61 protein-coding genes (1 of these 61 cut by a window edge) are annotated in these 53,533 nt (G+C 70.1%); 33 read left to right on the top strand and 28 right to left on the bottom strand.

What is annotated here, in order from left to right; genetic code table 11:
* Together RTL41_RS15245 and RTL41_RS15240 are read right to left on the bottom strand one after the other, a co-directional pair.
* Positions 1-19, bottom strand: the beginning of a protein-coding gene (locus RTL41_RS15245) for a plasmid stabilization protein (RefSeq protein ID WP_312165898.1). 245 nt of this gene lie to the left of the window's left edge; only the first 19 of its 264 coding nucleotides appear in the window; it begins with the start codon at positions 17-19; its stop codon lies off the left edge, out of view.
* A 59-nt stretch (positions 20-78) separates the two neighbouring features.
* A complete protein-coding gene (locus RTL41_RS15240; RefSeq protein WP_312165896.1) occupies positions 79-1,494 on the bottom strand; it encodes a protein adenylyltransferase SelO family protein in 1,416 nt (471 codons plus the stop codon).
* Between the two features lie 94 nt (positions 1,495-1,588).
* On the opposite strand from RTL41_RS15240, the gene nhaA reads away from it, so the two are divergent.
* Positions 1,589-2,764, top strand: coding sequence for a Na+/H+ antiporter NhaA (gene nhaA / locus RTL41_RS15235; protein WP_312165894.1), 1,176 nt, complete (start codon positions 1,589-1,591; stop codon positions 2,762-2,764).
* Here nhaA and bioD read toward each other — a convergent pair.
* Positions 2,761-3,420, bottom strand: coding sequence for a dethiobiotin synthase (gene bioD / locus RTL41_RS15230; RefSeq protein WP_312165892.1), 660 nt, complete (start codon positions 3,418-3,420; stop codon positions 2,761-2,763). The two genes, nhaA and bioD, sit on opposite strands and share 4 nt — an antisense overlap.
* Complete coding sequence (gene bioF / locus RTL41_RS15225) at positions 3,420-4,619, bottom strand: 8-amino-7-oxononanoate synthase (RefSeq protein WP_312165890.1); 1,200 nt, start codon at positions 4,617-4,619, stop codon at positions 3,420-3,422. The genes bioD and bioF overlap by 1 nt, the downstream gene beginning before the upstream one ends.
* Between bioF and RTL41_RS15220 the strand changes: the two genes are divergently transcribed.
* The 3 genes from RTL41_RS15220 (at position 4,618) to RTL41_RS15210 (ending at position 7,635) form a co-directional block, all read left to right on the top strand.
* Positions 4,618-5,883, top strand: a complete 1,266-nt coding sequence (locus RTL41_RS15220; RefSeq protein ID WP_312165888.1) for an adenosylmethionine--8-amino-7-oxononanoate transaminase — start codon at positions 4,618-4,620, stop codon at positions 5,881-5,883. The two genes, bioF and RTL41_RS15220, sit on opposite strands and share 2 nt — an antisense overlap.
* A 162-nt stretch (positions 5,884-6,045) precedes the next feature.
* Positions 6,046-6,612, top strand: coding sequence for a TetR/AcrR family transcriptional regulator (locus RTL41_RS15215; protein ID WP_312165886.1), 567 nt, complete (start codon positions 6,046-6,048; stop codon positions 6,610-6,612).
* A gap of 57 nt (positions 6,613-6,669) precedes the next feature.
* A complete protein-coding gene (locus RTL41_RS15210) occupies positions 6,670-7,635 on the top strand; it encodes a quinone oxidoreductase (RefSeq protein ID WP_312165884.1) in 966 nt (321 codons plus the stop codon).
* Positions 7,636-7,677: 42 nt separating this feature from the next.
* Here the strand turns inward: RTL41_RS15210 and RTL41_RS15205 are convergent, their stop codons facing one another.
* The 4 genes from RTL41_RS15205 to RTL41_RS15190 all read right to left on the bottom strand — a co-directional run bounded on the left by RTL41_RS15205 (position 7,678) and on the right by RTL41_RS15190 (position 12,812).
* Positions 7,678-8,610, bottom strand: a complete 933-nt coding sequence (locus RTL41_RS15205) for an alpha/beta hydrolase (protein WP_312165882.1) — start codon at positions 8,608-8,610, stop codon at positions 7,678-7,680.
* A gap of 22 nt (positions 8,611-8,632) precedes the next feature.
* Positions 8,633-10,192 carry a long-chain-fatty-acid--CoA ligase gene (locus tag RTL41_RS15200; RefSeq protein ID WP_312165880.1) on the bottom strand — a complete coding sequence of 520 codons (1,560 nt, stop codon included), beginning with the start codon at positions 10,190-10,192 and terminating at the stop codon, positions 8,633-8,635.
* Positions 10,193-10,297: 105 nt separating this feature from the next.
* Positions 10,298-11,737 (bottom strand): aldehyde dehydrogenase family protein, encoded by a 1,440-nt coding sequence (locus tag RTL41_RS15195; RefSeq protein ID WP_312165878.1) that lies wholly within the window; start codon positions 11,735-11,737, stop codon positions 10,298-10,300.
* 124 nt (positions 11,738-11,861) lie between these two features.
* Positions 11,862-12,812: an SMP-30/gluconolactonase/LRE family protein gene (locus tag RTL41_RS15190; protein WP_312165876.1), complete on the bottom strand. Its 951-nt coding sequence runs from the start codon at positions 12,810-12,812 to the stop codon at positions 11,862-11,864.
* Between the two features lie 113 nt (positions 12,813-12,925).
* On the opposite strand from RTL41_RS15190, the gene RTL41_RS15185 reads away from it, so the two are divergent.
* Positions 12,926-14,332: a nodulation protein NfeD gene (locus RTL41_RS15185; RefSeq protein WP_312165874.1), complete on the top strand. Its 1,407-nt coding sequence runs from the start codon at positions 12,926-12,928 to the stop codon at positions 14,330-14,332.
* The gene (locus RTL41_RS15180) at positions 14,332-15,105 is read left to right on the top strand and encodes a slipin family protein (protein ID WP_312165872.1); all 774 of its coding nucleotides are present in this window, start codon (positions 14,332-14,334) and stop codon (positions 15,103-15,105) included. Before RTL41_RS15185 ends, RTL41_RS15180 begins: the two co-directional genes overlap by 1 nt.
* A 3-nt stretch (positions 15,106-15,108) precedes the next feature.
* Here RTL41_RS15180 and RTL41_RS15175 read toward each other — a convergent pair whose 3' ends face one another.
* Positions 15,109-15,417: a hypothetical protein gene (locus RTL41_RS15175; protein ID WP_312165871.1), complete on the bottom strand. Its 309-nt coding sequence runs from the start codon at positions 15,415-15,417 to the stop codon at positions 15,109-15,111.
* A gap of 231 nt (positions 15,418-15,648) precedes the next feature.
* On the opposite strand from RTL41_RS15175, the gene RTL41_RS15170 reads away from it, so the two are divergent.
* The 4 genes from RTL41_RS15170 (at position 15,649) to RTL41_RS15155 (ending at position 17,794) form a co-directional block, all read left to right on the top strand.
* Positions 15,649-16,383 carry an SDR family oxidoreductase gene (locus tag RTL41_RS15170; RefSeq protein ID WP_312165870.1) on the top strand — a complete coding sequence of 245 codons (735 nt, stop codon included), beginning with the start codon at positions 15,649-15,651 and terminating at the stop codon, positions 16,381-16,383.
* Positions 16,384-16,479: 96 nt separating this feature from the next.
* Positions 16,480-16,827, top strand: coding sequence for a dihydroneopterin aldolase (gene folB, locus RTL41_RS15165; RefSeq protein ID WP_312165983.1), 348 nt, complete (start codon positions 16,480-16,482; stop codon positions 16,825-16,827).
* Positions 16,827-17,303: a hypothetical protein gene (locus tag RTL41_RS15160; RefSeq protein ID WP_312165869.1), complete on the top strand. Its 477-nt coding sequence runs from the start codon at positions 16,827-16,829 to the stop codon at positions 17,301-17,303. Before folB ends, RTL41_RS15160 begins: the two co-directional genes overlap by 1 nt.
* Before the next feature lie 92 nt (positions 17,304-17,395).
* A complete protein-coding gene (locus RTL41_RS15155; protein WP_312165868.1) occupies positions 17,396-17,794 on the top strand; it encodes a hypothetical protein in 399 nt (132 codons plus the stop codon).
* Positions 17,795-18,089: 295 nt separating this feature from the next.
* On the opposite strand, the gene RTL41_RS15150 is transcribed toward RTL41_RS15155, so the two are convergent.
* A complete protein-coding gene (locus tag RTL41_RS15150; protein ID WP_312165867.1) occupies positions 18,090-18,977 on the bottom strand; it encodes a branched-chain amino acid aminotransferase in 888 nt (295 codons plus the stop codon).
* Positions 18,978-19,058: 81 nt separating this feature from the next.
* Between RTL41_RS15150 and RTL41_RS15145 the strand changes: the two genes are divergently transcribed.
* From RTL41_RS15145 to RTL41_RS15130, 4 genes are all read left to right on the top strand, one after another.
* Positions 19,059-19,535: a MarR family transcriptional regulator gene (locus RTL41_RS15145; RefSeq protein WP_312165866.1), complete on the top strand. Its 477-nt coding sequence runs from the start codon at positions 19,059-19,061 to the stop codon at positions 19,533-19,535.
* A complete protein-coding gene (locus tag RTL41_RS15140) occupies positions 19,535-20,242 on the top strand; it encodes a response regulator transcription factor (protein WP_312165865.1) in 708 nt (235 codons plus the stop codon). Before RTL41_RS15145 ends, RTL41_RS15140 begins: the two co-directional genes overlap by 1 nt.
* A gap of 166 nt (positions 20,243-20,408) precedes the next feature.
* Positions 20,409-21,719 carry an ATP-binding protein gene (locus RTL41_RS15135; protein ID WP_312165982.1) on the top strand — a complete coding sequence of 437 codons (1,311 nt, stop codon included), beginning with the start codon at positions 20,409-20,411 and terminating at the stop codon, positions 21,717-21,719.
* A 51-nt stretch (positions 21,720-21,770) separates the two neighbouring features.
* Positions 21,771-22,193: a DUF2147 domain-containing protein gene (locus tag RTL41_RS15130; RefSeq protein WP_312165863.1), complete on the top strand. Its 423-nt coding sequence runs from the start codon at positions 21,771-21,773 to the stop codon at positions 22,191-22,193.
* A gap of 91 nt (positions 22,194-22,284) precedes the next feature.
* Here RTL41_RS15130 and proC read toward each other — a convergent pair whose 3' ends face one another.
* The 3 genes from proC to RTL41_RS15115 form a co-directional block, all read right to left on the bottom strand.
* Entirely contained in the window at positions 22,285-23,079 is a 795-nt protein-coding gene (proC, locus tag RTL41_RS15125; RefSeq protein ID WP_312165862.1) for a pyrroline-5-carboxylate reductase, read from the bottom strand.
* Positions 23,080-23,088: 9 nt separating this feature from the next.
* Complete coding sequence (locus RTL41_RS15120; RefSeq protein ID WP_312165861.1) at positions 23,089-23,592, bottom strand: YbjN domain-containing protein; 504 nt, start codon at positions 23,590-23,592, stop codon at positions 23,089-23,091.
* Positions 23,593-23,734: 142 nt separating this feature from the next.
* Complete coding sequence (locus tag RTL41_RS15115) at positions 23,735-23,980, bottom strand: accessory factor UbiK family protein (RefSeq protein ID WP_056016404.1); 246 nt, start codon at positions 23,978-23,980, stop codon at positions 23,735-23,737.
* Between the two features lie 83 nt (positions 23,981-24,063).
* Here RTL41_RS15115 and lgt point away from each other — a divergent pair, with 83 nt between their 5' ends.
* The 3 genes from lgt to pgeF are packed head-to-tail and all read left to right on the top strand — an operon-like array spanning position 24,064 to position 26,737.
* Entirely contained in the window at positions 24,064-24,915 is an 852-nt protein-coding gene (gene lgt, locus RTL41_RS15110; protein WP_312165860.1) for a prolipoprotein diacylglyceryl transferase, read from the top strand.
* On the top strand, positions 24,912-25,967 hold the full coding sequence (locus RTL41_RS15105) for a class I SAM-dependent methyltransferase (RefSeq protein ID WP_312165859.1): 1,056 nt from the start codon (positions 24,912-24,914) through the stop codon (positions 25,965-25,967). Before lgt ends, RTL41_RS15105 begins: the two co-directional genes overlap by 4 nt.
* The gene (gene pgeF, locus RTL41_RS15100) at positions 25,964-26,737 is read left to right on the top strand and encodes a peptidoglycan editing factor PgeF (RefSeq protein ID WP_312165857.1); all 774 of its coding nucleotides are present in this window, start codon (positions 25,964-25,966) and stop codon (positions 26,735-26,737) included. The genes RTL41_RS15105 and pgeF overlap by 4 nt, the downstream gene beginning before the upstream one ends.
* Positions 26,738-26,896: 159 nt before the next feature.
* Here the strand turns inward: pgeF and RTL41_RS15095 are convergent, their stop codons facing one another.
* Positions 26,897-27,973, bottom strand: a complete 1,077-nt coding sequence (locus RTL41_RS15095; RefSeq protein WP_312165856.1) for an ionic transporter y4hA — start codon at positions 27,971-27,973, stop codon at positions 26,897-26,899.
* Positions 27,974-28,131: 158 nt separating this feature from the next.
* Between RTL41_RS15095 and RTL41_RS15090 the strand changes: the two genes are divergently transcribed.
* The 8 genes from RTL41_RS15090 (at position 28,132) to RTL41_RS15055 (ending at position 35,109) form a co-directional block, all read left to right on the top strand.
* Positions 28,132-29,067, top strand: a complete 936-nt coding sequence (locus RTL41_RS15090) for a ribose-phosphate pyrophosphokinase (protein WP_312165855.1) — start codon at positions 28,132-28,134, stop codon at positions 29,065-29,067.
* A gap of 263 nt (positions 29,068-29,330) precedes the next feature.
* Positions 29,331-30,284 carry a hypothetical protein gene (locus RTL41_RS15085; RefSeq protein WP_312165854.1) on the top strand — a complete coding sequence of 318 codons (954 nt, stop codon included), beginning with the start codon at positions 29,331-29,333 and terminating at the stop codon, positions 30,282-30,284.
* A 125-nt stretch (positions 30,285-30,409) separates the two neighbouring features.
* Complete coding sequence (locus RTL41_RS15080; RefSeq protein ID WP_312165853.1) at positions 30,410-31,018, top strand: 50S ribosomal protein L25/general stress protein Ctc; 609 nt, start codon at positions 30,410-30,412, stop codon at positions 31,016-31,018.
* Positions 31,019-31,048: 30 nt separating this feature from the next.
* Positions 31,049-31,660, top strand: coding sequence for an aminoacyl-tRNA hydrolase (gene pth, locus RTL41_RS15075; RefSeq protein WP_312165852.1), 612 nt, complete (start codon positions 31,049-31,051; stop codon positions 31,658-31,660).
* 231 nt (positions 31,661-31,891) lie between these two features.
* On the top strand, positions 31,892-32,989 hold the full coding sequence (gene ychF, locus RTL41_RS15070; RefSeq protein WP_312165851.1) for a redox-regulated ATPase YchF: 1,098 nt from the start codon (positions 31,892-31,894) through the stop codon (positions 32,987-32,989).
* 245 nt (positions 32,990-33,234) lie between these two features.
* A complete protein-coding gene (locus RTL41_RS15065) occupies positions 33,235-33,903 on the top strand; it encodes a dienelactone hydrolase family protein (protein WP_312165850.1) in 669 nt (222 codons plus the stop codon).
* A gap of 4 nt (positions 33,904-33,907) precedes the next feature.
* On the top strand, positions 33,908-34,588 hold the full coding sequence (locus tag RTL41_RS15060) for a dienelactone hydrolase family protein (protein WP_312165849.1): 681 nt from the start codon (positions 33,908-33,910) through the stop codon (positions 34,586-34,588).
* A complete protein-coding gene (locus tag RTL41_RS15055) occupies positions 34,585-35,109 on the top strand; it encodes a GNAT family N-acetyltransferase (protein ID WP_312165848.1) in 525 nt (174 codons plus the stop codon). The genes RTL41_RS15060 and RTL41_RS15055 overlap by 4 nt, the downstream gene beginning before the upstream one ends.
* On the opposite strand, the gene RTL41_RS15050 is transcribed toward RTL41_RS15055, so the two are convergent.
* Positions 35,106-35,579, bottom strand: coding sequence for a hypothetical protein (locus RTL41_RS15050; RefSeq protein WP_312165847.1), 474 nt, complete (start codon positions 35,577-35,579; stop codon positions 35,106-35,108). The two genes, RTL41_RS15055 and RTL41_RS15050, sit on opposite strands and share 4 nt — an antisense overlap.
* A 215-nt stretch (positions 35,580-35,794) precedes the next feature.
* Here RTL41_RS15050 and RTL41_RS15045 point away from each other — a divergent pair, with 215 nt between their 5' ends.
* Entirely contained in the window at positions 35,795-36,571 is a 777-nt protein-coding gene (locus tag RTL41_RS15045; RefSeq protein ID WP_312165846.1) for a hypothetical protein, read from the top strand.
* Positions 36,572-36,573: 2 nt separating this feature from the next.
* Here RTL41_RS15045 and RTL41_RS15040 read toward each other — a convergent pair whose 3' ends face one another.
* The 4 genes from RTL41_RS15040 to petA form a co-directional block, all read right to left on the bottom strand.
* Positions 36,574-38,349, bottom strand: a complete 1,776-nt coding sequence (locus tag RTL41_RS15040; protein WP_312165845.1) for a tetratricopeptide repeat protein — start codon at positions 38,347-38,349, stop codon at positions 36,574-36,576.
* Between the two features lie 129 nt (positions 38,350-38,478).
* Positions 38,479-39,327 (bottom strand): cytochrome c1, encoded by an 849-nt coding sequence (locus RTL41_RS15035; RefSeq protein ID WP_312165844.1) that lies wholly within the window; start codon positions 39,325-39,327, stop codon positions 38,479-38,481.
* 7 nt (positions 39,328-39,334) lie between these two features.
* A complete protein-coding gene (locus RTL41_RS15030) occupies positions 39,335-40,654 on the bottom strand; it encodes a cytochrome b/b6 (RefSeq protein ID WP_312165843.1) in 1,320 nt (439 codons plus the stop codon).
* Between the two features lie 5 nt (positions 40,655-40,659).
* Positions 40,660-41,214 carry a ubiquinol-cytochrome c reductase iron-sulfur subunit gene (gene petA / locus RTL41_RS15025; protein WP_312165842.1) on the bottom strand — a complete coding sequence of 185 codons (555 nt, stop codon included), beginning with the start codon at positions 41,212-41,214 and terminating at the stop codon, positions 40,660-40,662.
* Positions 41,215-41,441: 227 nt separating this feature from the next.
* Between petA and RTL41_RS15020 the strand changes: the two genes are divergently transcribed.
* Together RTL41_RS15020 and hemF are read left to right on the top strand one after the other, a co-directional pair.
* Positions 41,442-41,909, top strand: a complete 468-nt coding sequence (locus RTL41_RS15020) for a tRNA (cytidine(34)-2'-O)-methyltransferase (protein WP_312165841.1) — start codon at positions 41,442-41,444, stop codon at positions 41,907-41,909.
* Positions 41,910-41,921: 12 nt separating this feature from the next.
* Entirely contained in the window at positions 41,922-42,800 is an 879-nt protein-coding gene (hemF, locus tag RTL41_RS15015) for an oxygen-dependent coproporphyrinogen oxidase (RefSeq protein ID WP_312165840.1), read from the top strand.
* A 121-nt stretch (positions 42,801-42,921) separates the two neighbouring features.
* Here hemF and RTL41_RS15010 read toward each other — a convergent pair whose 3' ends face one another.
* The 5 genes from RTL41_RS15010 to RTL41_RS14990 all read right to left on the bottom strand — a co-directional run bounded on the left by RTL41_RS15010 (position 42,922) and on the right by RTL41_RS14990 (position 46,506).
* On the bottom strand, positions 42,922-43,620 hold the full coding sequence (locus tag RTL41_RS15010) for a glutamine amidotransferase-related protein (RefSeq protein ID WP_312165839.1): 699 nt from the start codon (positions 43,618-43,620) through the stop codon (positions 42,922-42,924).
* 163 nt (positions 43,621-43,783) lie between these two features.
* Positions 43,784-44,998: a CCA tRNA nucleotidyltransferase gene (locus tag RTL41_RS15005; RefSeq protein WP_312165981.1), complete on the bottom strand. Its 1,215-nt coding sequence runs from the start codon at positions 44,996-44,998 to the stop codon at positions 43,784-43,786.
* Between the two features lie 26 nt (positions 44,999-45,024).
* On the bottom strand, positions 45,025-45,300 hold the full coding sequence (locus tag RTL41_RS15000) for a DUF6111 family protein (RefSeq protein WP_312165838.1): 276 nt from the start codon (positions 45,298-45,300) through the stop codon (positions 45,025-45,027).
* Complete coding sequence (locus tag RTL41_RS14995) at positions 45,293-45,934, bottom strand: CoA pyrophosphatase (RefSeq protein ID WP_312165837.1); 642 nt, start codon at positions 45,932-45,934, stop codon at positions 45,293-45,295. Before RTL41_RS14995 ends, RTL41_RS15000 begins: the two co-directional genes overlap by 8 nt.
* Positions 45,931-46,506, bottom strand: coding sequence for a DUF1285 domain-containing protein (locus RTL41_RS14990; protein ID WP_312165836.1), 576 nt, complete (start codon positions 46,504-46,506; stop codon positions 45,931-45,933). The genes RTL41_RS14995 and RTL41_RS14990 overlap by 4 nt, the downstream gene beginning before the upstream one ends.
* 117 nt (positions 46,507-46,623) lie before the next feature.
* Here RTL41_RS14990 and RTL41_RS14985 point away from each other — a divergent pair, with 117 nt between their 5' ends.
* Complete coding sequence (locus tag RTL41_RS14985) at positions 46,624-47,022, top strand: DUF1801 domain-containing protein (protein ID WP_312165835.1); 399 nt, start codon at positions 46,624-46,626, stop codon at positions 47,020-47,022.
* 10 nt (positions 47,023-47,032) lie between these two features.
* Here RTL41_RS14985 and RTL41_RS14980 read toward each other — a convergent pair whose 3' ends face one another.
* Both RTL41_RS14980 and RTL41_RS14975 read right to left on the bottom strand, forming a co-directional pair.
* On the bottom strand, positions 47,033-47,857 hold the full coding sequence (locus RTL41_RS14980; protein ID WP_312165834.1) for a hypothetical protein: 825 nt from the start codon (positions 47,855-47,857) through the stop codon (positions 47,033-47,035).
* Positions 47,854-48,303: a nuclear transport factor 2 family protein gene (locus RTL41_RS14975; RefSeq protein ID WP_312165833.1), complete on the bottom strand. Its 450-nt coding sequence runs from the start codon at positions 48,301-48,303 to the stop codon at positions 47,854-47,856. The genes RTL41_RS14980 and RTL41_RS14975 overlap by 4 nt, the downstream gene beginning before the upstream one ends.
* A gap of 17 nt (positions 48,304-48,320) precedes the next feature.
* Between RTL41_RS14975 and RTL41_RS14970 the strand changes: the two genes are divergently transcribed.
* Positions 48,321-48,968: a TetR/AcrR family transcriptional regulator gene (locus tag RTL41_RS14970; protein WP_312165832.1), complete on the top strand. Its 648-nt coding sequence runs from the start codon at positions 48,321-48,323 to the stop codon at positions 48,966-48,968.
* Positions 48,969-48,978: 10 nt separating this feature from the next.
* On the opposite strand, the gene RTL41_RS14965 is transcribed toward RTL41_RS14970, so the two are convergent.
* Positions 48,979-49,464 (bottom strand): N-acetyltransferase, encoded by a 486-nt coding sequence (locus RTL41_RS14965; protein WP_312165831.1) that lies wholly within the window; start codon positions 49,462-49,464, stop codon positions 48,979-48,981.
* Positions 49,465-49,717: 253 nt separating this feature from the next.
* Here RTL41_RS14965 and RTL41_RS14960 point away from each other — a divergent pair, with 253 nt between their 5' ends.
* Together RTL41_RS14960 and RTL41_RS14955 are read left to right on the top strand one after the other, a co-directional pair.
* On the top strand, positions 49,718-50,977 hold the full coding sequence (locus RTL41_RS14960; RefSeq protein WP_312165830.1) for an MFS transporter: 1,260 nt from the start codon (positions 49,718-49,720) through the stop codon (positions 50,975-50,977).
* Positions 50,978-51,010: 33 nt separating this feature from the next.
* A complete protein-coding gene (locus RTL41_RS14955) occupies positions 51,011-51,949 on the top strand; it encodes an SDR family NAD(P)-dependent oxidoreductase (protein ID WP_312165829.1) in 939 nt (312 codons plus the stop codon).
* A 216-nt stretch (positions 51,950-52,165) separates the two neighbouring features.
* Here the strand turns inward: RTL41_RS14955 and RTL41_RS14950 are convergent, their stop codons facing one another.
* Positions 52,166-52,768: a GNAT family protein gene (locus tag RTL41_RS14950; RefSeq protein ID WP_312165828.1), complete on the bottom strand. Its 603-nt coding sequence runs from the start codon at positions 52,766-52,768 to the stop codon at positions 52,166-52,168.
* Positions 52,769-52,837: 69 nt separating this feature from the next.
* Between RTL41_RS14950 and RTL41_RS14945 the strand changes: the two genes are divergently transcribed.
* Positions 52,838-53,236 (top strand): hypothetical protein, encoded by a 399-nt coding sequence (locus tag RTL41_RS14945; protein ID WP_312165827.1) that lies wholly within the window; start codon positions 52,838-52,840, stop codon positions 53,234-53,236.
* Positions 53,237-53,533: the final 297 nt, after the last annotated feature.

The following is a 53,533-nucleotide window of genomic DNA, read 5'->3' as shown; positions in this document are numbered from 1 at the left end:
ACTTGTCTCCGCGAGGCATGGCGAACTCTCCTCTGACAGCAAGAGCCAACCCCGCGGGCCAGGGATGGTTCCCAGCGCCTAGCTCAGCGCCCAGGCCGTTCGCGCCGCCTCGATCGCCCCCAGCTTGGCATGGAAGGCGCCCCAGTCGTCGCGCTCGGCGATGGCCGCCCAGATCGCCTCGATCTCGTCGATCAGCAGTTCCTGCGGCTCGGGCGCGGCGAAGTAGGGATCGGCCAGCCGCTCCGGCCGCTCGGGCGCGAACCCCTTCAGCAGATCGCGGAACGGCGCGAACGCCTCGCCCGCATAGATGTCGCCGCGCTGGCTGGCCAGCGCCCGGCCCTCGTCGCCGCAGAACCAGTCGAAGAAGAACGGCTCCCAGCGCAGCCGCTCGCCGCCCTCCGCAATCGCCCGGAACGTGGCGTTGGCGAAGGCGACCTCCTCGGCCTCCCCTGCCCGCTTCAGCCCCAGCCGGTTCAGCAGCGCCCCGGCCAGCTCCCCGCGATAGGCCGGCCCGAACCCGTTCAGCGCCTCGATCAGCGGCTCCTGCCCGCCGACCTGCGTCAGGCACCCGGCCAGTTGCTGCAGGTTCCAGAACACCGCCTCGGGCTGGCGCCCGAAGCTGTAGAGCCCGGCGGTGTCGAAATAGGCGGCGGTGAAGTTCGGATCGTTGTGCGGCAGGAACCGGTAGGGGCCATAGTCGAAGCTCTCGCCGGTGATGTTCATGTTGTCGGTGTTCAGCACCCCATGCACGAACCCGGCCGCCATCCACCGCGCCGTCAGCCGCGCCGCGCGCCCGGCCACCGCGGCCAGCAGCGCCGCGCCCCTGTCCGCCGCCGCGCCCAGCTCGGGATAGTAGAGCGCGATCACATGGTCGATGAGCCGGCCGATCGCGTCCGCATCCTGCAGATAGGCCTGGCGCTGGAAGGTCCCGAACCGGATGTGGCTGTGCGACAGCCGCACCAGCACCGACGAGCGCGTCGGGCTCGGCTCGTCGCCGCGCACCAGTCGTTCGCCGGTCTCGATCAGCGAGAACGAGCGCGAGGTGGGCACGCCCAGCGCCTCCAGCATCGCCGTGGCCAGCACCTCGCGCACCCCGCCCTTCAGGGTCAGCCGCCCGTCGCCGGCCCGCGACCAGGGCGTGGGGCCCGAGCCCTTGGTTCCCAGCTCCAGCAACCGCCCGGTTCCGGCCTCGCGCATCTGGGCGAAGGTGAAGCCGCGACCGTCGCCCAGGTCGGGGTTGTAGACCCGGAACTGATGGCCGTGATAGCGCATGGCCAGCGGCTGGGCAGGCTGCCCCGGCAGCAGCTCGAACCGCCCGAAGTGGGCCACCCACTCGTCGTCGCTCAGGGCCTCCAGCCCGACGCTGGCGGCGGCCCGGTCGTTGCGGAAGCGCAGGCGCGTCATCGGGAAGTCCGCCGCCGCCACCGGATCGAAGAACGCCGTTCCCAGGTCCTGGACATGCGGTTCGGGGCGATAGGCGGCTGAAACGGGCATGCCCTTCAGATGCGCGATCACATCGGCGCCAGCAACGCCCGATTGACGTATTTCGCCGCCGCCGCCCATGGTAACCGGAGCCATGGCGCGCAGATTGACCCTCGATTTCCTGAAGACCGAGACCGCTTCAGGGGTGATCCTGACCACCGCCGCGCTGCTGGCGATCGCGCTCGCCAACTCGCCCTGGGCCGACCACTACTTCGCCTTCATCAAGCACGAGATCACCATCCAGATCGGCGCCTTCCACGAGGCCAAGCCGGTCTACCAGTGGATCAAGGAAGGCCTGATGACGATCTTCTTCTTCGTCGTCGGCCTCGAGATCAAATACGAGATCCTGCGCGGGGAGCTGTCCAATCCCCGCCGCCTGGCCCTGCCCGTGCTCGCCGCGCTCGGCGGCATGGCCGCGCCCGCCGGGGTCTATCTGCTGCTCAACCTCGGGGCCTTGGGCGCGCCCCAGGGCTGGCCGACCCCGACCGCCACCGACATCGCCTTCGCCCTGGCCGCCCTGGCCGTGGCCGCCCCGCGCCTGCCGGCCTCCCTGCGGGTCTTCCTGCTGACCCTGGCCATCGCCGACGACCTCGGCGCCGTGGCGCTGATCGCCATCCTCTTCACCTCCGACGTCAACCTCTACGCGCTGGGCGGCGCGGCGGCCTCCATCGCCCTGATGGCCCTGATGTCGAGGTGGAAGTCCGCGCCCTACCTGTTCTACGCGGCCTGTTTCGCGCTCGCCTGGGCCTTCTGCCTGAAAAGCGGGGTCAACACCTCGCTGGCCGGCGTCGCCGCGGCCATGACCGTGCCCATCGACCCGCGCAAGCCGGGCCACGAAGGCCCCCTGAAGCACTTCATGGAGAGCCTGCACCCCTATGTCGCCTACCTGATCCTGCCGCTGTTCGCCTTCGCCGCCGCCGGCTTCTCGTTCCAGGGCCTGTCGCTGGCGACCCTGGCCAACCCGGCGCCGCTGGGCATCGCCATGGGCCTCTTCCTCGGCAAGCAGATCGGCGTCTTCGGCCTCTCGGCCGTGGTCATCGGGCTGAAGCTCGCCCGCCGCCCGACCGGCGCCAGGTGGCTGGAGCTCTACGGCGTCTCGCTGCTCTGCGGCGTCGGCTTCACCATGAGCCTGTTCATCGGCGGCCTGGCCTTCGACCCCAACGACACCCTGGCCCAGACCGAGGTCCGCATGGGCGTCATCGCCGGCTCGATCCTCTCGGCCCTGGTCGGCATGGGCGTGCTCGCCTACGCCCAGCGCCAGCGCGACGCCAGCGAAGGCTAGACCAGCTCGCTCGCCCAGGCCTGCTCGCCGCGCGCCGCGGCGATCACCTTCACCCCGCCGGCGAAGGCGGCCACGCTCTCCACCGTCTGGGCGAAGTCGGGCGCCTGCGGATCGGCGCTCTGGCTGACCACCACCGCCTCGATGGCCAGGCCCCGCGCGCGCAGCGTCTCCACCGCCGTCAGGGTGTGGCTGATCGCGCCCAGATAGGACCCGCCGACCAGCACGCCGGGCAGGCCCAGCGCGAGCATCAGGTCCAGCCCGGTGCCGTCCTCGGCCATCGGCGACATCACCCCGCCCGCCCCCTCGACCAGGGTCAGGTCCGCGGCGCTCGCCGCCAGCCCCGCCTGGCAGAACCGCGTCAGTTGCGCCAGCCGCAGGTCCACGCCCTCCAGCCGCGCGGCCATCGGCGGCGACAGCGGCGCGGCGAAGCGCAGCGGCGCGATCCTGTCCAGCGCTTCCAGGTCCAGCGGCCGGCCCAGCGCCTCCAGCAGCAGCCCCGGATCGCTGCCCGCCCAGTCGGCCAGGTCGATCCCGCTCACCACCGGCTTCAGGGCGTCGGCGCTCAAGCCCTTGGCCCGCGCCGCGCGCAGCATGGCGCAGGCGACATAGGTCTTGCCCACGTCGGTGTGCGCGCCGGTGACGAACAGCCGCCGCATCAGGACGCCATCAGCGGGCGCACCGCCGCCGCCAGCCGGTCGATTTCGTCGTCGGGGTGGCCGGCCGTGAACGCCACCCGCAGCCGGGCCGTCCCGGCCGGCACGGTCGGCGGCCGGATCGCCACCACCAGGAAGCCTTCGGCCTCCAGCGCCTGGGCCGCGGCCAGGGTGCGGCCCGCCTCGCCCAGCACGATCGGGACCACCGCGCTGGTCGCCTCGGGCAGGTTCAGCGCCCGCGTGAAGCGCCGGGCCTTGGCCAGCACCGCCGCCACCCGCTCGGGCTCGGCGGCGATCACGTCCAGCGCCGCCAGCGCCGCCGCGGCGTTCGCCGGCGGCAGGCCGGTCGTGTAGACCACCGTGCGCGTGCGGGTCTTGATGAAGTCGATCACCGGGGCGCTGGCGCAGACATAGGCGCCGTAGCCGCCGAGCGCCTTGGAGAAGGTGCCCATCGCCAGGTCGACCTTGGCGTCCGGGAACATCGCCGCCGTCCCCCGCCCCTCGCCGACCACGCCCAACCCGTGGGCGTCGTCGACCAGCAGCCAGGCGTCATGCGCCCGCGCCAGGGCCGAGATCGCGTTCAGCGGCGCCACGTCGCCGTCCATCGAGAACACCCCGTCGGTGGCGATCAGCGCCCGGCCGGCCTCGCCGCGGCAGGCGGCCAGCTTGGCGGCCAGGTCCTCGACGTCGTTGTGCCGGAACGGCGCGATCCGCGCGTTGGAGAGCTGCGCTCCCGACCAGATGCAGGCGTGCGCCAGTTCGTCGACCAGGATCAGGTCGCCCTCGCCGACGAAGGTCGGGATGATCCCCGAATTGGCCAGGTAGCCCGAGCCGAACACGCAGGCGGCCTGCGTCCCCTTCAGCGCCGCCAGCCGCGCCTCGAGTTCGCCGAAGATCGGGTTGTCGCCGGTCACCAGCCGCGAGGCGCCCGAGCCGACCCCATGGGCCTCCACCGCCGCCAGGGCCGCGGCCTTCACGGCCGGATGGTGCGAGAGGTTGAGATAGTCGTTGCACGAGAAGGACAGCAGCCGCCGCCCGTTGCGCTCCACCCACAGCCCGTCCAGCCGATGGGTCGGGACCAGCGTGCGTTTCAGGCTGCGCGCCTCGAGCGCATCGAGCTTGGTCTGGGCGAAGGCGGTCAAACTGTCGGTCACGGCGCGCGGTATGCACGAGCCTGGGCTTCGGTTAAAGCCAGCGGCCATGACATTCCCGACACCGGACTGGCTGACCCAGGGCGCCCGCAACGTCTGGCGGCCCTATTGCCAGATGAAGACCGCGCCCGCGCCCCTGGCGGTCGCCCGCACCCAGGGCGCCCGGATCATCCTGGAGGACGGCCGCGAGCTGGTCGACGGCATCGCCTCCTGGTGGACCGCCTGCCACGGCTACAACCACCCGCACATCCGCGCCGCGGTGACGGCCCAGCTCGAGCGCGCGCCCCACGTGATGTTCGGCGGCCTGGCGCACGAGCCGGCCTATCGCCTGGCCCGCCGGCTGGCCGACCTGCTGCCTGGCGACCTCGACCACGTGTTCTTCGCCGAGAGCGGCTCGGTCTCGGTCGAGATCGCCATGAAGATGGCGCTGCAATACTGGATCAACCGCGGCGTGACGGGGCGCACCCGGTTCCTCAGCTTCCAGGGCGGCTATCACGGCGACACCCTGGCGACGATGACCATCTGCGACCCGGAAGAGGGCATGCACAGCCTGTTCGCCGGGGTCATGCCGTCCCAGGTCATCGCCGCCCTGCCGGTCGATCCGGCCTCGGAAGCCGCCCTCGACGCCCTGATGGGCGAGAAGGCCGGCGAGATCGCCGCCATCATCGTCGAGCCGCGGGTCCAGGGCGCCGGCGGCATGCTGTTCCACGCCGACGAGGTGCTGCGCACCCTGCGCCGGCTGGCCGACCGGCACGACCTGCTGCTGATCTTCGACGAGATCTTCGTCGGCTTCGGCCGCACCGGCGACCTCTTCGCCTGCTCGGGTTCGGGCGTGACGCCCGACATCGTCACCCTCTCCAAGGCGCTGACCGGCGGCACCCTGCCGCTCTCGGCCGCCGTCGCCCGCAGCAAGGTCTTCGACGCCTTCTGGTCGGACGACGCCGGCGCGGCCCTGATGCACGGCCCGACCTACATGGCCAATCCGCTGGCCTGCGCCGCCGCCAACGCCAGCCTCGACCTCTTCGAGTCCGGCCAGTGGAAGGCCGACGTCGCGCGCATCAACGCCGCCCTGGCCCAAGGGCTGGAGCCCTGCCGCGCCGCCCCCGGCGTCGTCGACGTGCGCACCTGCGGCGCCATCGGGGTCGTGGAGTTCGACCATCCGGTCGAGACCGGCCCCCTCTGCATGGCCTTCGCCGAGCACGGCTGCTGGATCCGCCCGATGGGCAAGGTCGTCTACCTGACCCCGCCCTACGTCACGACGGACGCCGAACTGGCCCAACTCACCGGCGCGATCCAGGCGGTGTTGCTGGGCTAGCAGCTCCCCTCTGGGAGAGCTGTAGTCGCCTTATTTTCCTCCCCCGCTTCGCAGGGGAGGAAAGGGGCTCAAGACCATATGCGATCGCCCTTCCCCCATGAGGGAGGAATTAGCTCGCTCGATTCTTGACCAATCATTCCAGAATCCTGTAGACCCTCCCTCATGGCCAGACCCAAAGCCTTCGACGCCGACCAGGCGCTGGACGCCGCCATCGGCGTGTTCCGCGAGCACGGCTTCGAGGGGACGTCCGCCGAGATGCTGGTCCGCGCCATGGGCGTCGGCCGCCAGAGCCTCTACGACACCTTCGGCGACAAGTGGCGGCTCTACTGCGCCGCGGTGCGCAGGTACGCCGACCGCGAGACCTCGGCCCACCTGGCGGCGCTCCGGCGCGGGCCGCGGGCGCGCGATGGCCTGGTGGCGATGGTCGACCGGGTCGTGGAGACCGCAAGCTCTCCCTGCCTGGGCGTCGCCGCCGTCTGCGAGTTCGGCCGTTCGCGAGCCGACCTGACCGAGATCCACGACGCCGCCGGCCGCGTGCTGCACGGCGCGATCGCGGCCAGCGTCCGCGAGGCCCAGGCGCAGGGCGACATCGCCGCCGACCTGGATCCGCAGGATGTCTCAGCCTACCTCGCCGCCAGCTTCGCCGGCCTGCGCCTGGCCGCCCGCGGCGGCGCCGACGCGCGCCGGCTGCGCGGCCTGGCCGATGTCGCCCTGCGCGCCTTGAGCTAGCGCGCCGGCCGTTCTTTTCGCCCAATTTTGGAACGATCATTCAATATGGAGACTCCCATGAACGTCATCGAGATGACCGGCCCCGGCGGCCCCGAGGTGCTGCGCCTGGCCGAACGCCCCGAACCCGTTCCCGGCCCCGGGCAGGTGGTGGTCCAGGTCGCGGCCGCCGGCGTCAACTTCATGGACGTGGGCGTGCGGCGCGGCGGCTTCTGGATCGGAAACGACCCCAAGGTGCTCGGCGTCGAGGGCGCGGGCCGCGTCGTCGCCCTCGGCGAGGGCGTGGACGACTTCGAGGTCGGCCAGCGCGTCGCCTGGGTCTACGGCGTCGGCAGCTACGCCGAACGGGTGCTGGTCCCGGCCAAGGTGCTGGTCGCGGTTCCAGACGCCATCGACGACCACGTCGCCGCGGCGGTGATGATGCAGGGCCTGACCGCCAGCCACTTCGCGACCGACTTCTACCCGGTCCAACCTGGCGACACCGCCCTGGTGCACGCCGCGGCCGGCGGCCTGGGCCTGCTGCTGACCCAGATCATCAAGCTGCGTGGCGGCACGGCGATCGGCCGCGTGTCGAACCCAGGCAAGGCGCAGATCGCCCGCGAGGCCGGCGCCGACCACGTCATCGTCGACGACGGGAGCGACTTCGCCGACCAGGTCCTCGCCCTCACCGGCGGCGAGGGCGTTCAGGTCGCCTATGACGGATCGGGGCCGGCGACGTTCGCAGGCACGCTTCGCTCGCTGGCGCGATCGGGCACGCTCTGCTGGTACGGGCCGGTGCTCGGCGGCCCCGGCCCGATCGACATCATGAGCCTGCCGCGCAGCATCAAGATCGGCTACGGGGTCTATTCCGACCACGTGGCGACGCCGGAACGCCTGCGCGCCCGCACCGCCCGGCTGTTCGACTGGATCGCCGCCGGCGACCTCAAGGTCAGGATCGGCGGCGAATACCCGCTGGCCGAGGCCGCGCGCGCCCATGCCGACATGGAAGGCCGCGGCACGACCGGCAAGCTGCTGCTGATCCCCTAGCCCCGCCCCTCTCCCCGCAAGCGGGGAGAGGGGGACAACCCCCTACCCCACCGCCGCCTTCAGCGCCGCGGCCGTCTCCTTCACCGCCTCGTGCACCGCCGGCGAGACGTCGGGCATGACGAAGAAGTCGTGGACCAGGCCCGCATACTCGACATGGGTCGCCGCCACCCCGGCCTCGCTCAGGCGGCGCGCATAGTCGCGGCCCTCGTCCTTCAGCGGGTCGAAGCCGGCCGTCACCACCAGGGCCGGCGGCAGGTCGCCGGTCAGCCTGGCCTTGCCCAGGAAGGCGCGGCCCGACTGCGCATGGCCGATCGCGCCCAGCGACTTGTCGAACCAGGCCAGCGCCGCCTTGGTCAGGATCGGTCCGTCCAGTTCCCTGCGCGAGGCGGTCTCCTCCTCCGGCCAGATGCCCGGATAGAGCAGGAGCTGGAAGGCGATCCTGCGGGCCGGATCGTCCTTCAGGTCGATGGAGACCGAGGCCGCCAGGTTGCCGCCGGCCGAGTCGCCGCCGACCGCGATGCGCTTGGGATCGACGCCGATCTCGGCGGCATGGTCGAAGGCCCACTTCGTCGCCGCCAGGGCGTCGTCGTGCCCGGCCGGGAACGGATGCTCGGGCGCCAGCCGGTAGTCGACCGCCAGCACCCGCACCCCGGCCAGCGAGGCCAGGCGCCGGCAATGGCCGTCATGGGTCTCCAGGTCGCCGATCGTGAAGCCGCCGCCGTGGAAATAGACGATCGCCCCGCTCGGGGTCTTGGCGCCGGCCGGGGTGTAGAGCCGCGCCGGGATCGGGCCGGCCGCGCCGTCCACCTGCAGCGCCTTGGCGACCACGTCCTGCGGCGGGTTCTGGTCGCTGGCCTTGCGCTGCATCTGATAGCCCATGCGGATCATCGCAGGCGGCACGGCGTCCAGCGGCGGAGCGTTCGCCGCCTGTTCGGCGCTCGCCTCGATCATCGCCTTGAAATGCGGATCCAGCATCGGTTCTTCCTCTTCTTGAAACTCAGCCGACATTGCGGCCGCGGCCTTCCCAATAGGGCGCGCGCAGTTCCCGCCGCAGCACCTTGCCGGACGGGTTGCGCGGCAGGACCGCAATGAAATCGACGGACTTGGGGACCTTGTAGCCGGCGATCAGCGTCCGGCAGTGGTCCATGACGGCGGCCGCGTCGGCCTCGGCCCCGGGCCGCAGCACGACGAAGGCCTTCACCGCCTCGCCCCACTTCTCGTCCGGCACGCCCACCACCGCGGCGTCGGCGACCGCGGGATGCGAGAACAGCGCGTTCTCGACCTCGGCCGGATAGATGTTCTCGCCGCCGGAGACGATCATGTCCTTCACCCGGTCGTGGATGAACAGATAGCCGTCCTCGTCGAAATAGCCGGCGTCGCCGCTGCGGAACCAGCCCTGCGGGCAGATCGCCTGCGCCGTCGCCTCGGGGCGGTTCCAGTAGCCCTTCATCACCCCGGCCGAGCGGATCTCGATCTCGCCGACCTCGAACGGCGCGGCGTCGCGCGCCTCGACCCGGACCCGCACCTCGAAGCCGGCCGACGGAACCCCGCACGAGCGCAGCTTGCCCCGGGCCGGATCGTGCGCCTCGGGCGGCAGGTTGGTTCCCCCGCCGATGGTCTCGGTCAGGCCATAGAGCTGGGTGAACTGGGCCGGGAACGTCGCCTGGGCCCGCTTCAGCACCTCCTCGGAGATCGGCGAGGCGCCGTAATAGACGTTGCGCACGCTCGACAGGTCCGTGGCCGCCACCTCCGGCCGCTGGAGGATCATGTTGATCAGCGCCGGCACTAGGAAGGCGTGCTCGATGGCGTGCTGCTCGATCACCCTGAGGATCACCCCGGGATCGGGCTCGCGCAGCACGATGGCCTTGGCGCCCTGCAGCAGGGCCAGCATGCCCAGGTTGGCGCCGGCCACATGGAACAGCGGCATGGCCACCAGCACCGCCATCCCCGGCGAGAACTGCGCCCACTGGCGGCGGGCGGATTCGAACACCGTGGCGTAGTTCAGCTCGGTCAGTTGCACGCCCTTGGGCAGGCCCGTCGTGCCCGAGGTGTAGAGCTGGATGACGTCGTCGTCGCCAGCGGCAGGTAGGTGCGGGTCCTCGGCCGGAAACCTGCCGATCCACTCGGCGAATCCGGCCCATCGCTCATGGCCAGGCTCGATCTGCACGATGGTCGCCAGGTCGGGGATGTCGGCCAGCGCCTTGTCCAGCAGCGGCGCGAAATCGCCCCCCGTCACCACCAGCCGGCACCCGGCGTCCTTGAGCACGAAGGCGATCTCCGGCGGCGCCAGCCGCCAGTTCACCGGCGTCAGGCAGGCGCCGGCCTTGAGGCAGCCGAACCAGAGGATGAAGAAGGCGTCGCAGCCCTTGGCCAGCACCCCGACCCGCTCGCCCGGCCTCACGCCGGCGGCGATCAGCGCCTGGGCGCACTGCGACGAGCGCCGGTCCAGTTCGCCATAGGTGGTGAGCGCGCCCTCGAACCAGATCGCGGTCTCGTTCGGGCGCGCCTGCGCGTGATGGCGCGCGATGTCGGCCACGCATCGGATGTCCGTGGACATCGCTCCTCCCTCCTCTCTTCTTTTCGGAGAGGATGATCCCTCAGCAAGCGGGCCGGCAAGACCCTCGTCCTGCCGGCCCGCAAAAGCCTTCGATATTTGAAAGCCTTACTCGGCCGCTTCCTTCGGCGCGTAGCCGAGGACCGCCTTGACTTCGAGGAACTCGTTGAAGGCGAAATCGCCCCACTCGCGCCCGTTGCCGCTCATCTTGTAGCCGCCGAACGGCGCCATCAGGTCGCCGCCGCCGCCGTTGATCGACACCTGGCCGGCGCGCAGCTTGGACGCCACTTCCCGGGCCTTGGCGAGGTCGGCGGCCTGGACATAGGCGGCCAGGCCGTACTCGGTGTCGTTGCCGATCTCGATCGCCTGCTCGACGTTCTCGTAGCCGAGGATCGACAGCACCGGGCCGAAGATCTCTTCCTTGGCGATGGTCATGTTCGGCGTGACGTTGGCGAACACGGTCGGCTTCACGTAGTAGCCGACGTCCAGCCCGTCCGGGCGGCCGACGCCGCCGGCGACCAGGGTCGCGCCCTCGTCGATGCCGGCCTGGATCAGCTTCTGGATCTTGTTGAACTGCACTTCCGAGACCACCGGGCCGAGCTGGCTGTTGCCGTTCGGGTCGCCGACGGTGACCTGGGCGGCTGCTTCCTTGGCGACGGCGATCGCTTCGTCCATGCGCTTCTGCGGGACCAGCATGCGGGTCGGGGCGTTGCAGGACTGGCCGGAGTTGGTCATCACCGTAGCCACGCCGCGGCCCACGCCCTTGGCGAAGGCGTCGTCGTCGAGGACGATGTTCGGGCTCTTGCCGCCCAGTTCCTGGGCCACGCGCTTGACGGTCGGGGCGGCGTTCTTGGCCACCTCGATGCCGGCGCGGGTCGAGCCGGTGAACGAGATCAGGTCCACGTCCGGGTGGCTCGACAGCGGCACGCCGACGCCGACGCCGTCGCCTTGGACCAGGTTGAACACGCCGGCCGGCACGCCGGCGGCATGCATGATCTCAGCGAAGATGTGGCCGGTGAACGGCGCCACTTCCGACGGCTTCAACACCATGGTGCAGCCGGTCGCGATGGCCGGGGCCACCTTGCAGACGATCTGGTTCAGCGGCCAGTTCCAGGGGGTGATGAAGCCGCAGACGCCGATCGGCTCCTTGACGATCATGGTCGGGCCGCGGTCTTCGCTGAACTTGAAGTCCTTCAGCACGGCGGCGGCGGTGCCCAGGTGGCCCATGCCGATCGGAACCTGCGCGCGCTGGGCCAGGCTGGCCGGGGCGCCCATTTCCTCGGTGACCGCGACGGCCAGGTCGCCGAAGCGCTTCTGGTATTCGGCCAGGATGCGGTTCAGCACGTCCAGGCGCTCTTCGCGGCTGGTCTGCGACCAGGTGGCGAAGGCCTTGCGGGCGGCCTTCACGGCCTTGTCCACGTCGGCGGCGCCGCCGAGGGAGATCTTGCCCGCGACCTTCTCGGTCGCCGGATTGATGACGTCGAGCGTCTTGGGTTCGACCGGATCGACCCACTGACCGTCGATATAGAACTGCAGGTACTCGCGCATGACGTCCTCCCGGAGGCGTTCGTTGGATTTTTGGCGCGCCGACGAGATCCCCCGACGGCTTCAAACAAGCATTTTAGTGATCATTGATCACTGTGGAAGAGGCAACCTTCACAACCCGCCCAGGTCAGGTGGAAAGCCGCCCCTCCAATTGGTGTACGTGGGGCTGTCCCGCAACCGGGCTACGGCCTTTCAGCACATAACCGGCGCGGATCGAGCCGATGTAAAGGTCCTTCAGGTCCGGGCCGCCCCAGGTGACGTTGGTGGGATGGTTCACCACCTCGCCCGAGGGGTCGTGGATCACCGTCACGACCTCCAGCTCCGGCGTGATCGCCACCACCTTGTTGGCGGCCGGCAGGCAGACCCAGAGGTTCCCCTCGGCGTCCAGGCCGATCCCGTCCGTATAGCCAAGGTCGTTGGGGTCGATCGCCGCCTCGCCCTGGCCCTGCAGCTTGCCCAGCACCGGGCCGTAGCGGCCGCCCGCCCCCAGTTCGCCGCCCGCGTGGATCGGGAACCGCAGCACGTCCGCCCCGCTGGTCTGGGCGCAGAACAGGTAGCGCTCGTCCGCCGACAGCGCCATGCCGTTCGGGAACTTCAGCCCCTCGGCCACCACCTGGCTGGAGCCGTCCGGCCGCAGCACGAAGATGAAGCCGTCGGTGCGCCCGTCCAGCGCCTGCGGCCAGGTCTCGGCGTGGGTGGAGTTGGCGCACCAGATGTTCCCGGCCCGGTCGACCACCGGATAGTTGGCGCTGGTCAGCCGCCGCCCGTCGACTTCGGTCAGCAGGGTTTCGTGCACGCCCGTGGCCGGGTCGAACCGCTGCAGCGGCCCGTCCTCGCGGTCGTAGATCCCGAAGTTGGCGATCAGCACCCGCCCCTGGCGGTCCATGTTGATCCCGTTCGGCGCGCCGCCCTTCGGCCCCATCCGCTGGAACGACCCGTCGGGAAGGATCTCGGCCACCGCGCACTGGTGGTCGGAGGCGAACACCCGGCCATCCGGGCCGACGACCACGTCCTCGGGCCGGTCGATCCCCACGGCGACCTTGGTCAGGTCGCCCGGCGCGATGGACGATGGCGGCATGGCGTTTCCTCGCAGTCTTATCGTTGCCGCGACCTTGGCCCGCGAGAGCATCGGTCGGCAAGTGGTCCGGCGTCGCCCAAGGGTGTAAACTCAAACCCATGACCCCAAGCCGGATGACCTCTTCTGGGGGCGCCGCCAGTCGCAAGCTGCTGGGGTTGGTCTGCGGATTGCTGATAGCGCTCGGCATGGCCATGGCGGCGGCGTCCGCACCCTCCCGGGACGCCCGGGCGGCGCTCGTGCTGCATATCGACGGCGCGATCGGCCCGGCGAGCGCCGACTATCTGCGCCAAGGCATGGCCCAGGCCAAGGCGCGCGGCGCGCAGATCATCGTCCTGCGCATCGACACCCCCGGCGGGCTCGACGCCTCGATGCGCCAGATCATCCGCGAGATCATCGCCTCGCCGGTCCCGGTGCTGGCCTATGTCGCCCCCGGCGGGGCGCGAGCGGCCAGCGCCGGGACCTATATCGTCTACGCCAGCCACGTCGCGGCGATGGCGCCCGGCACCAATCTCGGGGCGGCGACGCCGGTGGAGATCGGCGCCGTCCCTGGCGTGGAGCCGGCGGGCGGCCAACCCAAGGACAAGGCCGCGCCCGAAGCCGGGCGCGGGGCGATGGAGGCCAAGGCGGTCAACGACGCGGCGGCCTATATCCGCGGCCTCGCCCACCTGCGCGGACGCAACGCCGACTGGGCCGAACGCGCCGCCCGCGAGGCCGCCAGCCTGGACGCCGCCGACGCCCTGGCCGCCGGGGTGATCGACATCGTGGCCCGTGACATCCCCGACGCCCTGGCCCAGGCCGACGGTCGGATGATCAACGTCGCCGGCGCCCAGGTCGCGCTCGACACCAAGGCGCTGGCCGTCGAGCATCTGCGCCCCGGCTGGCGTCATGAGCTGCTGGGCGCCATCGCCAATCCCAACGTCGCCCTCATCCTGATGATGATCGGCGTCTACGGCCTGCTCTTCGAGTTCATGAATCCGGGCTCGCTCTATCCCGGAACGATCGGCGCGATCTGCCTGATGATCGGCCTCTACGCCCTGGCGGTGCTGCCGGTGAACTATGCGGGCCTGGCTCTGGTCCTGCTGGGCATAGGGCTGATGACCGCCGAGGCGTTCGCTCCCTCCTTCGGCGCCCTCGGCCTCGGCGGGGCGGCGGCGTTCCTGGTCGGGGCGATGATCCTGATCGACACCGACGCCCCCGGCCTGCGCGTCTCCTTCCCCTTGGTCGCCAGCCTCGCCGCCGCCGGCCTTGCCTTTGCGCTGCTGGTCATGCGCGAAGCCTTCTCCGCCCGCCGCCGCGCGATAGTCAGCGGCCGCGAGGCCATGATCGGAGCCCCCGGGGTCGTCCAGGCCTGGAGCGGCCGCCAGGGGTTCGTCTTCGCGCATGGCGAGCGCTGGCGCGCCGTCTCCTCGACGCCGCTCAAGCCTGGCGAACGGGTCCGCACGCTCGGCGTCGACGGCCTGACGCTCACCGTCTCGCCCGACGAGAACGCCGCACCCCCCACAGACGAAGGGATCTCCTGATGTTCGGCCTGATCGCCTACGCCCCTTTCATCGTGCTGCTGCTGGCCCTGCTGGCCGCCGCCATCAAGATCCTGCGCGAATACGTTCGGGGCGTCGTGTTCACCCTGGGCCGCTTCAGCGGCGTCAAGGGACCCGGCCTGATCTTCCTGATCCCCTTCGTGCAGCAGATGGTGCGGGTCGACCTGCGGACCATGGTGTTCGACGTGCCGGCCCAGGACGTGATCTCGCGCGACAACGTCTCGGTGAAGGTCAACGCCGTGATCTATCTCCGGGTCGTCGACCCCGAGCGCGCCACCATCCAGGTCGAGAACTACATGCAGGCCACCAGCCAGCTCGCCCAGACCACCCTGCGCTCGGTGCTCGGCAAACACGATCTCGACGAGATGCTGGCCGAGCGCGACAAGCTCAACAATGACATCCAGGAGATACTCGACGCCCAGACCGACGCCTGGGGCGTCAAGGTGGCCAATGTCGAGATCAAGCACGTCGACATCGACGAAAGCATGATCCGGGTCATCGCCCGTCAGGCCGAGGCCGAGCGTGATCGCCGCGCCAAGGTGATCAGCGCCGAGGGCGAGGCCCAGGCCGCCCAGAAGCTCTACGAGGCCGCCATGACGCTCGGCAGGAAGCCCGAGGCCATGCAACTGCGCTATCTCAGCGCGCTGTCGGTCATCGCCAACGACCGCAGCAACACGATCGTGTTCCCGGTTCCGCTGGACCTCAAATCCGTGCTGACCGGATTGGGCCCGGCAAAGCCTCCCAGGACGCGCTGAGCCTCAGACCCCTGTGGTCGGCCCGATGCCCTCGCCGTCCTCGGGGAAGGTCATCCACTTTTCCCGTTTCTGGCGCGCCTCGCGCTGGGCCTGGAAGTCGTTGGCGCGCGTCATCAGCGCCTTCGCGTCGCGGCCAAGCTGGGCGAAGTTCGAATCCGGCGGCGCGGTCAGCGCGGTCGGATGAAAGACCTCGATGTCGTGCAGCAACTGGAAGAACTCCTGATCTTCCTGCGTGCCATGCGCCGGGGGGTGTTCCAGAAGGTCCGCCACCCGCTGCAGGGCCGCCTCGAAGGACTCCTGGTCTTTGATCATCTAGATGCTCCTGCCGTCGGGCGAAGCCCCAGGGCGACGCCCCGCTAAAGCAAAGGCTCAAAAGCGCCTTCGGGTTCCCTTGCCCTTGCGAACGCCCCGCGCCCGCTCTAAAGCCGATCACGCAACGCCGGAGCTATTTTCATGACCGCGATCCTGACCATCCTCGCCTTCATCGTCGTCATCGGCGCGCTGAACTATTTCGAGTTCGGCCGGCTCGACTAAGGCGGCTCGTTGGCTGACACCGCGCGCGGCGCGGCCCTCGTCACCGGGGGTTCGCGCAGGATCGGCAGGGTGCTGACCCAGGCCGCCGCCGACGCCGGTTTCGACGTGGCCATCCACGTCCGCGCCATAGACGACGACGCCGAGGCCGCCGCGGCCGACGTCCGGGCCCGCGGCCGCAAGGCCTCCCTCCACGCCTGCGACCTGCGCGACGAGGGCGCCACCGCGCCCCTGGTCGGCGCCGCCGAGAGCGAGCTCGGCCCGGTGACCCTGCTGGTCAACTGCGCCTCGGTGTTCGAGAACGACGCCTTCGCCAGCATGAACCGCGCCTCCTGGGACGCCCACCTGGAGACCAACCTGCGCGCGCCCCTGGTCCTGGCCCAGGCCTTCGCCCGTCGCCTGCCCGCCGGCCGCACCGGCCAGATCGTCAACATCCTCGACCAGCGGGTGTTCGCCCCCGCCCCCGACTTCTTCAGCTATTCGCTGTCCAAGAGCGCGCTGTGGGCCGCCACCCAGATGCTGGCCCAGGCGCTCGCCCCGCGCATCCGCGTCAACGGCATCGGCCCAGGCCCGACCCTGCCCTCGATCCACCAGCAGGGCGCCGATTTCGACGACGAGGTCGCCGCGACCCTGCTCAAGCATCCGGTCGATCCGGTCGAGATCGGCCATGCGCTGCGCTACCTCATTGACGCAAGGTCAGTGACGGGCCAGATGATCGCCGTCGACGCTGGCCAGCATCTGGCCTGAGCCGCTTCTCCCTGGAACGGAGCGCACTTGGTTCTCCCATCGCTGCAGGACAATTCGCCCGAGGCCGCCTCGCCCGAGCCGCAGGGCCGCGTGGTCATGACCAAGGTCTTCGTGACCGGCCTGAAGGTCGAGGCGCAGATCGGCGTCTACGCCCACGAGAAGGGCAAGGCCCAGCCGCTCGTCGTCGACGTCGAACTCGACGTGCCGACCGCCGGCGCCACCCGCCTGGCCGACACCGTCAACTACGAGACCATTGGCGAATCCGCCCGTGCGATCGCCGCCGAGGGCCACATCCAGCTCGTCGAGGACTTCGCCGAGCGCCTGGCCCGCGCCTGCCTCGCCGACCCGCGGGTGATGCGCGCCCGGGTCCGGGTCGAGAAACCCCAGGCGCTGGCGCCGCACGCCGCGGCGGCCGGGGTCGAGATCACCGTCGTCCGGGGCTGATGGTCTCCTACGCCGCGCGCCTGTCGCCGCTGCAGGGCGAGACCGTCTGGACGCTCGAGAAGTCCGCCATCGTCGAGCGCCGCACGGGCCGCGAGCGCCGCTTTCCGCTGGCCGAACTGCGCAGCGTCACCCGGGTCGGCCGGGGCGCGGTGCTGCAGTTCCAGCGCCGCCGCCTGACCATCCCGGCCCTGACCTATGGCGACATGCTGCGGCCCCAGGGCCAGGCCGAGACCTTCGAGGCGTTTCTCGCCGCCCTCTCGGCCGCCGTCCCCGATCGGCCGATCCGCCGCCCCTCGGCCAACGCCGAGGCGGTGCTCTGGATCATGGGACTGATGGGGCTGGGCGCGGTCGCGGTGCTGCTGGCGGCCGGCATCGCCGGCGCCTGGCTGCTGGGCGTGGCCCTGGCCGCGCGCCTGGTGTTCGTGGTCATCCTCGGCGCCGCGATCCTGCCGTGGCTGCAGCCCAGGCCCCGCTGAGCCGTCGCCGAGGCGACATGAATGCGAATTAAGCTAGCATTCGCGCGGAACGAGGCCACATTTCGTTCAGATCCTTCACCCAGGAGACTGAATTGAGCCAAACCGAAACCACCATCGTGGCGACCGAAGACCGAACCTTGCCGGCAGTGGTCTACGGCCTCTACCTGCTTGGCCTGGTCAACGGCCTCACCATCCTGGTCGGATTGGTGATCGCCCACATGAACCACGACAGGGCCGGGCCGCGCATGAGGACGCACTATGCGTTCCTGATCCGCACCTTCTGGATCGGGCTGGCGATCTTCGTGGCGCTCGCCATCCTCATCGGCGTCAGCGCCGTGCTCTCGCTCGTGCTGATCGGCATCCCGTTCCTGCTGCTGTTCCTCTTCCTGTGGGGCGCGGTCGCGGTCTGGTTCGCCGTCCGCTGCGTCGTCGGCCTGGTCTACCTTTCGCAAGGGGAAGCCTATCCCCGTCCCAATACCTGGTTGATTTGACGGCAGTCTCCGCGCCGTCCGCCCGAAAGGGCGGCGCGGAGCGCGCCGCGCGCCCTCTGTTGCGCCCCGGCACTAGACCCCCTCCCGACGCTTTGGCAGCATCGGCCCTCGTCGACGCCAAGGGGGGCGACGGCGCGGGGGGGTTCGTAGCTGATCTGAGTCTGGCGCTGCTGCGGGGGAGCGCGGGCGACGACCCAGGCCACGGCTGGAGGGCGGATCCCCCCATCCCGTCCCTTGAAACGAAAAACGCCGCCCGGATCGCTCCGGGCGGCGTCTTCATGTCCGGGGCCGTGGCTTAGGCCGGCACGGGCTGGCGGCGCACCATGCGGGCGTAGTCGTCGGCCAGGCCGAGCGAGAGCTTGCCGGGCGTGAACCGGTATTCGCCGATCTCGCCCACCGGGGTCACCTCGGCGGCGGTGCCGACCACGAAGCACTCGGTGAAGTCGGCCAGCTCCTCCGGCTTGATGTGACGCTCGATCACCTCGACGCCCTTGGCCTTGGCCAGCGCGATCACCGACTGGCGGGTGATCCCGTTCAGGAAGCAGTCCGGGGTCGGGGTGTGCAGCGCCCCGTCCTTGACGAAGAACACGTTCGAGCCGGTGCTCTCGGCGATGTAGCCGCGGTAGTCGAGCATCATCGCGTCGGTGTAGCCGGCCTTCTCGGCGGCGTGCTTGGAGATGGTGCAGATCATGTAGAGGCCGGTGGCCTTGGCGTGGACCGGCTCGGTCTCCGGCGACGGGCGCTTGTACTTGGCCCAGGTCAGGCGGATGCCCTTGGCGCGTTCTTCCGGGCTGAAATAGCTCGGCCAGTCCCACACCGCGATGGCGACGTGGACCTTGGTGTTCTGCGCCGACACGCCGATCATCTCCGAACCGCGCCAGGCGATCGGACGGATATAGGCGTCGGTCAGGCCGTTCTTGGCGCAGGTGTCCTTGCAGGCCTGGTCGATCTCGGCCACCGTGAACGGGATTTCGAAATCCAGGATCTCGGCCGACTTGAACAGACGCTCGGTATGCTCGGTCAGCTTGTAGATCTCTCCCCCATACATCCGCTCGCCTTCGAACACCGCCGAGGCGTAGTGGAGGCCGTGGGTCAATACGTGCACCTTGGCCTCGCGCCAGGGCACGAACTGGCCGTCCAGCCAGATCCATCCGTCGCGATCGTCAAAGGGCGCTAAAGACATGAGGGAAAGTCCTCCTTTCAATCAGGCCCCCTTACAGACTTCCTTGCCCCCCGCGTCAAACAAAATGGGTTTCAGAGTGTAATGGCCGCAGCCGATCCAAGGCTCATCCTGCGCGACGAGGAACTGGACGGCGGCCTCGAGATGTTGCTGCTCGCCGAGGCAGCCCTCTGGGCCGGCGTCGATGCGGGCCTGGAGGCCGAAAAGGCGCTCGGCCTGGGCCGCTCCCACTGGCGCGCGGCCTTTCTGCTCAAGCGCCGGCCGGGGGTGGGCGTGCAGGAGCTGGCCCACCTGACCAGCCTCTCCAAACAGGCCGCCAGCCGCATCATCGCTGACCTCGAGGCCAAGGGCCTGGTCGAGAAGATCGCCGGCGATCTCGACGGCCGCCGCCGGGCCGCCAGCCTCACCCAGGCCGGCGCCGCCTTCGAGGAGCGCGTGTCAGAACGCTTGCGCGCCCAGCTCGCCCGGTCCTATCGGGTGGGCGGCCTGGACGGCGTCGCCGGCGCCAGGCGCATCCTGTCGGCCCTGGCCGGCGGGCGGATGAAGAGCGGAGGCGCCTGATGGCCGCGGTGGAGACTGCCGAACGTCACCTGCTGGTGGTCGACGACGACGATCGCATCCGCGACCTGCTCAAGCAGTACCTGACCCGGCACGGCTTCCGCGTGACCTCGGCGCCCGGCGGGGCGGCGGCGCGCAAGCTGATCGAGACCATCGATTTCGACCTGGCCGTCTTCGACGTGATGATGCCGGGCGAGGACGGCTTCTCGCTGACCCGCTGGCTGCGCGAGCGCAAGGGCGCGGCCGGCCGCACGCCGGTGCTGATGCTCACCGCCCGCGGCCTGGCCGAAGACCGCATCGAGGGCCTGAAGCTCGGCGCCGACGACTACCTGGCCAAGCCCTTCGAGCCCGAGGAGCTGCTGCTGCGCATCGAGGCGATCCTGCGCCGCGCCGACCAGCGCCCCGCCGGCGCGGGCAACGGCAGCCTGTCGCTGGGCGTCTGCAAGTTCGACCTGGAGCGCGGCGAGCTCAGCCGCGACGGCGTTCCGGTTCGCCTGACCGAGGCCGAGGTCGCCCTGCTCAAGCGCCTGGCCCGCAGCCCGCACGAGCCGGTCGACCGCCTGGAGCTGGCGCGCGAGACGGTCGACCCGTCCGGCCGCGCCGTCGACGTCCAGGTGACCCGCCTCCGCCGCAAGATCGAGAACGACCCCAAGACCCCGCGCTACCTCCAGACCGTCCGCGGCGTCGGCTACCTGCTGGCCCCCGACTGATGGCCAGCGCCGTCTTTTCCTCCCCCGTTCACGGGGGAGGGGGACCATCCGCAGGATGGTGGAAGGGGCGGCCGCCCGTTCCGGGCCCAGTCGCGCGCCCCCGCGCCGCAGGGGAGGAAACCTGGTGAAACTCCCCCGCCGGCTCGAACCGCGCCTCGTGCAGCGGATGATCAAGCGCAGCCTGCCGACCTCGCTGTTCGGCCGCTCGCTGCTGATCATCGTCCTGCCGGTGGCGCTGATGCAGATCGCGGTCACCTGGATCTTCTTCGACGCCCACTGGCAGACGGTCACCAGCCGCCTCTCCGACGGCCTGGCCGGCGAGGTCGCCTGGGCGGTCGAGAGCTACCAGGACGAGCCCAGCGCCCAGACCATGGCCACCATCGCCGACCGGGCCGAGAAGTCGCTCAACCTCTCCATCGCCCTGCAGCCGGGCCGCGAGCTGCCGCAGGGCCGGCGCACCAACGCCTTCGCCGTGGTCGACCGGGCCATCGACCGCGCCCTGAACCAGCGGCTGGACGTCCCCTACTGGTTCGACACCACCCGCTACCCCGCCTATGTCGACATCCGGGTGAAGGTCGACCAGGGCGTCATCCGCATCCTGGCCCCGCGCGACCGCGCCTTCGCCACCCAGGGCCACATCTTCGTGCTGTGGCTGGCCATGGCCACGATCCTGCTGACCGCCATCGCCATCCTGTTCATCCGCAACCAGACCCGCACCATCGAGCGCCTGGCCAGCGCCGCCGACGCCTTCGGCAAGGGGGTCGACGCCCCGGCCTTCAAGCCCAGCGGCGCGCGCGAGGTGCGCCAGGCCGCCCAGGCCTTCCTGGCCATGAAGTCGCGCATCCAGCGCCATATCGACCAGCGCACCGCCCTGCTGGCCAGCGTCAGCCATGACCTGCGCACGCCCCTGACCCGGTTGAAGCTGGAGCTCGCCCTCGCCGAGCCCGGCCCCCGCACCGGCGAGATGAAGCGCGACCTGGCCGAGATGGAGCACATGATCGACGAATACCTCGCCTTCGCCCGCGGCGAGGGCGGCGAGGCGGTCGAGAGCATCCACCTCAAGGACCTGATCGAGGAGGTCAGCGAGGGCGCCATTCGCGCCGGGGCCCAGGTGCGGGTCGCCGCCGATCCCGACCTGATGGCCGCCGTCCGGCCCAATGCGCTGAAGCGCGCGCTCTCCAACCTGGTGATGAACGCCGCCGCCCACGGCGAGACGGTCGAGGTGATGGCCGCCCAGCGCCCCTCCGGCGGCGTCGAGATCATCGTCGACGACGACGGCCCCGGCATCCCCCAGGACCGCTACGAGGACGCCTTCAAGGCGTTCAACCGCCTCGACGAATCCCGGAACCAGAACGAGAAGGGCGTGGGCCTGGGCCTGGCCATCGCCCGCGACGTGGCCCGCAGCCACGGCGGCGACATCGTCCTCGACCGCTCGCCGCTCGGCGGCCTGCGGGCGATTGTGCGATTGCCCAGATAGCGGCGTTCCTTCAGTCTCCCGCCTCGCACGCGACCTCCAGGAGAGCTTCCGATGCTGATCGCCCGCCTCGCCGCCGCGACGGTCCTCGCCGCCGCCCTCGCCACGCCCGCCCTGGCCGCCGACCCGGTCGAAGGGCTGTGGCTGGTCCAGTCCGGAACCGCCAAGGTCAAGGTCGCCCCCTGCGCCGCCGACAAGGCCAGGATGTGCGGCCAGATCGCCTGGCTGCAGACCGCCGGGGCCAAGGACGCCAACAATCCCGACGCGTCCCTGCGCGACCGCCCGGTCATGGGCATGCTGATGATCCGCGACTTCAAGCCGGCCGGCCCGGGCAAGTGGACGGGCGGCAAGATCTACGATCCCAATTCCGGCAAGACCTACGGCTCGAAGATGAGCGCCAATCCCGACGGCACCCTGAAGGTCGAAGGCTGCGTCGCCGTCGTCTGCCAGGCCCAGACCTGGAAGCGCGCAAGCTAGCCCCGGCCCCCTATAGTTGCTCCCCCAGCGGGGGAGCATCCAGGCGGTCTCCGCCCTATGCGATCGCCCTGCCCCTGAAGGAAGGGCAGGCCTACCCGCCCAGTTCCTTCGAACGCCGCGTCGCCGACGCCACCGCCTCGCGCAACAGCTCCGGGAACCCGCCCTCGCCCAGCAGCACGTCCAGCGCCGCCTGGGTGGTGCCGCCCGGCGAGGTGACCTGCTTGCGCAGCTCGGCCGGCTCCTCGCCGCCGGCGGCCATCAGGGCCGCGGCTCCCGCGATGGTCGAGCGGGCCAGCCGGGCCGAATCGGCCGGCGGCAGGCCGGCGGCCACACCCGCGGCCTCCAGCGCTTCGACGAAGGCGTAGAGATAGGCCGGGGCCGAGCCCGACACCCCGGTCGCCGCGTGCATCAGTTCCTCGTCGGCGATGTCCACCACCGTCCCGACCGGCGCGAACAGCGCATGGGCCCGCGCCTTGGCCTGCGGATCGGCGGCGTGGATGCTGGCCGTGCCCTGGCGGACCGCCACCGCCGTCGTCGGCATGACCCGGGCCACGGCCCGGCCGCCGAACGCCTGGGAGATGTCGGCCGCGCGCACGCCAGCCGCGATCGAGACGATCACCGCGTCGGGCGCCAGATGTGCGGAAACCTCATCGGCCACCTGCCGCCAGACCTGCGGCTTGACCGCCAGCAGCACGGTCCTGGCCCGCGCCAGCTCGCCGTCGGGCGGATTGACCATCGCGCCGGCCGCGCCCGCCGCATCCAGGGCCGGATTGGCGAAGGGCTCGCGGATGATCAGGTCGGAGGCCGCGAAGGCCCCCGCCGCGCGCCAACCCTCGATCAGCGCCCCGCCCATGCGGCCGGCGCCCAGCATCAGGATCGGCGTCATGATGGGTCCTTAAGCTTCGCCGACGGTCTCGAACATGCAGGCCGCCACGGCGTCGGCCGCCGACTTCGACCCGCGCACCAGGAAGTCGAACGCCGGATAGAAGCGGTCGGCCGCCTCCATCGCCACGTCGATCATCGCCGCCGCCTGGGCCAGGCTCGGACGCTCGCCGGTCATCAGCGCCATCGAGTGGCGGAAGATGATCTCGCCGTCGTCCCATACCTCGAAGTGGCCCAGCCAGACGCGCTGGTTGAGGGTCGATATCAGCTCATAGGCCGCCGCCTTCTGTTCGGCCGAGGCCTTGAGGTCCACCGACAGGCACAGTTGCAGGCAGTCGGCTTCCGGCCGCCAGGCGAACCACAGCTCGTAGTCCTTCCAGTCGCCGGTCAGCGCGAAGGCCAGGTCGCCGTCTTCCGTACGGTCGAACTGCAGGTTCTCGGCTGTCAGCACATGCTCGACCACGTCGAGCGGGTCGAGCGTGACCAGGACGTCTTCGTCAGGCTGGGAGGTATCCATTAGACCAGCGGTCCTTTCGCAGAGGGCGTCCACGGCCGGGCCGGCCATCGAATCGCCTGCGATCATCAAAGTAAGCTGCTTCGCGGCCCTCGCGTCACCGGGTTTCTTTCTCCGGGCGAGCCACATTCGCGTGTATCTGGACCTAGTCTTTCTTGGCCGCCTTTTTGGGCGCAGCCGCCTTCAACTCGGCCACTTCGGCGCGCAGGGCGGCGATCTCGGCCTTCAGCGCATCGAGATCGTCGCGGCGGACGAGATCGAAGTCGGCCACGAAGCGGTCGGCCTGGGCGCGGAACGCGGCCTTGGCCTCGTCTCCCGCCGTCTGGGCCAGGCCCATGGCGGCGTTGGTCAGCTTGGCGAACTCGTCCAGGAAAGGGTTCTGGGTCTGCATGGGCCCTATATGGCCCGCCGGGGGATGAAAGCGAAGACCTTCTCGTCTAAACCCTGGGGGCGAAGCATTCGGAGACGCCAGCCTTGCCCTTCCCCGATTTCGATCCAGTCCTCGTCCAGATCGGGCCTTTCGCAATACGCTGGTACGCCCTGGCCTATGTGGCCGGCATACTGCTGGGGTGGCGCTATGTCGCGGGCCTGATGAAGAATCAGGCGCTGTGGGGCCCGCGCGGGGCCCCGGCGACCATTTCGCAGGTCGACGACATCATCCTCTGGATCACCCTGGGCATCATCCTCGGCGGCCGGCTGGGCCACGTCTTCTTCTATACGCCCTCGATCATCGTCCAGGACCCGCTGCAGATCGTGCGGGTCTGGGAAGGCGGCATGAGCTTCCACGGCGGCGTCATCGGCGTGCTCATCGCGATTCTCGGCTTTGCCTGGCGCAACAGGATCGACGTCTTCCGGCTGGGCGACGCGGTGGCCGCCTGCGTGCCGATCGGGCTGTTCTTCGGCCGCATCGCCAACTTCATCAACGGCGAGCTCTGGGGCCGCCCCGCCAACGTCCCCTGGGCGGTGATCTTCCCCGCCGCCGACGGCGTCACCCCCCGCCATCCCAGCCAGCTCTACGAAGCGGCGCTGGAGGGGATCGTGCTGTTCCTGGTCCTGCGCTGGGCCACCCACCACGCCAAGCTGCTGCAACGGCGCGGCGTCGTCGCCGGCATGTTCTTCCTGGGCTATGCGATCTTCCGCACCTTCGTGGAGAACTTCCGCGAGCCGGACCGCTATCTGGACGCGTTCCCGTTCGGCCTGACCATGGGGATGATGCTGTCGGCGCCGATGGTCGTCTTCGGCCTGTTCCTGATCTGGCGCGGCCTGCGCGAGCCGCTGGCGCTCGAGGCCCCGCCCCCGGCCCAAGCCAAGACCGAGAGTCCATGAGCCTGCGCGATCGCCTGACGGCCCAGATCCGGGCCAGCGGGCCGATGAGCGTCGCCCAGTACATGCACGCCTGCCTGCACGACCCGGACTTCGGCTACTACGCTACGCGTCCGGCGCTCGGCGAGGCCGGCGACTTCATCACCGCCCCGCTGGTCAGCCAGATGTTCGGCGAGTTGCTCGGCCTCTGGGCGGTGGAGACCTGGACCCGCCTGGGCCGCCCGGCGCAGTTCCGGCTGGTCGAGATGGGCCCCGGCGACGGCACGCTGATGAGCGACCTGCTGCGCGCCGCGCGCCTCTCGCCCGAGTTCAGCGAGGCCGCCGACGTCTGGCTGGTCGAGGTCTCCCAGCCCCTGCGCGACCGCCAGCGCCAGACCCTCGGCGACCATGTCTCCTGGGCCGCCGCCCTGGACGAGGTCCCCGCCGGCGCGCCGCTGATCCTGATCGCCAACGAACTGCTCGACTGCCTGCCCGCCCGCCAGTTCGTGCGCACCGAAAAGGGCTGGGCCGAGCGGATGGTCGGCCTCGACGACGCCGGCGCCCTCGCCTTCGGCCTGGCCGGCGCGCCCGCCGTGGAGCGGCCGGCCCCGGTCGGCGCGATCCTCGAACACTCCGCGGCCCAGGCGGCGCTGGGCGACGCGCTCGCCGCCCGCATCGTCGCCGACACCGGCGCGGCCCTGCTGATCGACTATGGCCGCGCGATCCCCGGCTTCGGCGACACCCTCCAGGCCCTGCGCCGCCACCGCAAGGAAAGCCCGCTGGCCAATCCGGGCGAGGCCGACCTCACCGTCCATGCCGACTTCCCCGCCGTCCTCGCCGCGGCCAGCGCCCAGGGCGCGCAGACGCCGCAGATCCTGACCCAGGGCGAACTGCTGGTGCGGCTCGGGATCGGCGCCCGCGCCGAGGCCCTGGCCAACGCCCGCCCCGACCTCGGCGACCTCATCGAGCGCCAGCTCGAACGCCTGGTCTCCCCCGATCAGATGGGCGACCTCTTCAAGGCCGCCTGCATCCATTCGGCAGGCTTCGAGCCGCCGGCCTTCGAGAGCCTTCCGTGACCGACCTGCCCGTCCTGACCTCCCCGCTGCTCGACCTGGCGGGCGTCCGCCACGCCTTCTTCACCCGCCAGGGCGGGGTCTCCACCGGCGTCTATGCGAGCCTGAACGTCGGCCGCGGCTCGCATGACGCGGCCGAGGACGTGATCGAGAACCGCCGCCGCGCCGCCGCCCACTTCGGCCTGCCCGAGGGCGCGCTCAACACCTGCTACCAGATCCACTCGGCCACGGCCCTGGTCGCCGAGGCCCCCTGGAACGGCGAGCGGCCCCAGGCCGACGGCGTGGTCGCCAACCGCCCGGGCCTGGCCTGCGGCGCCCTGGCCGCCGACTGCGCCCCGATCCTGTTCGCCGATCCCAGGGCCGGCGTGGTCGCCGCCGCCCATGCCGGCTGGAAGGGCGCGCTCGGCGGCGTCGTCGGCGCCACGGTGGCGACCATGCGCGAACTGGGCGCCCGCCCGGCCGACATCGTCGCCGTCGTCGGCCCCTGCATCGCCCAGGCCTCCTACGAGGTCGGGATGGAATTCCTTGAGGCCTTCGCCGCCCAGGCCCCCGAGAACGTCGAGTTCTTCATTCCCGGGGAGACGCCCGACAAGGCGATGTTCGACCTGCCCGGCTACGTCCTGCACCGCCTGCGCCAGGCCGGCGTCGGGACCTGCGAATGGCTGGGCCGCGACACCTGCGCCGAGGAGGCGCCGTTCTTCTCCAACCGCCGCGCCTTCAAGCGCGGCGAGCCGGACTTCGGCCGCCTGCTCTCGGCCATCGCCCTGACCTGACCTGCCCCGACCCCCGGATGTCATCCCGGTTTGCGAAGCAAGACCGGGACCCATGAACACCAGATGGGTCAGGAAAGCTCTCGGCCGCGCGCCATCTTCACGATCAGGCGACGAGGGGGCCCGGTCTTCGGCTATGCCGAAACCGGGATGACGCCTTCGCTACGGCACGATCGTCGTGAACAGGTAGACCGCGAAGATCACCAGGTGCACCGCGCCCTGCAGCACCGTGGTCCGCCCGGTGCCCAGCGACAGGGTCGTGACGATCAGGGTCAGCATCAGCAGCACCATCGCCTTGGCGTCGAGGCCCAGCGACAGCGGCCAGCCCATGACCAGCGACACCACGGCCACCACCGGGATGGTCAGGCCGATCGAGGCCAGGGCCGAGCCCAGCGCCAGGTTGAGGCTGGTCTGCAGCCGGTCGGCCCGCGCCGCGCGCACCGCCGCCAGGCTCTCGGGGGCCAGCACCAGGGCCGCGATGATCACCCCGACCACCGCCTTGGGCGCGCCGGCGTTGGCGACCGCGGCCTCCAGCGTCGGGGCCAGCGCCTTGGCCAGCAGCACCACGGCCACCAGCGCCACCACCAGCAGGCCCAGGCTGAGCCAGGCCGCCAGGGCGGTCGGCGGCGCGGCGTGCACGTCCTCGTCATGGGCGGCCGCGCCGCTCGGCAGGAAGTAGTCGCGGTGGCGCATGGTCTGCACCAGCACGAAGGTGCCGTAGAGCACCAGCGCCACCAGCCCGACGAAGGCCAGTTGGCTGTTGGAATAGACGGGTCCGGGCGTGCTGGTCGTGTAGTTGGGCAGCACCAGGGTCAGGACCGCCAGGGCCGCCAGGGTGGCCAGCGCGGCGCTGACCCCGGCCTGGCCGTAGCGCTGCTCCAGGTGGCGCGCCCCGCCCAGCAGCAGGCAGAGCCCGACCAGGCCGTTCAGGATGATCATGATCGCGGCGAACACCGTGTCGCGCGCCAGTCCCGCGCCCGAGGGGCCGCTGGACAGCATCAGCGAGACGATCAGCGAGACCTCGATCACCGTCACCGCGACGGCCAGCACCAGGGTGCCGTAGGGTTCGCCGATCTTGTGGGCCACGACTTCGGCGTGGTGCACCGCGGCCAGCACGCAGGCGACCAGGCCGGCCGCCAGCGCTATGTCATAAGGCCCGCCGAGCTTTGCGCCGAGAAGCAGCAGCGAGCCGATGATGGGTGCGAGCCATGTCCAGGCCGGGAGTCCGATTTGAGGCATGCGCGCACCGTAAACCAAGCGCGGCCGTGTCGCGAGACGAACTGGCCCGACCCGCGATATTGTTATGCGATATCGCCCTGCGGTGTTCTGGGGCCTTGCTCCCTGGGCCGCGCCTGATAAAAGCCGCGCAAATACCGACACCTGCCCCTGGGGGACCGATGAAGCTGCTGGCCGGCAACTCCAACCGCGCGCTGGCGGAGGCTGTTGCCTCACGCCTCGACCTCCCCCTCACCCGCGCGCAGGTCAAGCGCTTCGCCGACAACGAGGTCTGGGTGACCATCGACGAGAACGTCCGCGGCGAGGACGTCTTCATCCTTCAGTCGACCAACTATCCCGCCAACGACAACCTGATGGAGCTGCTGGTCTGCATCGACGCGCTGAAACGCGCCTCGGCCAAGCGGATCACCGCGGTGATGCCCTACTTCGGCTACGCCCGTCAGGACCGCAAGACCGGGGGCCGCACCCCGATCTCGGCCAAGCTGGTCGCCAACCTGATCGAGCGGGCCGGCGCCGACCGGGTCCTGACCATGGATCTGCACTCGGGCCAGATCCAGGGCTTCTTCGACATCCCGACCGACAACCTGATCTCCGCGCCGCTGCTGGCGACGGACATCAAGGAAAACTACGAGAAGCCGGCCGAGATCATGATCGTCTCGCCCGACGTCGGCGGCGTGGTCCGCGCCCTGGCGGTGGCCTCGCGCCTCAACGCCGAGCTGGCCATCGTCGACAAGCGCCGCTCGGGCCCGGGCAAGAGCGAAGTCGCCAACGTCATCGGCGACGTCGACGGCCGCCGCTGCATCCTCTTCGACGACATGATCGACGGCGGCGGCACCCTCTGCAACGCGGCCCAGGCGCTGATCGACGCCGGCGCCACCGAGGTCTCGGCCTATGTGACCCACGGCGTCATGTCCGGCGCGGCGGTCGAGCGGGTCAACGGCTCGGTGCTCAAGGAGCTGGTCATGACCGATTCGATTCCCGCGCCCGAGCGGGCCGGCGACGGCGGCAAGATCCGCTATGTGAGCTGCGACAAGCTGCTCGGCGAGGCGATCCGCCGCATCGCCAACGAAGAGTCGGTCTCAAAGCTGTTCGACTAAGGCGTTCAGGGCGGCCCGGGCCGCCCTGCTCACGTCAATATGACCGGCACGGAGCTTCCCGGACGCCCCAAGGCCAAGTTTGGTTAAGCCCCGTTAACCCCTCGCGGTCACATTCTCGCCCGCTGTCGGGGCTAGGTTCCGACGCCTGATTTTCTTGGGGAAGGCTCTGGATGATATCGGCTTCTCGCGTAGGCCTGACGGCCGCCGCTATCGCAATCGCCACAATTCTGGCTTCTTGCGCCGAGCCTCCGCCGCCCAAGCCGGTGGAGCCGCCGGCCCCGTCCGCCAGCCTGCCGCCCAAGCTCATCGAGCAGGCCGCCGCCTACCGCTACTATATGGACAAGGCGGCCGCGATCTCGCCGGCCTTCGTCGACGGCCAGATGATCGCCGAGGGCCTGAAGGTCGCCGCCGCCTATGAGCCCAAGCAGTTCCTGCAAGGCGCCATCGCCTACGGGGCCATCGTCGCCCTGCAGGACCCGACCTTCGTCGCCGGCGTGCGGCAATATTCCGGCACCGCCGCCCAGCGCCAGCAGATCGCCTTCGAGATCATGAAGGACCCGGCCTATGTGGTCGGCATCTCCGGCTCGTCCAGCGGCGCCGGCGCCGTGATCGCCGCCCTCGGCGAGGACGGGAACAAGTTCTACCAGGCCGGCAAGACCGTGAAGCAGGCCGCCTACGACGTTCAGAAGCAGTCCTGGTCCAAGGCCGACGTCGCCGGACGCGAGGCGCGCCTGTCCCAGGCCAAGCTGCTGGGCGCGACGCCGCTGGTCGGCGACATCGCCCAGACCACTCGCCTGCAGCAGGCGATCAGCGGCGCCCAGCCGCTCGGCGTCACCGCCACCGCGGCCAACCCGCCCTTCACCCCGGTGGTGATTCGCAGCCTGGCCATCGCCGCCCTGGGCGTGCTCGGCCACGCCAGCGATGCGAACGTGGCGACGCTCGACGCCCTGATGGTCGAGCCGAACGTCACCTCCTGCGCCAACATGGCCAAGCTGAACCTCTATCAGTGCCTGGCGGTGTCCAAGCCGCACTACGAGGACGTCTTCTGCCTGGGCCAGCACGCGATGATGGACACCGCCCGCTGCGTCATCAAGGCTTCGGGCCAGCCCGAGCCCTTCGAACCGCGCTTCGTGCCGACCGTGCGCGAGAACGCCAGCTACAAGCCCGCTCCCCCCGCCAAGAAGCCTGCGGCGAAGAAGCCGGCTAAGAAGGGCTAGAAACCTTTTCCCAGCCCGTTGCCACGGGCGGGGGTTTTGTGTATCTACGCGCACCTTTCGGCCCTAACGGGTCGTTCCGTCGCCGCGCGGGTCTTCGCGCGGCGGCTTCGTTTTGAGGCGAGGCCATGGCCGATATCATCCTGAACGTTGAACTCCGCGAGCGCATTGGAACCGGCGGTGCGCGCGCCGCCCGTCGCGAGGGCCTGGTCCCCGGCGTGCTGTACGGCGGTGACAAGGATCCCGTGGCCATCACGGTCAAGTCGAACGAGTTCCGCAAGGCGCTCTACACCGGCAAGCTGCTGGGCCACCTGGTGACCCTGAAGCACGGCAAGGAAACCCAGCCGGTCATCGCCAAGGCGGTCGACCTGCATCCGGTGACCGACGAGCCGGTCCACTTCGACCTGTACCGCGTCGACGCGCACCAGACGATCAAGATCGCCGTGCCGGTGCACTTCAAGAATCACGAAGCCTCGCCGGGCCTGAAGAAGGGCGGCACGCTGAACGTGGTGCGTCACGACGTCGAGCTGCAGTGCCACGCCGACGCCATCCCGGAAGAGCTGGTCTTCGACCTGACCGGCCTGGAAATCGGCGACACCATCCGCATCTCGGCCTTCGACCTGCCCAAGGGCGTTGAAGCCGCCATGGACCGCGACTTCGTCGTCGCCACCGTGGCCGGCTCGTCGGCCTCGGCGTCGGAAGCCGCCGAAGAAGCCGCCGCCGAAGCCGAAGCCTAAGCCCCTTCCAGCCGGCTCGGGGAGCAGCGAATGCTCGTCCTGGCCGGCCAGGGCAATCCGGGAGCCCGCTATGCGGGCAACCGGCACAATATCGGCTTCATGGCCGTCGACGAGATCGCGCGCCGCTGGCGCTTCGGTCCCGAACGCTCTCGTTTCTCCTCCCTCGTCCGCGAGGGGGAGATCGAGACGCCCAGCGGCCCCGTCCGCACCCTGATCCTCAAGCCGCAGACCTATTACAACGAAAGCGGCCGCGCCGTTTCCGAGGCGCTCAAGTTCTACAAGCTGAAGCCCGCCGACCTTGTCCTCTTCTATGACGAGATCGACATGGCGCCCGGCCGTTTCCGGATGAAGACCGGCGGCGGCGCGGCCGGCAACAACGGCGTGCGCTCGCTCACCGCCCATATCGGCCCCGACTTCCGCCGCGCCCGCCTGGGCGTCGGCCACCCCGGCCACAAGGACCGCGTCCAGGGCCACGTGCTCTCGGACTTCCACAAGGTCGACCAGGCCTGGGTCGAGGCGCTCTTGCGCGCCCTCGCCGACGCCACCCCCCTGCTGGCCGCGGGCGAGGACGAGAAGTACCAGACCGAAGTCATGCGCCTGGCCCCTGCCGACAAGAGCGACGTGCCACGCGGCCGCGCCTGATCGGCGTCGCCTTCCCCATGAGGGAGGCGTATCGCATATGGCTCCCCCAATGGTTCGTCACGGCCGGGCCGCCCGGCCATCCATAAGGCCGAGCTCCGCCGGCGATCCCAGGCGCGTATGGATCCCCGGCGCGCCTACGCGGCCGAGCTCGGCCCCGCCGGACCACGCCCCTTGGGCCAAACGGCCTAACGTGCTAGGTCGCGCGCTCGAATTTCAGGAACAGCTCTTCCCATGGCTCTCAAAGTCGCGATCGTCGGCCTGCCCAACGTCGGCAAGTCGACCCTCTTCAACGCGCTCACCCAGACGGCCGCGGCCCAGGCCGCCAACTATCCGTTCTGCACCATCGAGCCGAACACCGGCGACGTGGCCGTGCCCGAGCCGCGCCTGAACGCCCTGGCCGCGGTCATCCCGTCCAAGGAGATCATTCCGGCCCGGATGAACTTCGTCGACATCGCCGGCCTGGTGCGCGGCGCCTCCAAGGGCGAGGGCCTGGGCAACCAGTTCCTGGCCAACATCCGCGACTGCGACGCCGTGGCCTTCGTGGCCCGCTGCTTCATCGACGACGACATCACCCACGTCGAGGGCCGGATCGATCCGCTGGCCGACCTCGAGACCATCGAGACCGAGCTGATGCTGGCCGACCTCGAAAGCCTGGAGAAGCGGGTCGCCAACCTCGAGAAGCGCGCCAAGACCGGCGACAAGGAGAGCGCCCAGACCCTGCGCCTGGTCCAGCTCGCCCTGACCGAGCTGAACGCCGGCCGCCCGGCCCGCAAGGCCGTGGTCTCGGCCGAGGACGACAAGGCCTGGCGGATGCTGCAGCTCCTGACCTCCAAGCCCGCCCTCTACGTCTCCAATGTCGACGAGGCCTCCGCCGCCACCGGCAACGACCTGTCGAACCAGGTCGCCGAGCGCGCCAAGCGCGACGGCGCCGACCATGTGGTGATCTCCGCCCAGATCGAGAGCGAGATCGCCCTGCTCGACGAAACCGAGCGCACCGAGTTCCTGGAGACCCTCGGCCTCACCGAGCCCGGCCTCAACAAGCTGATCCGCGAGGCCTACCACCTGCTGGGCCTGCAGACCTACTTCACCGTCGGCCCCAAGGAAGCCCGCGCCTGGACCATCCACAAGGGCGACACCGCCCCGCAGGCGGCCGGCGTCATCCACACCGACTTCGAGAAGGGCTTCATCCGCGCCGAAACCATCGCCTACGAGGACTATGTGAACCTCAAGGGCGAGGCCGGGGCCCGCGACGCGGGCAAGCTGCGGGCCGAGGGCAAGGAATACGTCGTCAAGGACGGCGACGTGATGAACTTCCGCTTCAACGTCTGAGAAGGCGTAGGCGCCCCCCTCTGCGGCAGGGCGATCGCCTATGAATTTCCGCCTATGGTTCGTCATGGCCGGGGCGCCCAGCCATCCATAGACGCCGAGTCCTGCCGGCGATCGCGGGAGACGGGTTCAAGACGAGGCGCATCTGCGATCGCCCTGCCCTCCGGGGGAGCATCTTTTCGCGCCGTCGCCATCGCCCCGGCTGTGGTTCTCTGCTTAGCTCGCGTCTAACAGGACGGGAGAAACGCATGGGCGAGACCATCACCCTTCGGGGCGCGGACGGCTTCGAGTTTTCGGCCTATCACGAGCAGCCCTTCACGCCGCGCAAGGGCGGGGTGATCGTGATCCAGGAGATCTTCGGCATCGACCGGCATGTCCGCGCCGACGTCGAGCGCTGGGCCAAGGCGGGCTACGAGGCCATCGCCCCGGCCCTCTACGACCGCCGCGAGCGGGGCTTCACCGCCGAGCACGATCCCGAGGGCCTGACCGCCGGCGTCGCCCATGCGCGCGGCACGCCGCTGGAGCAGGCCCTGGGCGACATCGCCGCCTGCCGCGACTTCCTGGCCGAGCGCGGCAAGGTCTTCGTGGTCGGCTACTGCTACGGCGGCTCCCTGACCTGGCTGGCCGCCGGCAAGCTGCCGGGCCTGGCCGCCGCCTCCAGCTACTACGGCAGCCTGGTCCAGGCCAATGCGGCCCTGAAGCCGCTGTGCCCGACCATCATCCACCTGGGCCACACCGATCCCGGCATCCACGCCGAGGAGGTCGAGAAGGCGGTGCACGAGCACCATCCCGACGTGCCGGTCTACATCTATGAAGGCGCCGGCCACGGCTTCAACAACGAGAGCCCCGAGCGCTACAACGAGGAAGCCGCCGACCTCGCCCGCGCCCGCACCCGCGAACTGTTCGAGAACGCGTAAGAGCATGGGCGAGCAGATCACCCTGACGAGCGCCTTCGACGGCTTCGAGCTCGGCGCCTACCACGCCAGGCCGACCGACGCCCGCCGCGGGGGCCTGTTGCTGATCCAGGAGATCTTCGGGGTCACCGACCACATCCGCGAGCTGGCCGACGCCTTCGCCGCCGAGGGCTATGAAACCATCGCGCCCTCGTTCTACGACCGGCTGGAGCCGGGCTTCCAGGCCGACTACAGCCAGGAGGCCATCGCCAAGGGCGTGGAATATTCGCAGGCCACGCCCTGGGACCAGGTGGCCGGCGACGCCCAGGCCGCCATCGACGCCCTCAAGGCTCCGGTCTTCGTCACCGGCTTCTGCTGGGGCGGGGCGGCGACCTGGCTGGCGGCCTGCCGCTGCACCGGCCTCTCGGCCGCCGCCAGCTTCTATGGCCGCCGGATCAGCGAGCTGAAGGACGAGACGCCCAGGGTTCCGATCATCCTGCACTTCGGCAAGACCGACGCCTCCATCCCCCTCGACAAGGTCGAGGAGATCGGCCAGCGCCATCCCGACGTCCCGATCCATCTCTATCCGGCCGGCCACGGCTTCGTCTCCGACCGGCGGGCCGACTACGACGCCGACAGCGCCCGGCTCGCCCGCCTGCGGACCCTGGCCCTGTTCGCCAACAACGGTGGAGGCCGCAGCTCGGCGTGATCCTAGAGACCTCCAGGCTGCGGCTCCGCCCCCTGGCGGAGACCGATCTCGATGCGCTCGGCGCCATCGCCGCCGACCCGCAGGTGATGGCGCACGTCGGCGACGGCGTGCCGCTCAGCCGGGCCGCCACCGCGCTCTGGATCACCAACGCCGCCGCCAGCCTGCGGATGAGCGAGGTCGGCAGCCGCGGCGTGGTGCTGCGCGAGAGCAACGTCCTGATCGGCTGGATCGGCCTGATCCCGACACCCCACCGCAACCGCCTGGAACTGATCTACGGCTTCGCCCGCGCCTATTGGGGCCGCGGCTACGCCACCGAGGCGGCCCAGGCGCTGCTGGCCAATTGCTCGCCCGACACCGTCGACGCCACCATCGCCCCGGAGAACCGCGCCTCGTGGCGCATCCTGGAAAAGCTGGGCTTCTCCCCGGTCGGCGAGGAGCTGGACGAGGACGGCCTGCCGACCCTGCGCCTGCGGCTCGACCTGCGCGCCGAAGTGAACGGTCCCTGGTCGGGACGGCTCTAGGGGCGCTCCTCGATCTGCTCCCTGACCTCCGGCACCGTCTCCAGCGCCCGCACCAGCACCGCCTGGGCCGCCAGGATGCCAATGCCCGCGCCATAGCCCGAGAACACCCCGGCCGGATAGCGGCCGCCGTGCGCCACCGCCCAGACCTGCCAGTAGATGAACAGCGCCGCCGCCGCGAGCAGCCCCACCCCGGTCAGCACCGAGATCGGCGTCTGGCCGAAGCCCGCCTGGAAGCTCAGCCAGACATAGCGCGCCAGCCGCTTCTTCAGCGGCGGCACCAGCAGCGGCGTGGCCAGCGAGAGGAACAGGAACACCCCCGGCCAGATCAGCGTGCGCTGGGCGATCAGCGCCGTCCCGCCCGGCAGCACCTGGAAGGCGTTGAGCACCGCGCCCGCATAGATCAGCGCCGCCGCGCCGACCGCCACGTCCTGCATCCGCCGGAAATCTCGCCAGGGCTTGATGAAGCTCATGGCCTTCGACTTAGGCGATCGATGCGGCAGGGGTAAGGCCCCATGACCCCATTCCCGCCCCGGACCGTCCGTTTAGGCCGGTTGCTGCACTCCCCTGCCCCCTCGCGGGCACGGCGGGGCTCCCTGCGCCGCCACGCGCGCTGGGCCGTCGCCGACGCCCCAAAGCCGGGCTATGCTCCCCAAGGCGCGGCTGCGCGCTCCAGCCCACGGACACCATGAAGCCCGCCGCCCTGGCCCTCGCCGTCGCCCTCGCGCCCGCCGCCGCCCAGGCCGGCGAGACGGCCTGCTGGTACGAGCGCGGGGTCGTCGTCGCCCCGGCCTCGATCGCCGGACTGGCCGGCGACTACATCCTCGACACCGGCTCGCCGGTCACCCAGTTGCACGAGACCAAGGCCCAGGCCGCGGGCCTGGTCGATCCGGCCCAGCGCGGCCCGATCCGCATCGCCGGCCTCACCCTGCCCGACCGCCCGTTCGCGGTCGCCGACCTCGACGCGCGCACCTACGCCTTTCCGACGCCCATCGCCGGCGTCATCGGGGCCGACCTGCTCTCGGCCTATGTCGTCGACGTCAGCTTCGCGCCCTGCAAGGTGTCGATCTATCCCCATGGCAAGGCGCCCAGGCTGGCCGCCGGAGCGGCCCTGCCGCTCCACACGCGGGACGGCGTCGCCACGGCCCACGCGGCGGTCTCCGACGGCCCCAGGGCGCTGGCGGGCGACTTCGTCGTCGCCACCGGCTCCGACACGGCCGTCCGGCTGTCCCAGGACCTCGCCTCCGCGCCGGGCGTCGCCAAGCCGGAAGACATCCTGCCCTATGGCGAGCGCCGCGCGCGCCTGCGCGCCGCCTCCTTCGCCGGAACCCTGTTCGAGAACCTGGACGGCGGCCTGACAGCAGAGACCCAGGGCGCGGGCGTGCTCGGCGCGCCGCTGCTGACCCGCTGGCGCCTGCGCTTCGACTTCCCGGGCGGCCGCCTGCTGCTGGCCCCGGCCGGCTAAGCCTAGAGCCGCTCCAGGCGCAGCCACTCGGGGCGGCCGGCCCAGGCCCTCGTGAACGCCTGCCGCGCCGCCTCGGCGTCGGCCTTGCGTCCCTGGGCGTCCTCGCTCCGCGCTAGGCCATACAGCGCCCAGCCGTTGCGCGGCGTCTGCGCCAGGGCGGCGCGGAAGGCCTCGCTCGCCTCCGCGGGCCGGCCTGCGAGCAGCAGGGCCGCGCCCAGCGACTGGTTGACCGGATAATACCAGTAGGGCGGCTCCATATAGGGCAGGCGGCCCTCGACGGCGATCGCCGCCCGATAGAACTCGGCCGCCTCGTCATAGCGTCCCTGGGCGGTCGCGAAACGCCCGCGGGCCACGGCGCTCGCCATCTCCACAAGCTCGGGCGCGGGCACGTCCTGGGCGATCAGGTCCGCGAAGGCGTCAGCCTTCGCCAGCGCCTCCATCCCTGCGATCTCGGCCTCGAACGCCGCCTTGTTCCGCAGTTGGGCGTAGGCGATGGCGCGGGCGTAGTGGCCCATCGCCGCCGCATAGGGCAGGCGCGCGTCGGGCGCGGGCATGTCGAGGATCGCCTCCGGCGCGGCGAACTGCGCCATCGCCAGATAGGGCGCCGCATAGATGACCTGCACCCAGCCGATCCGCGCCGAGGTTTCGATGTCCAGCAGGTTCCGCAGCCGCTCGGCTTCCCGGAGCGCGGTGTCCATGTCGCCGGCCATCTGCGCGGAGATCACGATGAAATGGACGTTGTGCGGATAGTATCCGTAGCGGACGAGGCTGCGGTCGTCCGCGCTGCGGATGAAGGCCTCGTCGGCCCGCGCCGCGGCCACGTTGACCCGCATCGACTCCATGTAGCGGCCGCGCCCCTGGTAGATGTGCGAGGGCATGTGCACCAGATGCGCCGCGCTGGGCGCCAGCGGGCTGGCCAGGCGATCGGCCGCCGCCTCCGCACGCTGGGCGTCGGCCGCTTCCAGCAGATGGATGTAGAGGTGCCCGGCCTGCACGTGCGCCGGATTGCGGGACATCACGGTTTCGACCAGGCGGACCGCCTCGCCGCTGCGCCCGACCGGGGTCTTCCTGTCGGCCTCCCAGTAGTTCCAGGGACTGGTGTCCATCACCGCCTCGGCGGCCAGGACCGCCACGTCGTCGTCCGCGGGAAAGCGGCGGGCGACTTCCAGCATGGCGTCCGCATAGGCGCCGTCCAGGGCCGCGCGGTCGGCCTCGGGGTCGCGCGAATAGCGGCGCGCCACGGCCTCGATCAGGGCTTGCTCCATCGGCGAGGCGCGCTCGCGCAGGGACATGGCCTTGTCCATCGCATCGAGCGCCGCGCCCCGATCGCGCTCGTCCATCGGCGCATTGATGTTGGGCCCGAGCGCCACCGCCTCGCCCCACCAGCAGATCGCGCAGGACGGATCCAGGCGCTGGGCTTCGCGGAACGACCGCACCGCGCCCGCATGATTGAAGCCATAGGTCATCAGCAGGCCCTGGCTGAAATAGCGCCGCGCCTGCGGATGGGACGTGGTGGCCGCGAACGGCGACCTGGTCAGATCGTCATAGAGCGGAATCGGCGTCGCCGCCTGGCTCAAGGGCGCGGCGACCGCCTGGGCGACCAGCAGATTGCGCGCAAACGCCCCGCCGCCCCCTTGGCGCGCGCCGCATATGGACGAGGCCAGGAGGCTCGGATCGAGCGCGGCCAGCAGCTTCGGCGACATCCGCGGCTCGAGCGAGACGCTCGTGAGCGAGAGCCCGATCCCGGCCAGCGCCGCCGCCTTCAACCCCTTGCCCATCGCCGATCTCCATCAGCCGATTGGAGTATCGTTGGTTTTTGGCTGGCCCGAAGTCAAGCGAGGGCGCCTGCAACGAAAAAGGCCCCGGATCGCTCCGGGGCCTTTCCAATTCGTCGCAAGCGCATCGCCCTAGTGGGCGACGTTCTTCCAGATCTTGCGGTAGCTGGCGTACAGCAGGCCCGCGAAGATGAAGAGATAGACCATCGCGGCCATGCCGAAGGCCTTGCGCTCCTGCATCTTGGGCTCCGAAGCCCAGGCGATGAAGGCCGACACGTCCTTGGCTTGCTGGTCCAGCGTCGACTTGGTGCCGTCGTCGAAGCTCACCTGGCCCTCCGCCAGCGGCGGGGCCATGGCGATGAAGCCGCCCTTCGGAACCTTGTCGTGCGGACCCGACCACGCGGCGGTGACGTCACCGGCCATGTAGGGGTTGTAGTGCTGGCCGACGCCGACCTTCAGGCCCGCGGGCGGGTTCTCGTAGCCGGTCAGCAGCGAGTAGATGTACTGCGGCCCATGGTGGCGGGCCTTGGCCATCACCGACAGGTCCGGCGGCAGGGCGCCGCCGTTCGAAGCCCGCGCCGCCGCTTCGTTCGGGAAGGGCGAGGGGAACTTGTCGGCCGAGGTGCCCGGACGCTCGATGACGTCCCCGGTCTCGGAGTCGATGTCCTTGATCTGATAGTCCTTGGCGACCGACTTCACATAGGGGTTGTCGTTCGGGTTCGGATATTTCGGATCGTAGAACGGTCCGTCCTTCTGGCCGAGGTTCCGGAAGTACATCAGGTTCATCGAGTGGCAGGCTGAGCAGACCTCCCGATAGACCTTGTACCCGCGTTGCAACTGGGCCTGGTCGAACTTGCCGAACGGGCCTTCGAAGCTGAACTCGACATGCTTGACCGGCGCAGCGCCGCCAGCAGCGAGGGCGGCGGGAGCAGCCATGACAGCCAGCCCAAACGCCGCGAGCGCGATACCTTTACGCAGCATCTTAGGCTCAACCCCTCTTTTCAGGCGAAGCCGCGGCGCCGGCCGGCGCGTTGGCGGGATGCGAAAGCACAGGTTCGCTGATCGATTCCGGAACCGGAAGCGGGGTCTCGGTGAGGCCCAGGACCGGCAGGACGACCAGGAAGTAGGCGAAGTAGTACAGGGTGGCGATCCGCGACAGCCACACGAACGAGTTCAGGTCGGCGTCCAGCAGCTTGAAGGTCGACAGGTGCGGGATGACGTGGTCGTCCGGCAGCTGACCGCCGCAGTAGCCCAGCACCAGGCAGGCCAGCAGGAAGATGAAGAAGTACAGCTTCGCCGTCGGCCGGTAGCGCATGGAGCGCACCTTGGAGGTGTCGAGCCAGGGCAGGACGAACATCACCGCGATGGCGCCGAACATCAGCAGCACGCCGCCGAGCTTGTCGGGAACCGCGCGCAGGATCGCGTAGAACGGCAGGAAGTACCATTCCGGAACGATGTGCGCCGGGGTCACCAGCGGGTTGCCTGGGATGTAGTTGTCGGCGTGGCCGAGCGCGTTCGGATTGTAGAACACGAAGGTCGCGAACAGGATCAGGAACACCACGATCGCGAAGCCGTCCTTCACCGTGTAGTACGGATGGAAGGGAACGGTGTCTTCCTTCGACTTCACGTTCACGCCGGTCGGGTTGTTGTTGCCCGGGACGTGCAGCGCCCAGATGTGCAGGCCCACGACGCCCGCGATCATGAACGGCAGCAGGTAGTGCAGCGAGAAGAAGCGGTTCAGCGTCGGGTTGTCGACCGCGAAGCCGCCCCACAGCCAGGTGGTGATCGCCTCGCCCACGACCGGCAGCGCGCCGAACAGGTTGGTGATCACGACGGCGCCGTGGAAGGACATCTGGCCCCAGGGCAGCACGTAGCCCATGAAGGCGGTGGCCATCATCAGCAGGTAGATCACGCAGCCCAGGATCCACAGCACCTCGCGGGGCGCCTTGTAGGATCCGTAGTAGAGGCCGCGGAACATGTGGATGTAGACCGCGATGAAGAACATCGAGGCGCCGTTGGCGTGCATGTAGCGGATCAGCCAACCGTAGTTGACGTCGCGCATGATGCGCTCGACCGAGGCGAAGGCGTGGTCGACGTGCGGCACGTAGTGCATGGCCAGCACGATGCCGGTGACCAACTGGATGCCCAGGCAGACCGCCAGGATGCCGCCGAAGGTCCACCAGTAGTTCAGGTTCTTCGGGGTCGGGAAGTCGATGATCGAGTCATACGCCAGGCGCACGACGGGAAGACGGGTGTCGAGCCAGCGCTCGATGCCGGTCTTGGGTTCGTAGTTCGAATGTCCGCTCATCTGGGTCAGCCCACCTTGACCTTGGTGTCGGAAAGGAAGGTGTAGTCGGGCACCGCCAGGTTCTTCGGCGCCGGCCCCTTACGGATGCGGCCCGACACGTCGTAGTGCGAGCCGTGGCACGGGCAGAACCAGCCGCCGTAGTCGCCGCCGCCGAACGTCGGCACGCAGCCGAGGTGCGTGCAGGTGCCGACCAGCACGAGCCATTGGGCCTTGCCCGGCTTGTGACGGTCTTCGTCCTTCTGCGGATCGGGCATGCTCTCGCCGTCATCCTTGATGGCCTTGGCGATCTCCGCGCCAGTCCGATTGCGGATGAACAGCGGCTTGCCCCGCCACTTGATGGTGACCTGCTGGCCTTCCTCGACCTTGGTCAGGTCGAACTCGACCGAAGCCAGAGCCAGCGTATCGCCGGACGGATTCATCTGGTCGATGAACGGCCAGGCGAGGCCTGCGACAGCGCCGCCGGCCGCGACCGCCGCCGCAATATGAATGAAATCACGCCGGTTCGGGTCGTCGCCCGCGGCATGGGTATCGGGATTTGCGCCCGCGACGGTGTCGGCCACCTTAAAGCTACCCTTCGTTTGGGGCCGCGGACTGCGACCCGTCAGACCCCTACGGATAATTCCGGAGCGATCCTGCCTTCGACCCCCGCCAGCGGTTCTGGTAAGGGCCACCGGAACTAAACGCTGGCGCCGGGCAAACCCGCGGAAGGCTTGTGGAATGCGTCTCGCAGCCCACCTTCCGTGATTCGCCCCTGGCCCCGGCTAATCCCGTGGCTGGACCGCTTAGAATGCTGCTCGCGCTTTTTCAACCGGACATTCCGCAAAACCTTGGCGCGGCCCTTCGTCTCGGGGCCTGTATGGGGGTCCCCGTGCACGTCATCGAGCCTTGTGGCTTCCCGCTTTCGGACAAGGCGATCCGCCGTGCGGCCATGGATTACGGACAGCCGGCCGATGTCGTGCGCCATGCCGGCTGGAGCGATTTTCACGCCGCCAGGGGCCAGGGCCGAATAGTGCTGTTTTCCACTAAGGCCGCGCAGCCATTGCACGATTTCGCCTTCCGGCCCGACGATATCCTGCTGTTCGGGCGCGAGAGCCTGGGCGTTCCCGACGACGTTCACGACGCCGCCGACGCCCGCGTCTTCATCCCCCTCACCCCCGGCCGGCGTTCGCTGAACGTCACGGTGTCGGCCGCCATCGGACTTTCCGAGGCGTTGCGCCAGACCGGTCAATTTCCTACTCCCGCCAAAATTTCCTAACTGCGGTACGCCATGACCAATATTTCTCCCGAGATCGACGCCCGGCGCGGCCGCGCCAAGGAATGGTTCGAAAGCCTGCAGACCCGGATCTGCGCCGAGCTTGAGCGGCTGGAGGACGAGGCCCCCGCCGATCTCTATCCCGGCGAGCCCGGCAAGTTCGACATGCGCCCCTGGACCCGCGAGACCGGGGTCGGCGGCGGCGTTGGCGGCCACCTGAAGGGCCGGCTGTTCGAAAAGGCCGGCGTCCACACCTCCGCCGCCCTGGCCCGCTTCTCGCCCGAGATGGCCGCCCAGATGCCCGGCGCCGACAAGGACCCGACCTACGTCTCGGCCAGCATCAGCCTGATCGTGCACCCGCGCTCGCCGCGCGTGCCGACCGTGCACATGAACACCCGCTTCCTGTCGACGGCCGAGAGCTGGTTCGGCGGCGGCGCCGACCTGACGCCGATGCTGGACGCCCAGCGCAGCCAGGAGGCCGACGACGCCAGACTGTTCCATGCGGCCATGAAGCAGGCCTGCGACGCCTTCGATCCCGACTGGCACGCCAAATACAAGGCCTGGTGCGACGAGTATTTCTTCCTGCCGCACCGGGGCGAGCCGCGCGGCGTCGGCGGCATCTTCTACGACCGTCACAACAGCGGCGACTTCGAGAAGGACTTCGCCTTCACCCGCGCCGTCGGCGACGCCTTCCTCGACGTCTATCCCAAGATCGTCCGCCACCGCATGGACGAGCCCTGGACCGAGGCCGACCGCCAGGAACAACTGGTCCGCCGCGGCCGCTACGTCGAGTTCAACCTGCTCTACGACCGTGGAACCATGTTCGGCCTCAAGGCCGGCGGCAACATCGAGACCATCCTGTCCTCGATGCCGCCGATGGTCGCCTGGACCTGACCCCCCACCCGCTGTCATCCCGGTTTGCGCAGCAAGACCGGGACCCATGAACACCAGATGGAGGGGAGGTCTCGCCGACCTCGCCCCATCTTGCGTTCCAGGCGCGGGATGACACGTCGGGTCACGCCGTCTCGATGAACCGCTGCAGCCAGGCGCCGACCCGCAGGCGGTCGTCGGGCTGCTCGTAGCTCATCACCGCCCGGTCGGCCTCCTCGTGGGTCAGCCGCGTCCCGCGCCGGGTCTCGATCAGCGCCTTGGCGTAGTCGGGCTCGAACTCCGGATGAAGCTGGATCGAGACCGCCCGCGCCGCGCCATAGTCCAGCATGCCGACCGGGCAGAAGTCGTTGCCGCCGACCACCCTGGCGCCGGGCGGCGCCTCGACCACCTGGTCCTGGTGCGAGCCGGGCACGGCGATCGGCTCGGCGCTGTCCATCCAGCCGCGCGCCTCGCCCAGCCGGTAGCGCTGCAGCCCCAGGCCCCAGCCGTTCGGCGACTTCACCACCTTGCCGCCGAAGGCCTGGGCCATGACCTGGTGGCCGAAACAGACCCCGACCAGCGGCGCCTGGCCCCTGGCGGCGCGCAGGAAGTCCTCCAGCGGCGCGATCCACGGCTCGGGATCATAGACGCCGGCCGACGAGCCGGTGACCAGCCAGGCCCCGCAGTCGTCGACTCCGGAGGGCAGTTCGCCCGCCGCCACGTCGAACACCGCATAGTCATAGGCGCCCTCGCCGAACAGCCGCCGGAACATCGCCGGATAGCCGCCATAGCGCCCGCGGATCTCCTCCGGCGGCGCGCCGGTCTCCAGGATGCCGAGTTTCATCATCACGTCCCCAGCCCTTGCCCAGATGCTCCCCCTCTGGGGGAGCTGTCAGCCGCATGGCTGACTGAGGGGGACTTGGACTCTCTTCAGCTTGAGAGCGGTCCCCCTCCGTCTCGATGCTGCGCATCGATCCACCTCCCCCAAGAGGGGAGGATCTAGCGTTTCAATACGCCATGCCCTGCGCCACGGCCTTCAGCTTCTCGATGGCCGAGAACTTGTCGTCGATGAAGTCGTGGTCGATCCACCAGTCCTCGACCTCGCGCAGCACCTGGCCGACCATCGGCCCCTTGGGCACGCCCGACTTGATCACGTCCTCGCCGCTCAGCGGGAACGGCGGCGGGGTCCAGCTCTCGGCCAGGGCCAGCAGGCCGCGCCACTGGTGCGTCGCCGCCGAGCGCTCCGAGCGCGCCCAGGCCAGCTTGATGCGGTCGCTGAAGGTCTGCACCCCGATCCGGTAGACCGCCCGCCGGCTCTCGCGCGGGCTCATCCACGAGGTGATGCGCGGGGTCCTGCCCATCGCCGCCACCAGCCGGTCGCGTTGGTCGTTCGACAGCCGTAGGGCCTCGGCCGCCTGGCCGGCCCCGATCTCGTTGTTCGGCAGCAGGGTCGCCAGCCGCAGCAGCGGGTCGCAGCCGAAAAGCTGCTCGGTCTCCACCTCGACCAACCGCTCGAAGGCCGTCAGGTCGCTGGCCGAGGGCAGCAGATCGGTCAGCACCCCGGTCCTGGCCATCAAGGCCACGGCCGGGCGCGGATCATAGGCCGCCAGCAGCTTCAGCAGTTCCTTGGCCACCCGCTCGGCCGCCAGGTTGGCCATCAGCCCCCGGCCCGCCTCGCAGGCCGCCAGCGCCGCGGCGTCCGGCTCGCCCTTGCCGTACCAGGCCAGGAACCGGAAGAAGCGCAGGATGCGCAGGCTGTCCTCGGCGATCCGCGTCGCCGGGTCGCCCACGAACACCAGCCGCCCGGCCTTGGCGTCGGCGACGCCGCTGCCGGTCGGATCGGTCAGGTTCCCCTCGCGGTCGGCATAGACCGCGTTCATCGTGAAGTCGCGGCGCTGGGCGTCCTCGGCCCAGTCCGTGGTGAACGCCACCACCGCGCGGCGCCCGTAGGTCTCGACGTCGCGGCGCAGGGTCGTCACCTCGAACGGCGCCCCGCCGACGATCGCCGTCACCGTGCCGTGGTCGACCCCGGTCGGCGCCACCTTGATCCCCGCGCCCCGCAGCGCCTTGGTCGCCTCCTCGGGGGTCAGGGTGCAGGCGATGTCGACGTCGTCCACCGGCTGGCCCAGCAGGGCGTTGCGCACCGCGCCGCCGACGAAGCGCGCGCAGCCGGGGCCTCCGGCCGCTTCCAGCGCCTCCATCACCGGGGCGGCGGGGGTCATCCAGGGCTTCTGGCCGATGCTCTGCGTCACTTTACGGGCGCCTTTTTCTCGAAATGCCCCGGCGACACCTGGCCGCCGGCCTCCACTTCCGCAGGAACATAGGTTTCCCCGCGGTTGTCGCCATGGAAAAGCGCGGTCGCCAGCAGCGAAACCGCCAGCAGGCCCCCGGCGATGGCCACCAGCCAGGTCCAGGGCGTCGAGCCCATCGGCCGTCCCGTGCGCCGGGCGACCTCGCGCCAGATGAACCAGATGACGAACGGCGCCGCCATCAGCAGCAGTCGCGGGGCCAGTTCCCTAAGCAACCGCCGCTCCATACAGCCGGTCGTAGAGCGCCCGCAGCATCCCCGCCGTCGCGCCCCAGATGAAGCGATCCTCGTGGGTCATGGCATAGAAACGGCGAAGCTGCCCGTCGGGTCCCTGGCGCTCGTGCTGTTCGTGATTGGCCGGGTCCATCAGGAACCCGAACGGCGTCTCGAAGATGTCGGCCACCTCGGCCGGGTTCGGCCTCAGCGAGAAGCCCGGCTGGATGAACCCCACCACCGGCGTCACCAGGAACCCCGTCCCGGTGCGGTAGGGCGAGGACAGCCCCGCCAGCGACACGTAGTCGGGCGCCAGGCCCACCTCCTCGTGCGCCTCGCGCAGGGCCGTGACCGGGCTGGTCTCGCCCGGGTCGCGCCGCCCGCCCGGCAGCGCGATCTGGCCGGTATGGCTGCGCAGGGTGTCGGCCCGCCGGGTCAGCAGCACCGAATAGCCATGCGGCCGCTCGATCAGCCCGACCAGCACCGCCGCGGGCTTGAGGCTCACCGGCTCGTTGGGAAAGGCGTTGGGGCCGAGGTCGAAGTCCGAGGCCGCCGCGCTGGGCGGCTCGGCGTCCAGCGGGTCGAGGTGCCCGGAGATCCACTCCCGCAGCTCCGCCGGCTTGGCGCTCGGGCTCACAGTTGGTGGGCTCCGGCCGGGCCGACCGGGAACCAGGCCCCGTTCGATTCGACCTCCAGGCGCGGCCCCTCGGGGGTATCGCGCTCCTGCGCCAGCTCGACCAGCTCGTAGAACACCGGCCGGGCGATCAGCGCCTCCAGCCCGCGCCGCACGTGCAGATAGGGCCGCGGCTCGCCGGTCCTGGCGTCCATCTCGACCCGGATCTCGTTCTCCGGCCCGGCGACCACCTCGTCGCCGACATTGGTCAGGAACTTCAGCCCCTCGCCCTCGCGGTCCACCCGCGTGGCGATGAACGGCGCGTCCTCGACCGTGATCTTCATCTTCTCCACCGGCGTCACCAGGTGGAAGCCGTCGGGATCCTTGCGCAGCACGGTGGAGAACAGCCGCACCAGCGCCTCGCGCCCGATGGGACTGCCCTCGTGGAACCAGGTCCCGTCCTTGCGGATCACGATGTCGATCTCGCCGCAGTGGGCGGGGTTCCACAGGTGCACCGGCGGCAAGCCGCGACCAGGCGCCTGCTTGGCCGCTGCGATCACGCCCTCGAGGCCGGGCTTGGTTGTCGTCTCTCCCATGCAGCAAAGGTAAGGACCCGCGCGCCTCGCCTCAACGGGGTTCTTCCAAAAGCGGCGCGCCCTCGACATCGCCGTTCCATTCGCCGCAAGGTGGCGGGCCCGCCCAAGGACAAGCCCATGACCCCGCCCCAGCCCTCAACCGCGTCCGCGGAGATCGACGCCCGCATCGCCGCGCTCGGCAACTGGCGCGGCGAAACCCTCGCCCGCGTCCGCGCCCTGATCCACCAGGCCGTCCCCGAGGTGGTCGAGGAGGTGAAGTGGCGCGGCACCCCGGTCTGGTCGCATGACGGCATCATCTGCACCGGCGAGACCTACAAGGCCTACGTCAAGCTCACCTTCGCCAAGGGCGCGGCCCTGGACGATCCCGCCGGCCTCTTCAACTCCAGCCTCGAGGGCAATGTCCGCCGCGCCATCGACATCCCGCAGGGCGCGGCCCTGGACGAAGCGGCCTTCAAGGCCCTGGTGCAGGCCGCCGCCGCGCTCAACAGCGCCGCGAAGAAAAAGAAGAAAGCCTGAGCGGCGGTCCTTAGCCCGCCCGCCGCCAGACCTGCGCATTCGCCTCGGCGAACGCCTCGAAGGTGGTCGGCCGGGCGCCGGTCAGGACGCTGTAGACGTCCGTCGTCTGGGCGTGGGCGCCGGCGGCGATGGTCTCGTAGCCGGCCGCCAGGAACCTGGCCGTCAGTTCGGGCAGGCCGCGCTTCAGGAAGCGGGCGACCAGCTCCTCGGTCGAGATGCGGGCGTGCGAGATCGCGCGGCCGCAGGCCTCTCTGATCCGTTCGGCGACCTGGTCATACGAGATCGCCTCGCCGCCGGTGATGACGAACTCCCCGGTCGCTCGACCGGTCAGCAGCGCGAACGCCGCGCGGGCGATGTCATCGGCGCTGATGAACGGCACGCGGCCGTCGCCGGTGTTGGAATAGAACCGGTCCTCGTCGCGGATGGTCGCCAGGTGCGAGCCCTCGGCGAAGTTCTGCATGAAGGCGCTGGGCGCCAGGACCGCCCAGTCGTCGCTGTTGTCCTTCAGCCATTGATGGACCTGGCCGTGGGCCGGGCCGCCGGCCGGCAGCGACGCCATGCCGAGGAACACGAAGCGGCGGGAGCCCTCGCGCGTCGCCACCTTGAGGAACTCGATCATCTTCGAATAGGGATCGTCCACCGTCGGCGGGGCGACCAGATAGACGCTGGCGACGTCTTCCAGCGCCGCGGCCCACGTCTCCGGCGCCGTCCAGTCGAACGCGGGCTCGCCGCCGCGCGTGGCGGCGCGGCAGGGCACGCCCCGATCCTTCAGCAGCCCGACCAGGCTCTTGCCCGTCTTGCCGCTCGCGCCGGTCACCAGCACCTGGCCGCTCATGCCGCGCCGCCCAGGATGAAGGCGTCGACCGCCGCCGACCCGACCTGGGCCTTCAGGCCCTGGATCGGGTTCCAATAGTCCTTGTAGTGGATCATCCGGCCGCCACGCGCGCGGATGACCGAGATGTAGCGCTGGTCGTAGGGCTCATCGACCTTCGGGGCGCGGCCGTGGGCCTCGAACTCGACGATCACCAGCTCCGGGTCGGCGGTCTGGTGGACGACCACGTTGTCGACGGTGTCGACGCTCACCGCCCCGGCCACGGTCATCAGATAGGCGACGACGGCCTCGCGGCCCTCGATCCGCGGCTGCATGCCGGGGCGGGCGTAAGGGAACTCCATGACGAAGTCCTCGGCCATCATCTCGATGAAGTTCCCTGCCGACGGGTCGATACGCTCGCCGAGCGCGTCCTTCAGGATGCTGACAAAGGTTGGCTTGGTCTCGGTCACGGGATAATTCTCCGTCGATGGAACAGGATCGTCTCGACGAGATAGCCTCCGATCCGTCGGAACGCAACAGTTCCGTCGCGACGCCGAGCGGGGCTGCGGTGAAGCGGCCGCAGATCACCGACGCCCTGGCGCGGACGTTCTTCGAGGAATGGGCGCGGGTCGGCTACAGCGCGCTCAGCCTCGACGCCGTGGCGAAAAAGGCCGGGGTCGGCAAGGCGGCGCTCTATCGCCGCTGGCGGTCCAAGGCCGACATGGCGCAGGACCTGGTCTCGCAACTGACGGCCACCGTGCCCGGGCGCATCGAGTCCGGCGATCGCGGATCGCTGGAGGCCGATCTCTACGCCATGGGCCTGGCCGGCCGGCGGCTGATGCGCCATCCGATGGTGCGCCGGATCATGGCCGACCTCTATGCCAGCATGGAGCGCGAGCCGGCCCTGGCCGCGGCGCTGCGGCCCAGCGAGGCGGCGAGCGGGAAGAAGGTCGCCACCTTGGTCGACCGCGCCGTGGCCCGCGGCGAGCTGCCCGCCGATGTCGACCGCCGGCTGGCGACCGACTTCCTGATCGGGCCGCTCTACTGGCGCCTGGTCGTGCTGGGCCAGCGCTGCACCCGCCAGCAGCTCAAGGCGCTGGCGCGGATGACGGCGGCGGCGTTCCGCGCGGGCTGACGCGCCGCGCTCAGGCCGTGACCGGCCCGGCCAGCACGTCCGCGCCGCACGCCAGCACCCGGCGCTGGTCCACCGGCCCAGGCATCCGCACGCCCTTGCACGGCGCGGCCGCGAAGCCGAAGCGGCCGAAATAGGGCTCGTCCCCGACCAGCAGCACCGGATAGCCGGCCGCCCGCGCCGCGGCGCAGGCCCGCGCCACCAGCTCGCCGCCGGTCCCGAACTTGCGGCCCTCGGCGCGCACGGCCAGCGGGCCGAGGAAGATCGCGGGCGTCCCGCCCACATGCACCTTCCACATCCGCACCGAGCCGACCAGCCGGCCCTGGTCCCAGGCGCAGAACGACATCTCGGGGCGGAACTCGGCGAACTCGCGCACGCGCTCGGACGACTTCACGAAGCGGGCGGGCCCGAAGGCGTGGTCCAGCAGCGCCTCGATGGCGTCGGCGTCGGCGGGTTGTTCCTGGGTGAAGGCGAGGGCCTGTTCGGCGGGATCGATCATGAACGTCTTTGCGGGCGGAAGGCGACGGGGGGCGCCGCCATGCGCGCAACGGCGCCGGCGAGCGGGACTCTAGCTGGCGCGGCGGGCGCGCCCGGTTCGTCGCTGGCGTCGCATGGACGTCTTCCGGATCGTTCACGGGAAGCGCGGCGCATAAGGCCATGAGCGTCCCGCGTCAATCGCGCGTTGCGGCGCAGGTCCGGACGGGCCAAGTTGCGCGGCCTTAAGTTCCCGAGTGCGCCAGTCCCGAGCTCGCATGTCCGACCCGACCGAAGCTGTCGATCAGCCCTCCACCGCCCGCGAGTTGCTGGCCCACCGCGACTACATGCTGTTCTGGTCGACGCGCGTGGCCTCGACGCTCGGCGTGCAGATCCAGAGCGTGGCCCTCGGCTGGCAGGTCTACGCCGTCGCGCGCCAGACCCACAGCGTCGCCCAGTCGGCCTTCTATGTCGGCATGATCGGGCTGGTGACCTTCATTCCGGTGCTGCTGCTGGCGCTCTCGGCCGGCGAGGCCGCCGACCGCTACGACCGCAAGCGCATCCTCCAGCTCTGCTACGCCGGCGAGATCGCCTCGGTGCTGCTGCTGCTGGCCGCCAGCCTGTTCGGCTTCGCCACCATCCCGCTGCTGCTGGGCGTGGCCGTGCTGTTCGGGACCAGCCGCGCCTTCATGGGCCCGGCCGGCACCGCCATGGGGCCGATGCTGGTGCCGCGCAGCCTGCTGCCGCGCGCCATCGCCTGGAACTCGCTGGCCTGGCAGGGCGGCTCGATCATCGGCCCGGCCCTGGGCGGGGCGCTGGTCTCGATCTCGCCGGCCGTGGCCTACGGCGCGACCAGCGGCCTCTACCTGATCGCCGTGCTCACCGTCTCGCTGATCGCCATGAACACCAGGCCGATGGCCCAGGCCGGCTCGCGCTGGACGCTGATCAAGGAGGGCCTGGGCTACGTCTGGCGCAACAAGATCGTCTTCGGGGCGATCTCGCTGGACCTGTTCGCCGTGCTGCTGGGCGGGGCCACCGCCCTCTTGCCGGTCTATGCGCGCGACATCCTGCACGTCGGGGCCGAGGGCTTCGGCATGCTGCGCGCGGGACCCGCCATCGGCGCGACCCTGGTGGCCATGTGGCTGGCGGCCAATCCGATCCGCGCCAAGGCCGGGCCGATCATGTTCGTCGGCGTCGCCGTCTTCGCGCTCGCCACCATCGTCTTCGGCCTCTCGCAGACCTTCTGGCTGTCGGTCGTGGCCCTGGCCGTGCTGGGCGGCGCCGACATGCTCAGCGTCTATGTGCGCCAGACCCTGGTGCAGATCGTCACCCCCGACCAGATGCGCGGCCGGGTGGCGGCGGTGTCCTCGCTGTTCATCGGCGCGTCCAACGAATTGGGCGAGTTCCGCACCGGCGTCGCCGCCCGCTTCATGGGCGCGGTCGGGGCCGCGGTCTCGGGCGGCGTGGCGGCCCTGATCGTCACCGGCGTCTGGGCCAGGCTGTTTCCCGCCTTGCGCAAGGCCGACCGGCTCGAATAACAAACACGGTATTCTTTTAGGGAGATAGGTTTGATGGGTGCTCTTTCAGGCAAGGTTGTACTGGTCACCGGCGGCGGCAACGGCATTGGCCGTGATTGCGCGCTGATCGCCGCTCAGGAAGGCGCGAAGGTCGTCGTCAACGACCTCGGCGGCGGTCTCGCCGGCGGCGACGAAGGCTCGGCAGGTCCGGCCGAACAGGTCGCGGCCGAAATCCGCGCCGCGGGCGGCGAGGCGGTGTCCAACTCCGACAGCGTCACCGACCTCGACGCCGTCTACGGCATGGTCGAGCAGGCCAAGAAGGAATTCGGCGGCCTGCACGCGGTCATCAATCCGGCCGGCATCCTGCGCGACGTGATGTTCCACAAGATGACCGAAGCCGAGTGGGACGCGGTCATCGCCGTCCACATGCGCGGCTCGTTCAACGTCGCCCGCGCCACCATCGAGCTGTTCCGCGAACAGAACGACGGCGCCTACATGTTCTTCACCTCGACCTCGGGCCTGCTGGGCAACATCGGCCAGGCCAACTACGGCGCGGCCAAGATGGGCATCGCCGGCCTGTCGCGGATCATCGCCATGGAAGGCGCGCGCAACAACGTGCGCTCCAACTGCCTGGCGCCGGTCGCCTGGACCCGCATGACCCAGTCGGTGCCGGTGAAGGACGAAGCCGCCGCCGCCCGCCGCGCCGTCATGGCCGAGAAGATCCGCGCCGACCAGCCGGCCCGCTTCTCGGTGGCCATGGTCACCCCGGCCGCGGCCCACGTCTCGGGCCAGATCTTCGGCGCCTCGGGCGAGAACATCATCCTCTACAGCCAGCCGCGTCCGGTCGAGACCGTGACCAAGGAAGAAGGCTGGACCGTGGACACCATCATCTCGGAAGCCATTCCGAAGATGGAAGCCAAGTTCACCCCGCTCTCGCGCCCGCCGCTGGCGAGCCAGGGCGGCGGCGACGCGGCCCCGGCCAAGGCCGGCTGATCGGCCCGATAGGCTGAACTGCAGACGGCGGCTCCCTCGGGAGCCGCCGTTTTGCTGTCTCGAACGTTCCTCCCCGCCGGGAGAGGGCGATCGCCTATGGATTTTCCATGGTTCGTCATGGCCGGGCCGCCCGGCCATCCATAGACGCTGAGCTCCGCCGGGAATCCCTGGCGCGTATGCATCCGCGGCCGGGGATCGGAGGAAAGGGACGCAACCCTACAGCCGGTGCGTCCGCACCCACTCCTCGCGGCTCAGCTCCCAGTACAGCGAGCGCCGCGTGGTCCCGTCGGGCCGCACGCTGTCGATCTCGCCCAGCCGCCGAAAGCCCGCCGCGTCGATCGAGGCGGCCGAGCGCACATTGTCCAGCGCCGCGGTCAGCGCGATCAGCCGCACGCCCAGGTGCTCGAACATGAAGGCGATCGAGCGCGCCACGCCCGCCTTGCCGCTGTGCGAGTTCTGCAGGTCCGCGCGCCGCGCCCCGGCGATCTCCGCCGCCGAGCGGTCCGGCCAGACCGTGAACCTTGAATAGCCGGCGACCTCGCCCGCCTCGTCCAGGGTCACGGTCAGCAGGCATTCGCCCTTCCGGCGCAGCGCCTCGCTCTCCTCGACCCAGCGCGCGACGTTCGCCTCGTTGATCGGCCGCGGCAGGTCGTAGATCGGGTCGGAGACCCGCGGGTCGGCCAGCAGCGCCGTCAGCCCGGCCACATGCTGCGACCCGGCGACGACCAGGCCCTCGCCCCCGGCCCCGCGCACCGCCGCGCGGATCGCGGCCTCTTCCTCGGGCGTGACCTGCAACACCGTCTTGGGCGGCGCACTCATCGCGTTTCCTCCTCTGCCGCCGGTTGGCCCGGCCTTTGCTCCAGGTTAGCCCAGTCAGGGAGCGTTCGCATGCAAGCCGGCATTTCCAGCCTCATGGGCGGCCTTTTCTCTACCGATCCGCTGAGCAAGATCGGCCAGGTCGGCAAGACCGACTCGGCAAAACCCTCCGCCGCGGCCGAGGCCGCGCGCAAGGCCGAGCTTTCAAAGTCCACCCAGCGCGCCCTGCTCGACGAGATCCGCGAGAAGGGCATCTACGCCTGGGCCCAGGAGCAGAAGCTCGAGAAGCTGAAGGAAAAGATCGAGGCCGAGGTCAAAGCCGCCAACCCCGACGCCGACCCCGCCGCCATCGAGAGCGAGGTCGCCCGCCTCGTGAAGGACGCCATGGAACAGGCGCTCAAGACCGAAGCCGCCGAAGCCGCCAAGCGCGGCGAACCGGCCAAGCCGATGATCATCGACATCTCGGTCTGACGCGCCCGCCCGCGCCGTCCCCCACCCCAACGTGTCATCAAGTCAGTTGAGCTTTTGGGGCGGGGCCGCGCCTCATTCGTCAGGCACGGCGCGAATGGGTCCCGGTCTTGCTCCGCAAACCGGGATGACACCCATTCTCCCAGGCGGACTCATCAGGACTATCGCCCTCCGATCGTCATCCCCGGCCGCGCAGGCGTGCCGGAGATCCATATCCACAGCCTCACGCCGTCCCCCACCCCAACGTGTCATCAAGTCAGTTGAGTTTTTGGGGCTGTTAGGTCTCTGAGGACGGCGTTT

The sequence above is a fragment of the Phenylobacterium sp. genome, assembly GCF_031984885.1.
Classification (GTDB): Bacteria; Pseudomonadota; Alphaproteobacteria; order Caulobacterales; family Caulobacteraceae; genus Phenylobacterium.
This window is presented reverse-complemented; position numbering and strand designations above follow the sequence as displayed.

Excerpts from the sequence above, each read along its gene's own strand:
- pth (WP_312165852.1), top strand. The coding sequence starts at position 31,049 with ATGCTCGTCCTGGCCGGCCAGGGCAATCCGGGAGCCCGCTATGCGGGC.
- RTL41_RS15210 (WP_312165884.1), top strand. The coding sequence starts at position 6,670 with ATGAACGTCATCGAGATGACCGGCCCCGGCGGCCCCGAGGTGCTGCGC.
- RTL41_RS15040 (WP_312165845.1), bottom strand. The coding sequence starts at position 38,349 with ATGGGCAAGGGGTTGAAGGCGGCGGCGCTGGCCGGGATCGGGCTCTCG.
- RTL41_RS15090 (WP_312165855.1), top strand. The coding sequence starts at position 28,132 with ATGAAGCTGCTGGCCGGCAACTCCAACCGCGCGCTGGCGGAGGCTGTT.
- RTL41_RS15215 (WP_312165886.1), top strand. The coding sequence starts at position 6,046 with ATGGCCAGACCCAAAGCCTTCGACGCCGACCAGGCGCTGGACGCCGCC.
- RTL41_RS15120 (WP_312165861.1), bottom strand. The coding sequence starts at position 23,592 with ATGGATACCTCCCAGCCTGACGAAGACGTCCTGGTCACGCTCGACCCG.
- RTL41_RS15030 (WP_312165843.1), bottom strand. The coding sequence starts at position 40,654 with ATGAGCGGACATTCGAACTACGAACCCAAGACCGGCATCGAGCGCTGG.
- RTL41_RS15195 (WP_312165878.1), bottom strand. The coding sequence starts at position 11,737 with ATGCGCGAGTACCTGCAGTTCTATATCGACGGTCAGTGGGTCGATCCG.
- RTL41_RS15185 (WP_312165874.1), top strand. The coding sequence starts at position 12,926 with ATGACCTCTTCTGGGGGCGCCGCCAGTCGCAAGCTGCTGGGGTTGGTC.
- RTL41_RS15205 (WP_312165882.1), bottom strand. The coding sequence starts at position 8,610 with ATGCTGGATCCGCATTTCAAGGCGATGATCGAGGCGAGCGCCGAACAG.
- RTL41_RS15130 (WP_312165863.1), top strand. The coding sequence starts at position 21,771 with ATGCTGATCGCCCGCCTCGCCGCCGCGACGGTCCTCGCCGCCGCCCTC.
- RTL41_RS14955 (WP_312165829.1), top strand. The coding sequence starts at position 51,011 with ATGGGTGCTCTTTCAGGCAAGGTTGTACTGGTCACCGGCGGCGGCAAC.
- RTL41_RS15145 (WP_312165866.1), top strand. The coding sequence starts at position 19,059 with ATGGCCGCAGCCGATCCAAGGCTCATCCTGCGCGACGAGGAACTGGAC.
- folB (WP_312165983.1), top strand. The coding sequence starts at position 16,480 with ATGACCAAGGTCTTCGTGACCGGCCTGAAGGTCGAGGCGCAGATCGGC.
- RTL41_RS15020 (WP_312165841.1), top strand. The coding sequence starts at position 41,442 with ATGCTGCTCGCGCTTTTTCAACCGGACATTCCGCAAAACCTTGGCGCG.
- RTL41_RS14985 (WP_312165835.1), top strand. The coding sequence starts at position 46,624 with ATGACCCCGCCCCAGCCCTCAACCGCGTCCGCGGAGATCGACGCCCGC.
- RTL41_RS15115 (WP_056016404.1), bottom strand. The coding sequence starts at position 23,980 with ATGCAGACCCAGAACCCTTTCCTGGACGAGTTCGCCAAGCTGACCAAC.
- RTL41_RS15095 (WP_312165856.1), bottom strand. The coding sequence starts at position 27,973 with ATGCCTCAAATCGGACTCCCGGCCTGGACATGGCTCGCACCCATCATC.
- proC (WP_312165862.1), bottom strand. The coding sequence starts at position 23,079 with ATGACGCCGATCCTGATGCTGGGCGCCGGCCGCATGGGCGGGGCGCTG.
- RTL41_RS15050 (WP_312165847.1), bottom strand. The coding sequence starts at position 35,579 with ATGAGCTTCATCAAGCCCTGGCGAGATTTCCGGCGGATGCAGGACGTG.
- RTL41_RS14960 (WP_312165830.1), top strand. The coding sequence starts at position 49,718 with ATGTCCGACCCGACCGAAGCTGTCGATCAGCCCTCCACCGCCCGCGAG.
- RTL41_RS15045 (WP_312165846.1), top strand. The coding sequence starts at position 35,795 with ATGAAGCCCGCCGCCCTGGCCCTCGCCGTCGCCCTCGCGCCCGCCGCC.
- RTL41_RS15180 (WP_312165872.1), top strand. The coding sequence starts at position 14,332 with ATGTTCGGCCTGATCGCCTACGCCCCTTTCATCGTGCTGCTGCTGGCC.
- RTL41_RS15220 (WP_312165888.1), top strand. The coding sequence starts at position 4,618 with ATGACATTCCCGACACCGGACTGGCTGACCCAGGGCGCCCGCAACGTC.
- RTL41_RS15065 (WP_312165850.1), top strand. The coding sequence starts at position 33,235 with ATGGGCGAGACCATCACCCTTCGGGGCGCGGACGGCTTCGAGTTTTCG.
- RTL41_RS15135 (WP_312165982.1), top strand. The coding sequence starts at position 20,409 with ATGATCAAGCGCAGCCTGCCGACCTCGCTGTTCGGCCGCTCGCTGCTG.
- RTL41_RS14980 (WP_312165834.1), bottom strand. The coding sequence starts at position 47,857 with ATGAGCGGCCAGGTGCTGGTGACCGGCGCGAGCGGCAAGACGGGCAAG.
- RTL41_RS14970 (WP_312165832.1), top strand. The coding sequence starts at position 48,321 with ATGGAACAGGATCGTCTCGACGAGATAGCCTCCGATCCGTCGGAACGC.
- RTL41_RS15190 (WP_312165876.1), bottom strand. The coding sequence starts at position 12,812 with ATGCCGCCATCGTCCATCGCGCCGGGCGACCTGACCAAGGTCGCCGTG.
- RTL41_RS14950 (WP_312165828.1), bottom strand. The coding sequence starts at position 52,768 with ATGAGTGCGCCGCCCAAGACGGTGTTGCAGGTCACGCCCGAGGAAGAG.
- RTL41_RS15175 (WP_312165871.1), bottom strand. The coding sequence starts at position 15,417 with ATGATCAAAGACCAGGAGTCCTTCGAGGCGGCCCTGCAGCGGGTGGCG.
- bioF (WP_312165890.1), bottom strand. The coding sequence starts at position 4,619 with ATGGCCGCTGGCTTTAACCGAAGCCCAGGCTCGTGCATACCGCGCGCC.
- hemF (WP_312165840.1), top strand. The coding sequence starts at position 41,922 with ATGACCAATATTTCTCCCGAGATCGACGCCCGGCGCGGCCGCGCCAAG.
- RTL41_RS14990 (WP_312165836.1), bottom strand. The coding sequence starts at position 46,506 with ATGGGAGAGACGACAACCAAGCCCGGCCTCGAGGGCGTGATCGCAGCG.
- RTL41_RS15150 (WP_312165867.1), bottom strand. The coding sequence starts at position 18,977 with ATGTCTTTAGCGCCCTTTGACGATCGCGACGGATGGATCTGGCTGGAC.
- ychF (WP_312165851.1), top strand. The coding sequence starts at position 31,892 with ATGGCTCTCAAAGTCGCGATCGTCGGCCTGCCCAACGTCGGCAAGTCG.
- RTL41_RS14965 (WP_312165831.1), bottom strand. The coding sequence starts at position 49,464 with ATGATCGATCCCGCCGAACAGGCCCTCGCCTTCACCCAGGAACAACCC.
- RTL41_RS15140 (WP_312165865.1), top strand. The coding sequence starts at position 19,535 with ATGGCCGCGGTGGAGACTGCCGAACGTCACCTGCTGGTGGTCGACGAC.
- RTL41_RS15060 (WP_312165849.1), top strand. The coding sequence starts at position 33,908 with ATGGGCGAGCAGATCACCCTGACGAGCGCCTTCGACGGCTTCGAGCTC.
- RTL41_RS15105 (WP_312165859.1), top strand. The coding sequence starts at position 24,912 with ATGAGCCTGCGCGATCGCCTGACGGCCCAGATCCGGGCCAGCGGGCCG.
- RTL41_RS15005 (WP_312165981.1), bottom strand. The coding sequence starts at position 44,998 with ATGACCCCCGCCGCCCCGGTGATGGAGGCGCTGGAAGCGGCCGGAGGC.
- RTL41_RS14945 (WP_312165827.1), top strand. The coding sequence starts at position 52,838 with ATGCAAGCCGGCATTTCCAGCCTCATGGGCGGCCTTTTCTCTACCGAT.
- bioD (WP_312165892.1), bottom strand. The coding sequence starts at position 3,420 with ATGCGGCGGCTGTTCGTCACCGGCGCGCACACCGACGTGGGCAAGACC.
- RTL41_RS15160 (WP_312165869.1), top strand. The coding sequence starts at position 16,827 with ATGGTCTCCTACGCCGCGCGCCTGTCGCCGCTGCAGGGCGAGACCGTC.
- RTL41_RS15010 (WP_312165839.1), bottom strand. The coding sequence starts at position 43,620 with ATGAAACTCGGCATCCTGGAGACCGGCGCGCCGCCGGAGGAGATCCGC.
- RTL41_RS15240 (WP_312165896.1), bottom strand. The coding sequence starts at position 1,494 with ATGCCCGTTTCAGCCGCCTATCGCCCCGAACCGCATGTCCAGGACCTG.
- RTL41_RS15035 (WP_312165844.1), bottom strand. The coding sequence starts at position 39,327 with ATGCTGCGTAAAGGTATCGCGCTCGCGGCGTTTGGGCTGGCTGTCATG.
- RTL41_RS15080 (WP_312165853.1), top strand. The coding sequence starts at position 30,410 with ATGGCCGATATCATCCTGAACGTTGAACTCCGCGAGCGCATTGGAACC.
- RTL41_RS15200 (WP_312165880.1), bottom strand. The coding sequence starts at position 10,192 with ATGTCCACGGACATCCGATGCGTGGCCGACATCGCGCGCCATCACGCG.